The sequence below is a fragment of the Pseudomonas viridiflava genome (assembly GCF_001642795.1).
Lineage (GTDB): Bacteria > Pseudomonadota > Gammaproteobacteria > Pseudomonadales > Pseudomonadaceae > Aquipseudomonas > Aquipseudomonas viridiflava.
The window spans coordinates 1-57074 of sequence record NZ_LKEH01000023.1 but is presented as its reverse complement, the minus strand read 5'-3'; the positions used below and the strand labels follow the sequence as shown (position 1 = coordinate 57074).

Sequence of the window (57074 nt, the reverse complement as noted above, 5' to 3'; positions counted from 1 at the left end):
GCGATCTACACCGGCTACACCATTCCGCCGTTCTACGACTCGATGTGCCTGAAGCTGATCGTCTGGGCGCTGACCTGGGAAGAGGCAATGGACCGCGGCCTGCGTGCCCTGGACGACATGCGCCTGCAAGGGGTGAAAACCACGGCGGCCTATTACCAGGAAATCCTGCGTAACCCGGAATTTCGCAGCGGTGAGTTCAACACCAGCTTTGTCGAAAGCCACCCTGAACTGACCAACTACTCGATCAAGCGCAAACCCGAAGAGCTGGCTCTGGCCATCGCTGCCGCCATTGCCGCCCACGCAGGCCTGTAAGGAATACACCCATGTCCAAGAAGATCTTCGTTACCGACACCATCCTGCGTGATGCTCACCAATCGTTGCTGGCCACACGCATGCGCACCGAAGACATGCTGCCGATCTGCGACAAGCTCGACAAGGTCGGCTATTGGTCGCTGGAAGTCTGGGGCGGCGCGACCTTCGATGCCTGCGTGCGCTTTCTGAAGGAAGACCCGTGGGAGCGCCTGCGTCAGCTGCGTGCGGCGCTGCCCAATACCCGCCTGCAAATGCTGCTGCGCGGCCAGAACCTGCTGGGCTATCGCCATTACAGTGATGACGTTGTCAGGGCCTTCGTCGCCAAGGCGGCCGTCAATGGCATCGACGTGTTCCGCATTTTCGATGCCATGAACGATGTGCGTAACCTGCGCGTGGCCATCGAGGCGGTGAAGGCGGCGGGCAAGCATGCGCAAGGCACCATCGCTTACACCACCAGCCCGGTTCACACCATTGATGCGTTCGTGGCGCAGGCCCGGCAGATGGAAGCCATGGGCTGCGATTCGGTCGCCATCAAGGACATGGCCGGTCTGCTGACGCCTTTCGCCACCGGCGAGCTGGTCCGTGCGCTGAAAGCCGAACAGTCGCTGCCGGTGTTCATTCACTCCCATGACACAGCCGGTCTGGCTGCCATGTGTCAGCTCAAGGCGGTCGAAAACGGCGCTGATCACATCGACACCGCGATCTCCAGCTTCGCCTGGGGCACCAGTCATCCGGGTACTGAATCCATGGTCGCGGCGCTCAAGGGCAGCGAGTTCGACACCGGGCTGGATCTGGAACTGCTGCAGGACATCGGTCTGTACTTCTACGCCGTGCGCAAGAAGTACCACCAGTTCGAAAGCGAATTTACCGCTGTCGATACCCGCGTGCAGGTCAATCAGGTGCCGGGCGGGATGATTTCCAACCTGGCCAACCAGCTCAAGGAGCAGGGCGCGCTCAACCGCATGAACGAAGTGCTGGCCGAAATACCGCGGGTGCGCAAGGACCTGGGCTATCCGCCGCTGGTCACGCCGACCTCGCAGATTGTCGGTACCCAGGCGTTCTTCAACGTGCTCGCTGGCGAACGCTACAAGACCATCACCAATGAAGTGAAGCTTTACCTGCAGGGTGGCTACGGCAAGGCGCCGGGTCAGGTGGACGAGAAGCTGCGCCGTCAGGCCATCGGCAACGAAGAGTTGATCGATGTGCGCCCGGCCGACTTGCTCAAGCCGGAGATGACCAAGCTGCGGGCTGACATCGGCGCGCTGGCCAAATCCGAGGAGGACGTGCTGACCTTTGCCATGTTCCCGGACATTGGCCGCAAGTTTCTCGAAGAACGTGCGGCCGGAACGCTGACGCCTGAGGTGCTGCTGCCGATCCCTGAAGCGGGCAGCGTTGCCCGTGCAGGCGGCGAGGGCGTGCCGACCGAGTTCGTGATCGACGTGCACGGCGAGACTTACCGTGTGGACATTACTGGCGTGGGCGTCAAGGCCGAGGGCAAGCGTCACTTCTACCTGTCGATTGACGGCATGCCGGAAGAGGTGGTGTTCGAACCGCTCAACGAATTCGTCAGTGGCGGCGCCAGCAAACGTAAACAGGCACATGCGCCGGGCGACGTCAGCACCACCATGCCGGGCAACATCGTAGACGTGCTGGTCAAGGAAGGCGACATGGTCAAGGTCGGCCAGGCCGTACTGATCACCGAAGCCATGAAGATGGAAACCGAAGTTCAGGCTTCCATCGCCGGCAAGGTCGTGGCCATCCACGTTGCCAAGGGCGACCGCGTTAATCCGGGCGAAGTCCTGATCGAAATCGAAGGCTGATAGGGCAGAGAGCCGATCCGACAGCTGAACCGTTTACCTCTGGGGGAGCCTTCGTGGCTCCCTTTTTTTATTCGTACAGCCGGGATGCATGCCCACTTCAGAGCGATGGGCACGATCGGTCTGCGGGAAATCCACGATCGTTCCTACGCTCTGCGTGGGAATGCCGCTCAGGACGCTCCGCGTCCGACCCGGACCCGCACGCTGAAACCTACTGCCGAAACGCTTCCAGCCCTTTGATCTGCGCGCCCTCCTTGAAATTATCCACAGCCAGCCAGCCTTCGAATGCGGTCTGCAGGACGGGCCATTCGCTGTCGAGGATCGAATACCACGCGGTGTCTCTGTTCAGACCCTTGACCACCATGTGCTGGCGGAAAGTACCTTCATAACTGAAACCGAATCGGTCGGCGGCCCGTTTGGAGCGAGCGTTGTTGGCGTTGCATTTCCATTCCAGGCGGCGGTTGCCCAGTCGAAAGGCTTCCTTGGCCAGCAGGTAGATCGCCTCGGTGCCCTTGGGCGTGCGCTGCATGGCGGCGCTGAAGGTCACGTGGCCGATCTCGATCCGGCCGTGTGCCGCGAAGATGGACAGGTAACTGATCACGCCCTCGGCCTTGCCGGTCTGCTGATTGATCACGGCATAGAACCACGGATCCGTCGCCACCTGATGCCCGGCCAGCCAGGCGTCGAACGCGCTGCGCTCGTTGAACGGCCCGTAGGGCAGGTAGTCCCACAGCTTCGGGTCGGCCGTCGGTCCCTGGAGCACTGACCACAAGTCATCCGCATGCCGGGCTGTCTCCAGCTTTTCCAGGCGAATGAAGCGACCATTCAGGGGCTGCGGGCCGGGCAATGTCGCGGGTTGCCAATCCAGTGGAGTCTCGGACATCGATTGCTTCCTTCAAAGAGCCTTGCGAAATTGAATGTAGCCCGCGCGATCAGCGATGCGTTCATACAGCTGAATGGCCGTGGCGTTGGTTTCGTGGGTCAGCCAGTGAACCTTGTCACAGTCGTCGGCCTTGGCGGTCGCGTAGACATGCTCGATCAACTGCCTGCCGATCCCGGTGCCGCGCTGTTCCGGCGCAACGATCAGGTCCTGCAGGTAGCAGGCGTTCCTGATGCTCCAGTTGGAGCGGTGGTAGATAAAGTTCACCATGCCCACCGCTTTGCCGTCCACCCACGCCAGGGCCGAGTGGGTCGGTTCCTGTGGGTCGAGCAGGCGCTGCCAGGTCACTTCGCTGACGCCTTCGGCCAGTTCGGTCTTGTAAAAGCGCAGATAGGCCTGCCACAGCGGCAGCCATGCGTGGTGGTCGTCAGCAGTCACGGGGCGAATCTGGATGTCACTCATCAAACGTTCTCCTGGGTACTCATCAAGCGGGCGAGTTGCTGTTCGTTGACTTTCGGGCTGGCGGCAAGACCGTCGCGGACCCCGGCGATGTCCGCGGCATTGCGGTTCTGGCTGAGTTTGCGTTTTCCTTCAAGTCGCTGGACGGGCAGGGCGAAGCCAACGATAGCCCCCAGCATTTTCGCAATGTACTCGGCGGGTGCATCATCGATGGACCAGGGTTGTGCCCGATCAGATTCGTGTCTGGTCGTCAGCTCATCCAGAAGCTGACGCAACCGTGGCGCGTCGGTAAAGGTTTCGGCCTTGCCGTAGGCGTGAACCGCAAGGTAGTTCCAGGTGGGCACGACCTGACCATGCTCGGCTTTGCTCGGGTAATACGACGGGCTGACATAGGCGTCCTCGCCAGGAAAGATCACCAGCGTTTCGGCGCAGGTTTCCAGCTGCCGCCACTGTGGATTGCCCCTGGCCAGATGGCCGTAGAGCGTCCCGTTGGGACCCTGATCCTCGCGCAGCAGGAGGGGCAAGTGCGAAGCCTGCATGCCGTCTTCGTTCCAGGTGACCAGAATCGCCAGGCGGGTCTGGTTCATCTGCTCCTGGAGTCTGGATGTTTCGTTGTCTCGGAATGCTACGGGTGTGTACATGGCGGTACTCCTTGGCCGATGAACAGATCCTAGGCAAGGCATTGGTCTGTTGTAAGATCCATTTTCAATAGATTTCATAGAGCCAATCCGATGACGTCCGATGCTCCTGCATTCCCCTCAACGTTGACCGGCATCAGGCTGGACAGGCGTCAGGGTCTGAGCAAGCAGCTGTATCGTGAGCTGCGCCAGCAGATACTGGACGCTCGATTGACCAGCGGAACGCGCCTGCCCGCCAGTCGCGAACTCGCGGACCTGCTGGCCATTTCCCGCAACAGCGTGATGCGGGCCTACGACCAGTTGTATGCCGAAGGTTTCACGGAAACCCGTGTTGGGGATGGAACCTATGTCACGCATTTGCCGGACCGCGCCAGTGCGTCCGATCAGGCTTGTAAAAGAAAACTATCCACCAACTTGTCCACAGGTTTGTCTACACCTTTGTCCACAGGCTTATCCACAGTTTTGCAGCAAGCAGCGGATAATATGGACGGTGAAGTTATCCACAGTTCTGCGCTTGATCGGATCAAAACTCACCATCTTCCAGCCCCTTCAGAGCAGGGGCCCAAGGCTTTTCGTGTCGGGGTACCCGCCTTCGATCTGTTTCCTTTCGCCCTGTGGGGCAAGCTCTACGCGGCTTTCTGGCGTCGTCCGGACCCTGCCTCGCTAGGTTATGGCGCCGCAGCCGGGGAACCGAGGCTGCGGGAGCTGATCGCCGCGTATTTGCGTTCATCGCGCGGTCTGCAATGCACCGCTGAGCAAATTGTGATCACCAGTGGCGCCCAACACGCCATCAGCCTTTGTGCACAGATGCTGGTAGAGCCGGGCGAGAGCGTTGCGGTCGAAAATCCGGGCTATCGTGCGGCCGCTCATGCATTCGCTGTGGCCGGTGCCCGACTGACAGGTGTAGCCGTCGACGAGGAAGGGATGCGCTGCGCCGATCTCGCCCAGGCCGGTTGTAAATTGGCGTACGTCACCCCATCTCACCAATACCCGACCGGTGTGGTCATGAGCCTTGCCAGACGCCTTGAGCTGCTGGCCTGGGCCGAGAAGAACCAGGGCTGGATTGTCGAGGACGACTACGATGGCGAATACCGTTACAGCGGTGCGCCATTGGCACCCCTGGCCGCGCTGGATCGCAGCGGGCGAGTGCTGTACATCGGCACCTTTGGCAAAATTGTCTTCCCGGCGCTGCGGCTGGGTTATCTGGTGCTGCCGCAGGAACTGGTTCGGCCCTTCAGCCAGCGCAAGGCTGTGGACATGCGCCACACCGAAGTCAGCACCCAGTCGGTGATGGCACAGTTCATCGCCCTGGGGCACTTCCAGCGCCACATCCGGCGTATGCGTCGTGCCGCGCTGAGTCGGCGCAACGCGTTGCTCGCCGGTTGGCCCACCGATCTTGCAGGATGTGCGGCGATGCCCAGCGTGGCGGCAGGGCTGCATGTGATGGTCAAGGTAGACAGCCTGGCACGCGAGCAGGAGCTGGTGGAAAAGGCGTCCAGCGTCGGTGTGGAGGTCAATGCCCTGAGCAGCTACTGGCTGCCGGATTCGACCGAACCCATGGATGAGCGGGCCGGGCTGGTGCTGGGTTTTGCCGCCGTGCCCGAGGCGCAGATCAGCGATGCGCTGGACAGGCTGCGCAAGGTCTGGTCCGAGTAAGCCTGTGGCACACGTATAATCGTTTCTTTCTGCTACTTGTCGTCGAGAGACCTATGAACACTTCCACTTCTGCAACACCCGGCCGTGCTTACGGCGCGCCGCTGGCGGCGTTGTTTCTGTTATTGATGGGCGCGCAGTTTCTGCTGCTCAGCGTCGGCGCTCATCAGGTCCTGCTATGGATCGTCGGCGCGGCGCTTGGGGTCACCTTGTATCACGCCGCGTTTGGTTTCACGTCGGCCTGGCGAGTGTTCATTCGTGAGCGGCGCGGTGCCGGCCTGCGTGCACAAATGGTGATGCTGGCCGTTGCTGTGGTGCTGTTTTTCCCTGCGCTCGGCGCTGGCACGCTGTTCGGACAACCGGTCACGGGCCTGGTCGCGCCGGTCGGCGTTTCGGTGGTAGTCGGTGCGTTCATTTTCGGCATCGGCATGCAACTGGGCGGCGGCTGTGCCTCCGGAACTCTGTTCACGGCAGGCGGCGGCAACGCGCGAATGCTGGTGACCCTGCTGTTCTTCATTCTCGGTTCGCTGATCGCCACTCACCACGTCGATTGGTGGTTCGCGCTGCCGTCGTTCCCGGCCACTTCGCTGGTCAAGAGCTTTGGCGTGATCCCGGCGCTGATCGGCAACCTGGCCCTGTTCGCCCTGATTGCCTTTGTCACGGTGCGCCTTGAAAAACGTCGTCATGGCGAACTCGAAGCGCCTGTCACCAGCGAGCACACAGGTCTTCGACGACTGCTGCGCGGCCCATGGGTATTGGTCTGGGGTGCTGTGGCACTGGCCGTTCTCAACTACGCCACGCTGGCGCTGGCGGGTCGGCCGTGGGGCATCACCTCAGCGTTCGCGCTGTGGGGCGCGAAGGTCGCGAGCGGGCTGGGCGTGGATGTCGGCAGTTGGGTGTTCTGGCAAAGCGCGGCGAATGCCAAGGCACTGGCCGCGCCGGTCTGGGAAGACGTCACCAGCGTAATGGACATTGGCATCATGCTCGGCGCGTTGCTCGCCGCAGGCCTGGCCGGACGTTTCGCGCCGAACCTTGATATCCCGACCCGTTCGATCGTGGCTGCGGTAATCGGTGGCCTGTTGCTCGGCTACGGCTCTCGTCTGGCTTATGGCTGCAACATCGGGGCGTATTTCAGCGGCATCGCGTCCGGCAGTCTGCACGGCTGGCTGTGGCTGGTTGCGGCTTATGCCGGTAACGTCATCGGTGTCCGGTTGCGTCCGATCTTCTTTGCCGGTGAGCGTCCGCAAGTGGCGTTGAGCGGCTGCTGAAAAAGTGTGAACCCCTGAGATAAAGCGGGCCGTTTGCGAACCATCTCCCGGAATGGCATTCAAAGGCCATGCAGTAGCGAGGATGTCCGAATGCGGTCTCGCTTATTTATCGATGGGGTAGGCCTTTGCAGCAGACGATCATGGGAAAATTCCGATTTCTTGGCAAGACAATCGGTTATGTGGGCTGGTCGCTGTTCTGGCTGCTGATTTGGGACGTGATTGTCACGGTCGATTTCATGCTGTACCTGGAACGCAAGATCACCTTACCGTCCATGCCGTTGACCCTGCTGGGTTCGGCGCTGGTGGTGCTGACCAGCTTCCGCAATTCCAGCGCCTACAACCGCTGGTGGGAAGCCCGTACCTTGTGGGGCGCGCTGGTCAACAGCTCGCGCAGCTTCGCCCGTCAGGTGCTGACGCTGGTCGAAGACGACGAGGGCGGCATCAACCCAGTGAAAGCTACGCTGCTGCGCCGTCACGTCGCCTACGTCAAATGCCTGTCTGCGCATTTGAAGGGCGGGCACTGTGGCGACGAGGTCCAGGCCCTGATCCCGCGTGAAGAGTTCGAGCGTCGGTTCGACACCAACAACTTCCCCAACGACTTGCTTAATACCTCGGCCGCATTGCTGGCCAAGGAATACCAGTCCGGCCGACTGGACAGCATCCGTCTGGCCCGTCTCGAGTCGACAATGGTGGACATTTCCAACTGCCAGGGCGGCATGGAGCGCATCGCCAATACGCCGCTGCCCTATCCGTACGTGGCGTTTCCAAGGCTGTTCATTACTCTGTTCTGCCTGATCGTACCGATCGGCCTGGTCGAAACCCTTGGCTGGTTCACGCCGCTGGCGTCCACTGTGGTGGGCTTCATGCTATTGGCAATCGAAAAGATCGGCACCGACCTGCAGAGCCCGTTCAAGGCCAGCGAGCACGAGATCCAGATGACGGCGCTGTGCGCAAATATCGAGCGAAATCTCGACTCGATGCTTCGTGGCGCGCAGGAGGAAAGCAAGGTTTCCTGAGGGAAGGGGTATTGCGATATTCCGGTTGACTCAGGCCAGTCCTGAGTCACCGAAACCTTTCACATGCTCAGCGTAATTCGCCACACAGATCCAGTTCGACCAGCCGTCGGACTTCTTCAGTCGTCAGGTCTGCGCCAAGCAGGGCATGCAGTTTGCCAAGTGCGGCCTCACGCGTCATGCCGCCACCGGACAGCACGCCGGCACCACGCAGGCGGCTTCCCGCTTCGTAGACATCCAGTTCCACGCCGCCTTCATGGCACTGCGTGATTGCGATCACGCAGATGCCACGGGCACGGGCGTCTTCCAGGCTGGCGATGAACTGTGGATCGTCACTCGGGCCGGTGCCGTTGCCGAAGCATTCCAGTACCAGACCCTGAATGCCGCTGTCGATCAGGCCATTCAGTTGAGCGGCGCCGATACCGGGGAACAGCGGCAACACCGCCACGCTGGCCATTGTCCTGGGCTGACGGTAGTCGAGTGCGTCAGGCAGGGAAACGGCAGCATGACCGCCACGCGAGCGCTGCAACGGCGCGAACGGGTTGCGCCCGAAGCTGCGGATCTTGGCGCAACGGGTCGGGTCCATCAGCTCGCCATGGAAATACAGGTGAACACCCGGCGCGAGCCCGTTACCGAGCGCGAGCAGGGCACCGTTGACGTTTTCCCAGGCATCGCTGTCCGGCACACCGGCAGGCAGCATGGAGCCGGTGAACACCACAGGAGCATCGAGCCCCAGCAACTGGAAGCCCAGGGCCGCCGCGCTGTAGGCAAGCGTGTCGGTGCCATGCAGCACCAGCACAGCGTCACAGCCCTCCGTGTCGACCGCTTCGATCACCGCCTCACGCAGACGCAACCAGTAGGCTGGCGTCATGTTGGCGCTGTCGATCAGTGGTGACATCTCGCGAAAGCGCCACTGCGGTACGACCAGTTCGGGGAGTTCGGCCAGTTGCCCGGCCATTCGGGCTTCGAAGCCCGACGCCGGGGCCAGGCCATTGGCGCTGGCCTGCATGCCGATGGTGCCGCCAGTGTAAAGAACCATCACTCGCTGAGCGGGTTGATGTGCTTCATGAGTCATGATTCTTCTCCTTATGGCGTTGTGTGCTTAGCGTGCTTCTGGAGCAGGCTTGCCTGCCACTTCAGCATCATGAACCGGCGTCTGCGACGGGTTGGCTGGCCATGCGTTGCGGTCCAGATCCAGATCAGGGAACTTGCTGGAATCGAACACCGGCGTTTTGATGCCTGCGCGACGCTGGGCATCGTAGTCGCCCAGAATACGCTTCACGATCTTGAACAGCATCGCCAGTGCAATCAGGTTGACGAAGGCCAGCATGGTCATGGTGATGTCGGCGAAGGCCAGCACATCTTTCAGGTCGACCACCGCGCCCCACAGAATCAGCACCAGTACCGCGATGCGGTAGCCGATGATCGCGTTCTTCTTCTCGCCGAACAGGAAACGCAGGCTGTTTTCACCCAGATAGTAGTTGTAGAGGATCGAGGTGAATACGAACAGCGCCAGTGCCACGCTGATGAAGATGCGGCCCCAGTCACCGACCACGGCAGCCAGCGAGTTCTGTGCGAGCACGATACCGTTGCCGTCGTAGCCAACGTCATAGATACCGGACAGCAGAATCAGCAGGGCGGTGCAGGTGCAGATGACGAATGTGTCGAGGAACACGCTGAATGCCTGAACCACGCCCTGGGCAACCGGGTGCTCGACCTGAGCGACCGCAGCCACGTTTGGAGCACTGCCCAGACCGGCTTCGTTGGCAAACACGCCACGCTTGACGCCCATGACGATTGCGCTGCCGACCAGACCGCCGAACACCGGGTCAAGACCGAAGGCGCTGCGCACGATGGTCATCAACATGGCTGGAACGTGATCAATCTGCAGAACGATCACGTAGACAGTGACTGCGATGTAGATCAGGGTCTTGACCGGTACCAGCAGGTCGGAGATCGCAGCGATACGCTTGATGCCGCCAATGAACGCCAGACCCAGCAGCACGACCAGGCAGATACCGGTGGTCATGGTGTCAACGCCGAAGGCGCTTTTGAGGGAGTCGGTCACAGCGTGCGATTGCAGGCCATTGAAGGCGAAACCGAAAGTCACCAGCAGCAGAACCGCCATGACCATGCCCAGCCAGCGCTTGCCCAGGCCGTGCTGGATGTAGAACGCCGGACCGCCACGGAACTGGCCTTCGGAGTCCTTGCGTTTGTAGAGCTGAGCGAGGGAACACTCGATGAAGCTGCTGGACATGCCGACCAGTGCGGTCACCCACATCCAGAACACGGCACCCGGGCCGCCAAGTGTTACTGCAATACCGACGCCTGCGATGTTACCCGCACCTACGCGGCCTGCGAGGCTGAGCATCAGGGCCTGAAAGGAACTCAGTTGACCTGCGCTGCTCTTCAAGCTGTCGCGGAATACCGCAAACATATGGAAAAAGTGTCGAAACTGAACGAAACGTGAGCGGATCGTGAAGTAACTACCCAGGCCTACGATAAGTACGATCAGTACTTTACCGGAGAGGAAGTCGTTAATCATTTCCAGCATTTTTGTTATTCCTCGCTACTTTTGAGGGGGCGCACTATACCGGTGCAAAGTTTTTACGTCTGTAGCCGCTTTCTTGTGGGACTGATTCTTCATTTACGGCGCTGAATGAATGCTCTGTGGATAACTCCGCAAAGCGTTGTGCCAGAGGCTGTGAATCGCTATCGGATCCACTTTTTGCCAGCAGGCAAAAAAAAGGGTCTGGAGAATCACTCCCAGACCCTCAAAAAATTGAGGGGTGTCTAGGCCCTCAATCTGGTGAGCTCGTTGCGCAGATCACTGCCTGTCAGGCCTTCAATGGGGCCAGACGGGGAGCGATCATGTTTTCCGGCCGCAGAATGTCGTCGAGCATGGCGTCGTCGAGCAGGCCTTCCTCACGAACCAGTTCCAGTACGCCGCGGCCGGTTTCCAGCGCGATGCGGGCGATACGGGTCGAGTTCTCGTAACCGATGTAGGGGTTCAGGGCAGTGACCAGACCGATCGAGTGCTCGACCAGTTCACGGCAGCGCTGCTCGTTGGCGGTGATGCCGACGATGCAGTGTTCGCGCAGCATGTCCATGGCGCGCTGCAGCAGGCGGATCGAGTCGAAGATCTTGTAGGCGATCAGCGGCTCCATCACGTTGAGCTGCAACTGACCACCTTCGGCCGCCATGGTCAGTGCCAGGTCGTTGCCGATGATTTCGAACGCTACCTGGTTGACCGCTTCCGGGATCACCGGGTTGACCTTGCCGGGCATGATCGAGCTGCCTGGCTGACGCGCTGGCAGGTTGATTTCGTTGATGCCGGTGCGTGGGCCGCTGGACAGCAGGCGCAGGTCGTTGCAGATCTTCGACAGCTTGACCGCAGTGCGCTTGAGCATGCCCGAGAACAGTACGAAAGCGCCCATGTCGGATGTCGCTTCGATCAGGTCGGCAGCCGGCACCAGCGGCTGGCCGCTGATGGTTGCCAGACGCTCTACCGCAAGGTGTTGATAGCCAGGGTCGGCGTTGATGCCGGTACCGATGGCCGTGCCGCCCAGGTTGACTTCGGTCAACAGCTCCGGCGCCAGGCTGCGCAGGCGGTTCAGGTCTTCGGTCAAGGTGGTGGCGAAGGCGCGGAATTCCTGACCCAGGGTCATCGGAACAGCGTCCTGCAACTGGGTGCGGCCCATTTTCAGAACGTGGTTGAATTCCTGGCCCTTGGCCGCGAACGCCTGGATCAGACTGTCGAGGCTGGCGAGCAGGGCGTCGTGACCCAACAGCAGACCCAGACGGATGGCCGTCGGGTAGGCGTCGTTGGTCGACTGAGCCATGTTCACGTCGTTGTTCGGGTGTAGGTGCTTGTATTCGCCCTTCTCGAAACCCATGGTTTCCAGCGCGATGTTGGCGATGACTTCGTTGGCATTCATATTGGTTGAAGTGCCAGCGCCGCCCTGAATCATGTCAACCACGAACTGATCGTGGAAGTCACCGCGAATCAGGCGGGCACAGGCCTCGCTGATGGCGGCGTGTTTGGCATCGTTGAGGTGTCCGAGCTGGTGGTTCGCATCGGCCGCAGCCTGCTTGACCATGGCCAGCGCCACGACCAGTTTCGGGTAGTGCGAAAGCGGCACGCCGGACAGGTGGAAATTGTTGACCGCTCGCAGAGTCTGGATGCCGTAGTAGGCGTTTGCCGGTACTTCGAGAACACCCAGCAGGTCTTTTTCGATGCGCGATGATGCAGGCGAGGACATGATAAAAAAAGTCTCAAATTAGGTACGGACGATGCCGGAACGCAGCGGATGGTGGGCTTTGCGTTTAAAATTGACCAATGCTGTTAAACGCTGGGCTATGCACAAACGGCATAACAGGTGTGTGACTCGGCTTTTGTGCCGTGCGTAAAGGGGACAAAATGTCGCACCCTCACATGTTCTTGTCGCGGACAGGACGTAAAAGGTTTTTGTAGCGTCATCGCGAAAGGCATCGTCTCTAACCGCAGTCGCCTGTTGATGCAGTCAGCCATTGTCCGGGAGGACCTGATGAATCTGGAAAGCAAGTGGTTGGAGGATTTCAGCGCTCTGGCTGCAACCCGCAGTTTTTCCCAGGCCGCCGAGCGTCGCTTCGTGACGCAACCGGCGTTCAGTCGGCGTATCCGCAGCCTTGAAGCCGCGCTCGGGCTGACGCTGGTCAATCGGTCGCGCACGCCCGTCGAACTGACGGCTGCGGGGCAACTGTTTCTGGTCACGGCACGTACGGTGGTCGAGCAGTTGGGTGAGGTGGTGCGCCATCTGCATCACCTGGAAGGCGGGCAGGGTGAGGTGATGCAGGTCGCGGCGGCGCATTCTCTGGCACTGGGCTTCTTTCCACGCTGGATTGCGCAGCTTCGTAATGAAGGCCTGAATATCGCGACCCGACTGGTTGCGACCAACGTGGGCGATGCGGTTCATGCCTTGCGTGAAGGCGGCTGCGACCTGATGCTGGCGTTTTATGATCCTGACGCTGCGTTGCAGATGGACGCCGAGATCTTCCCGTCCCTGCACCTGGGGCAGACCCAGATGCTGCCGGTCTGCGCCGCCGATGCTCAGGGCCAGCCGCTGTTCGATATGGACGGTGAGGCCAGCGTGCCGCTGCTGGCGTACAGCGCCGGTGCCTTTCTGGGTCGCTCGGTGAACATGCTGCTGCGCCAGCGCAACCTGCGTTTCACCACGGTTTACGAGACGGCCATGGCCGACAGCCTGAAAAGCATGGCGCTGGAAGGGCTGGGCATTGCCTGGGTGCCGCAGTTGAGCGTTCGTGCCGAGCTGGCGCGTGGTGAGCTGGTGGTGTGCGGCGGCCCGGAATGGCATGTGCCGCTGGAGATTCGTCTGTACCGCTGCGCACTGGTGCGCAAGGCCAATGTGCGATTGCTGTGGCGCAAACTGGAAAGCGCGGCCGCTCAGGAGTGATTGCATGACGGGCCACTCGCAGGAGCGGCCCGTGTTTCGGTCAGGGATACTGACTGAGGTGAGCTTCGATGCGCCGCTTGTTCTCGTTGCTGTAGACGTAGCAGTTGGCGCGAATCTGATTGCGGACCTCCAGCATATTGGTCTCACACCACCAGCCGCCGCGGTACAGAACCTCTGCCGCTTCGTGGGTCCCGTCGAGCATATGGCCCAGTTCGTGTGCGGTGGCGTTATAGGTCGTCAATGACGCGATGGCCGTGTAGCCCTTGATGAGCGCAACGCCTCCTACCTCCCGGTTGATCATGTCCTGAGTCAGCAGCATGTATTTGGTCGTCGGGTTGTTGGGCAGGTTTCGCGCATTGATGTACTGATCGACGCGATTCCTGAAATCCATTGAGATCCTTTCCAGATCGTCACCTTTATAAGCGAAGTCCGTCAATGTCGGGACATGGCGGATGAACTCCAGCTGGACACGCCGATGCGTGAAGCTTTCAAGGTCTTTCACGAACCAGGTGATGTAATCCTTGGCGAGACGCTCAAGGTCGTTTTCTCTGACATCGTCGTGCAGAAACAGAAAGAGAAACAGCGGGCGTTTTGCGGCGGGTCCATCAGCCAGTGCGCTCTGGCCCATCAGAAGCGCAGCGATCAACAGCAGGGATCCTGTTACGGTTTTCAACATGAATACTCATCCTTGAGTAGGTCTAAGGGTCTGCCTGCCCGTACCGGGTCAGGTCATCAGTACTTAATAGCAATGCTCGGCGGCCGGCAGTCGGGATGGGCAGCGGCTGCTGTAGTCTTGTTTGCGAGATGTTGCGGGCCGTGAACGGCTCCAGGTGTCGTCCCATGCCTCACCCGTCGCAGGCTTTGCAAAAACCTTGTGCGGATGGTCGTCGAGGGGGCTGTCATCCTGGCGCTTTGAGGTATACTGCGCGGCCTTTGGCCGGTTGAATCGGTCATTATTCGTACAGCAAGCCACGCCGGTCCTCCTGCGTGGCTTGTTGTTTTTAGATGCGCCTGCGGGCGCCCGATGAGAGGCACGACGATGAGCGCACTGGTTGGCGTGATCATGGGCTCCAAGTCCGATTGGTCCACCCTTAGCCACACCGCCGACATGCTGGAAAAGCTCGGCATTCCCTACGAAGTGAAAGTGGTGTCTGCGCACCGCACACCGGATTTGCTGTTCCAGTACGCCGACGAAGCGGAAGGCCGCGGTATCGAGGTGATCATCGCGGGCGCCGGTGGTGCCGCTCACTTGCCGGGCATGTGTGCGGCCAAGACCCACCTGCCTGTGCTGGGCGTTCCGGTGCAGTCGTCGATGCTGTCGGGTGTCGACTCCCTGCTGTCCATCGTGCAGATGCCTGCCGGTATCCCTGTTGCAACGCTGGCTATCGGCAAAGCGGGCGCGATCAATGCGGCCCTGCTGTCGGCAAGCATCCTGGGCGCCAAACACCCGCAATTCCACGTTGCGCTGAAGAAATTCCGCGCCGAGCAGACAGACAGCGTCCTGGACAATCCAGACCCACGCCACGCCTGAGGTTTTTCCATGAAGATCGGTGTAATCGGTGGCGGCCAACTGGGCCGCATGTTGGCTCTGGCGGGCACTCCGCTGGGCATGAACTTCGCCTTCCTCGATCCTGCGCCGGACGCTTGTGCGGCGGCATTGGGCGAGCATCTGCGTGCCGATTACGGTGATCTGGATCACCTGCGCCAGTTGGCTGATGAAGTCGATCTGGTGACGTTCGAATTCGAGAGCGTTCCGGCCGAGACCGTGGCGTTCCTGTCCCAGTTCGTGCCGGTCTACCCGAGCGCCGATGCCTTGCGCATTGCGCGGGATCGCTGGTTCGAGAAAAGCATGTTCAAGGACCTGGGCATCCCGACGCCTGACTTTGCGGACATTCAGTCGCAAGCCGACCTGGACGCTGCGGTGGCCAGCATCGGTCTGCCAGCCGTTCTCAAGACCCGCACGCTGGGTTATGACGGCAAGGGTCAGAAGGTTCTGCGTTCGGCCGCCGACGTGGTCGGCACCTTCGCTGAGCTGGGCAGCGTACCGTGCCTGCTGGAAGGCTTTGTGCCGTTCACCGGTGAAGTGTCGCTGATTGCCGTGCGCGCACGCGATGGGGAAACCCGCTTCTACCCGCTGGTGCACAACACCCATGACAGCGGCATCCTGCGACTGTCCATCGCCAGCACGGATCACCCGTTGCAGTCGTTGGCCGAGGACTATGCGGGTCGCGTGCTGAAGCAACTGGATTATGTGGGCGTGCTGGCGTTCGAATTCTTCGAAGTCGATGGCGGCCTGAAAGCCAACGAAATCGCGCCGCGTGTGCACAATTCCGGCCACTGGACGACCGAAGGCGCCGAGTGCAGCCAGTTCGAAAACCACCTGCGTGCCGTCGCCGGCCTGCCGCTGGGTTCTACCGCCAAGGTGGGCGAAAGCGCGATGCTGAACTTCATCGGTGAAGTGCCTGCCGTGGACAAGGTGATCGCGGTTGAAGACTGCCACCTGCACCACTACGGCAAGGCGTTCAAGACAGGCCGCAAGGTCGGTCACGCCACCGTCCGCAGCCACGACCGCGCCACGCTGAATCGTCAGGTGAGGTTGGTCGAAGCGTTGATCAAGGGCTGATCGAGCTTTTCATGCTCACCGCTGACAAAGGCTCTGGAAAGCGGGTCTGAAGCGGTAGAGGCTGGCTGAACACAGGACTGTGGGAGGCGGCTTGCCGGCGATAGCGTCAGTCCAGTCACTGAAGAGTTGACTGAAAACGCATCGCCGGCAAGCCGCCTCCCACAGCGTTTGCAGTTATCCAGCTATACGTGTGCAGAACGACGAGCGCAGAGCGTGCGACACGATCATTCGCCAATCTTCATTTGCGCCGGAACCATTCCCTTTCGCCGTTCTCAGATAGCAGTAAGCCAAGGCTGCATTGGGTCGTGGCACGTTCAATTCATACAGAGGGAAATGGCATGGGTATCATCGGAACCATCTTCATTGGCTTGATCGTCGGCCTGCTGGCTCGTTTTCTGAAGCCGGGCGATGACAGCATGGGCTGGATCATGACCATTCTGTTGGGTATCGCCGGTTCGCTGGCTGCGACCTACGGTGGCCAGGCTCTGGGTATCTATCAGGCGGGCGAAGGCGCAGGTTTCCTGGGCGCACTGGTCGGCGCAATTATCCTGCTGGTCATCTATGGCATGATCAAAAAGCGCTGATAATCCAGCGTCAGCCCTCTGTTTTGTACTGCGCAGAGGGCTAGAATGCGCGGCAGTTATTCTTCCCCTTGCCGAGCACTATCATGCGTCGCTTTCTGTTAATGACTTTTCTGTTGGTATCGGGGCTCGCACAGGCCCAGATGCCGGAAACCGACTGGCTGGAACTCATGCCCAAGTCGGACCAGAAGGCCCTCGAGGCCATGCCCGAGATTGATCACAACTCCCCTGAAGCGATGGGCACCTTCGACAGCAAGGGCGGATTGAAGCAGAGCAAGGGCTTGCCTGCTGTCATGTATTCCACCAAGACCGTCGCCGCGATGAATGGCAAAAACATTCGTCTGGGCGGTTACCCTGTGCCCCTCGAAACCGATGCCAAAGGCCACAGCACGCTGTTCTTTCTCGTGCCTTATCCGGGCGCCTGCATCCACGTTCCGCCACCGCCACCCAACCAAATGGTGCTGGTGCGTTACCCCAAGGGCTTGAAGCTGGACGATATCTACGCACCGCTGTGGGTCGAAGGCACCCTGAAGGTCGAGAAGATCAGTAACGATCTGGCCGATGCGGCCTATGCGATGGATGCAGCCAAGGTCCGGGTCGTTGTTGAATCGGACCTTTGACGCGTTGCCGATCTAGAGCGGTTCGCTCCAGATGCTTACACCCAGAATATGCATGTCATCCGGTGCTAGCGTCACCACGTCGCTCATGACGTTGGCGGTTTCGACGCAGACCATGCGCTGCCAGCCGTCCGGCGCCATGTCGGTAAAGCGTGCGGTCTTTTCGACCCACGGGTTCCACAGGATGGCCGAGTTCGAACCGGTGCTGTGAATCTGGATACGGCGTTGCCACTGCGGATCGACAATGCTGAGCAGGCCGGGTGTATCTAGATAGATGCGGTCGGTTTCGCCGGTGAACGTCAAATCACCCGCCTGCTGACGCTCTTCCCAGTTCTCCAGGGTTTCGATGTAGCGCAAACCGTCCAGCCCTTCGACGCTGACCTGGCGTGAGTCGCTGACCGCAAAGTAGGTGTGCAGCGCCTGACTGATGGTGACCGGTTCGGTGCCGCAGTTGTAGCTAATCAGGCTCACATTCAGCGCATCGTCCAGACGAATGCTCAGCTTGAGCGCCACGTTGTGCGGCCAGCCCGGCAATTTGCCTTCGGCCTGCGGCAGAACGAACTCCACCAGCAAGGCGGGGCCATCTTCGCCGACGCCCAGCAGTTCCCAGTCCAGCGCGCGTACTTCACCGTGGGCCTTGGCGGGCTCATCGCCTTGACGCATCGCCTGCACGCTTTCCGGGTTGCGCTCCAGATTGCCGAACCACGGCCAGCAGATCGGCATGCCCGTACGAATCGGCTTGCCCTGCTTGAAGACCGCTTCTTCGTTCAGCCAGACCAGAGGCTGTTGGCCATCGCGCTGGTAGCTGAGGATGTGCGCACCTTGCTGAGCGACGATCAGTTCTGCATCGCCATGACGAATGCGCCAGCAGTTCAGTTCATCGTACTGGACGGGTTCGACGCTGGATTCAACCGGGGATGTAGACATGCGAAATCTCTCACTCAAGGGCCGTGACGAAAATAGACCGTTATGGACGGGATGAGTTTACCCGAGAGGCCGCGACCCTTGCAGGCGCCAGCTCTCAGGCAGGACCGGCTCAGCGGCGCGCGGGAACCGAACGCGTACGGCCGCTGGTGTCGATGGCCACAAAGACGAAAACCGCCTCGGTGACTTTGCGCCATTCGCTGGTCACAGGGTCATCGCTCCACACTTCGACCATCATCTTGATCGAGGTGCGTCCGACTTCGAGGGTGCGTGTATAGAAGGACAGCTGTTCGCCGACGGCCACCGGCACCAGAAAGGCCATGCGGTCGATGGCAACCGTGGCGACACGCCCGCCTGCCACTTTGCTGGCCATGGCCGTGCCGGCCAGGTCCATCTGGGAGACCAGCCAGCCGCCGAATATATCGCCGAAGCCGTTGGTTTCACGGGGAAGGGCCGTGATTTGCAACGCAAGATCGCCTTGCGGAGTTGGATCTTCTTGTTCGAGCTCGATCATGCCTAGGGTGCCTCTGACCCATGACTCTATTATTTTTTGCCGCGGTTGACTGGCGCCATTCAACCCCTTGCACGTGAACATTGTATGTTCCGCCGCCGGGATGGCCCTTGAGGGAAACTCTGCGAAAACCGCTGATTCAGACGTTTTCGCACAAATTCCCACTGCGGTTGACAGCCTGCGAGTATATCGGGCGTTGCGTCATAGAACGACCGTCGGGTTCTCTTTTTGCCCTTGCGAAGTTCTCGCTAGGTGTTTTTTGAGACAATTTGTTATCTTGCTGGACCTCTACAGGTGACAAGACTGCCTGTACACGCAATTTTGGTGCCTATCAGCACAGTTGCCCCGGACAATCGCTTCTGCACGCCACCCCGCCGCAGCCAGCGTAGCTGTCGCATGCCCTTTCAGAACAAGCAAAGAGAAGCCTTGTCATGTCATCTGTTTCTTCCAGTACCGCGCAGCCGTCGCGACCCTTGACCCGTAGCGATTACAAGACGTTGTCGCTTTCCGCCCTGGGTGGCGCGCTGGAGTTCTACGACTTCATCATTTTCGTGTTTTTCGCGGCGGTGGTCGGAAAGCTGTTCTTCCCGGTGGATATGCCTGACTGGCTGCGCATGATGCAGACCTTCGGCATTTTTGCTGCCGGTTATCTGGCACGCCCGCTGGGCGGCATCATCATGGCGCACTTCGGCGACCTGCTGGGGCGCAAGAAAATGTTCACGCTGAGCATTTTCATGATGGCCGTACCGACCCTGATCATGGGTCTGCTGCCGACCTACGCACAGATCGGCATGTGGGCACCGATTCTGCTGCTGCTGATGCGCGTCATTCAGGGCGCGGCGATTGGTGGTGAAGTCCCTGGCGCCTGGGTGTTCGTGTCCGAGCATGTGCCGGCACGCTACATCGGTTATGCCTGCGGCACCCTGACGGCGGGTCTGACGGCCGGCATTCTGCTGGGCTCGCTGGTCGCCACGGCGATCAATACGATCTACAGCCCTGTCGAGGTGGCGGACTACGCCTGGCGTATCCCGTTCCTGCTGGGCGGCGTGTTCGGTCTGATGTCGGTTTACCTGCGTCGCCTGCTGCACGAAACGCCGGTGTTTGCCGAGCTGCAGTTGCGCAAGGCGCTGGCTGAAGAAGTCCCGCTCAAGGCGGTACTGCGTGACCATCGTGGCGCGGTCGCGCTGTCGATGCTGATGACCTGGCTGCTGTCGGCCGGCATCATCGTCGTGATCCTGATGACCCCGACCATTCTGCAGACCATTTATGGTTTCCCGGCGGCCACGGCATTGAAAGCCAACAGTCTGGCCATTGTCTTCCTGAGCATTGGCTGCATCGCAGCCGGTGCGCTGGCTGACCGCGTCGGCGCTGGGTGGGTATTTCTGCTGGGTTGCGCCGGTCTGCTGGCGAGCTCCTGGACCTTCTATCACATCCTTGCGGACAACCCAGGCGTGCTGTTTCCGCTCTACGCGATCACGGGTCTGTTCGTCGGGACCATCGGTGCGGTGCCGTATGTGATGGTCAAGGCCTTCCCGCCGGTAGTGCGCTTCTCGGGTCTGTCGTTTTCCTACAACCTGGCATACGCAATCTTCGGCGGCCTGACTCCGATGGTCGTGACCTTCATGCTCAAGAGCAGCCCGATGGGACCGGCGTGGTACGTGGCCATCCTGTGTGGCGTAGGCATGGCAATCGGCATCTACCTGATTTCGAAAAAGCGCTGATACGTCAGTCTGGGCTGGCAATTCGATAAAGGCCATCATTCCGATCAGGAGTGATGGCCTTTTCATCTTATTGTCACAATCAATTCATAGAGTGGTCACAAGACTCGCCCTGGCGCGTCTGGATCCCTACATACCCTGCCAGGAGCGCAAGGCATGACACTCAAGAGTTGGATGACTGCACTGACATTCGCTGCGGCCGGAGTTGCCGCTGCCAATTCGTTCGCTGCTGTCGACCCCGCCATCAAGGCCTACACCAAAACTTCCGGTGTGTCGGGCAACCTCTCCAGTGTCGGCTCCGACACCCTGGCCAACCTGATGACCTTGTGGGCCGAGGCTTACAAGAAAGAATACCCGAGCGTGAACATCCAGATTCAGGCAGCCGGCTCCTCGACAGCGCCGCCCGCGCTGACCGAAGGCACGGCCAATCTGGGCCCGATGAGCCGCAAGATGAAAGACGGCGAACTCTCGGCGTTTGAGCAGAAGCACGGTTACAAGCCGACGGCCATTCCGGTGGCGGTGGATGCTCTCGCGGTGTTCGTCCACAAGGACAACCCGATCAAAGGTCTGACGCTGCAGCAGGTCGATGCCATTTTTTCCGTGACGCGCCTGTGTGGTGCCAAGGCGGATGCTAAGACCTGGGGCGACGTCGGCGTGACCGGCGATCTGGCGGGCAAGCCGATTCAGCTGTTTGGCCGTAACTCGGTGTCCGGCACCTACGGTTATTTCAAGGAAGAGGCCTTGTGCAAGGGCGACTTCAAGCCCAACGTCAACGAACAGCCAGGTTCGGCCTCGGTGGTCAGTTCGATCAGTAACTCGCTGAACGGTATCGGTTACTCTGGGATTGGCTACAAGACCTCGAATGTCAGGACGGTTCCGCTGGCGAAAAAGGAAGGCGCAGAATTTGTCGAAGACAATGAAGCCAACACCTTGAACGGCACGTACCCGCTGTCCCGCTTCCTGTACGTCTACGTGAACAAGGCGCCCAATCAGCCTTTGGCACCGCTGGAAGCCGAATTCATCAAGCTGGTGCTTTCGAAACAGGGGCAGGAAGTGGTGATGAAAGATGGTTACATTCCGCTGCCCGCTCGCGTGGTCGAGAAGGCGCTGACCGACCTTGGCCTGCAGGGTGCCGCTGGAGTAGCGGCGAAGTAAAAGACGCATCAACGAGGCTCAATGGACTGGCCTTGTCACACGTTGAACAGTCCGCCGCCGGTTTTCCTGGGCAGCGGGCTTTCTTGCGTCACTCTTCTGTAATGTTTCTGTCATACAAGGCCGCTACGGTGTGTGCGCATGAATGAGTTGGCTAAAGCCGCAATGAATCAGGACTCACCTCCGGAGCGTATTGACTTCAATACGCCTGCGATGCTGCGCAAGCGTCGTTTTCGCGCGTTCAAGGATCGCCTGACTCACTGGTATGTCGCCATCGGTGGCCTGGCGGTGCTGGCCGCAATCACCCTGATTTTCTTCTACCTCGCTTACGTGGTGGCGCCCCTGTTCAAGGGCGCGAGCCTGACCGCCGCTGCGCCACTGAATGCCGCCTGGCTGCAGGACGCCGGCAAGCCGCTGATGCTCGCCATTGAAGAACAGAACCAGATCGGGATGCGCATCTCCGACAAGGGCGAAGTGGTGTTCTTCAACATCAGTGACGGCGCGGAGCTGCAACGTGTCGCCCTGCCGATTCCTGCTGGCGCGACCGTCGTGTCCATCGGCAAGGACCAGCCGGGTGCACCGCTGATTGCCCTGGGCCTGTCCAATGGGCAGGTGCTGATATTCAGGCACTCGTACCTGACGACCTACCCGAACAATCAGAAGACCATCACGCCAAGCGTTGCCTGGCCCTTCGGCGAGACGCCCCTGGTGCTGGATGAAGCCGGGCGTGCCGTCGAGCACGTGACGGTCAGCGCCGACGGGGAAAGCCTTAAGCTGGCGGGTTCCACTGGTACGCAATTGCATGTCATGGCGCTCGATCAGACCGAAAACATGATGACGGGCGAAGTGACCCGCGAGCAGAGCCGTATCGAGCTGCCGCAGATGTCCGCCGAGGTCAAAGCCATCTACATCGATCCACGTCAGCATTGGTTGTACGTGATCAACGGCCGTGCGCAGGCCGACGTATTCAGCCTGCGTGACCGCACGCTCAACGGTCGCTATAAACTGCTGGAAGACGGCAACGCCGAAACCACTGCCAGCGCGCAACTGGTGGGCGGCATTTCCTTGATCATCGGCAACTCCAAGGGCGGCATGACCCAATGGTTCATGGCCCGCGACACCGACGGCGAGCAGCGCCTCATGCGCGTTCGGGATTTCAGAATGGGCAGCGCGCCTATCGTGCAGATCAAGCCGGAGCAACGTCGCAAAGGCTTCATCGCACTGGATGCGTCGGGCAAGCTGGGGGTGTTCCACAGTACTGCGCACCGCACCCTGCTGATCGATAAGGTCGTTGACGGCCCGGGCATTCTGGCCTTGTCGCCTCGTGCCAACCAAGTGCTGGTAGAAAGCGGCAGTACGCTGTTACCGCTCACGCTGGATAACCCGCACCCGGAAGTGTCCTGGAGTTCGTTGTGGGGCAAGGTCTGGTACGAAAACTACGACGAGCCCAAGTACGTCTGGCAGTCCACGGCGTCCAACAGCGACTTCGAGCCCAAGCTGAGCCTGGCGCCGCTGACCTACGGCACGCTCAAGGCGGCGTTCTACGCGATGCTGCTGGCGGCACCGCTGGCCGTCGCCGCCGCGATCTACACCGCCTACTTCATGGCGCCGCGCATGCGCCGCAAGGTCAAGCCGGTGATCGAGCTGATGGAAGCGATGCCGACGGTCATTCTCGGCTTTTTTGCCGGCTTGTTTCTGGCTCCGTATCTGGAAGCCCATCTGCCGGGCATTTTCAGCCTGTTGCTGCTGACGCCCATCGGCATTCTGCTGGCAGGCTTTTTCTGGACGCGCTTACCGGATTCGATTCGCCTGCGTGTGCCGGACGGCTGGGAAAGCGCGATTCTGATTCCGGTCATTCTGCTGGTGGGGTGGTTCTCGTTGAGCATGAGCCCGCACCTGGAAAACTGGTTCTTCAATGGCGACATGCGCAGCTGGATACGTGACGACCTGGGCATTACCTACGATCAGCGCAACGCGCTGGTCGTCGGGCTGGCGATGGGCTTTGCCGTGATCCCCAACATTTATTCGATTGCCGAAGATGCGGTGTTCAGCGTGCCGCGCAGCCTGACCCTGGGCTCGCTGGCGCTGGGTGCCACGCCCTGGCAGACCCTGACGCGTGTCGTGATCCTGACCGCCAGCCCGGGCATTTTCTCGGCCCTGATGATCGGCATGGGCCGCGCCGTGGGTGAAACCATGATCGTGCTGATGGCGACCGGCAATACGCCGATCATGGACATGAACCTGTTCGAGGGCATGCGCACGCTGGCGGCCAACGTCGCCGTGGAGATGCCGGAGTCGGAAGTGGGCGGCAGTCATTATCGAGTGTTGTTTCTGGCGGCGCTGGTGTTGCTGATGTTCACCTTTGTCATGAACACCGTCGCAGAGCTGATTCGTCAGCGCCTGCGCAAGAAATACTCGTCGCTTTAAGGAAGGTAGAAGTTCGTGAAAAGGAACTCCCTCAACGGCTGGTTCAAAAGCGGCGCCCCCGGCGTCTGGATGAGTGCGGGTGCCGTTTCCATCGCTGTGATCATGACCATCGGCCTGCTGGCCGTGATTGCCGTGCGTGGTCTGGGACACTTCTGGCCCGCCGACGTGATTGCTGCGCAATACGACGTGCCCGGCCAGGCGAAGCATGTGCTGGTGGGTGAGCTGGTCGAGAAGGAACAGGTGCCGCGTGTGCGCTTGAAGGATGCAGGTCTGCCGGTGCCCGAGTCAGGCCCTGAATTCATGACCCGTGAGCTGTTCAAGGTGGGTAATCGTGACCTCAACCCCAGCGATTTTACCTGGGTGATCGGCGAATGGCTGACGGATGAAAGCCGGCCCGCCGACCTCATGACTCTGGAGCGTCGTGAGTGGGGCAACTTCTACGGCTATCTGGTCAATGTGAAGGAGGACGGCAGAGTCGTCGCCGAAGGCGATGCGGCCTGGCCGACCCTGCAGGAGCGCATCAAGCGCGTCGAAAAGCTGGCTGACGAACTGTACGCACTGGAAAAGAAAGACATTGGCGCCATCAACCATGGCATTGAGCGTCTGCGCTTACAGGCCCGCAAGCTGGAACTCGACGGCAGACTCGATGCCGCCGCACAGGCCGACATGGCGGTCGAGCGCGCAGAACTCGACGCCCGTTACGCGGCCATCGAAGATCGCCTCGGTGCGCTGCATCAGGCCTTCGATCGCGACAGCCTCACCGCGCGCGATGCCAATGGCAAGGAAATCGAAATCAGTCTGGGCAAGGTGGTGCATGCCTATCAGCCCAACGCGATGGGCACGGTTACCAAGCTGAGTTTCTATTTCAAGAAGCTCTGGGAATTCCTGAGCGACGATCCCCGTGAAGCCAACACCGAAGGCGGCATTTTCCCGGCCATCTTCGGCACGGTGATGATGACCCTGATCATGGCCGTCATCGTCACGCCATTTGGCGTGCTGGCGGCGGTGTATCTACGCGAATATGCCCGGCAGGGTCCGCTGACCCGCCTGATCCGGATTGCGGTCAATAACCTCGCGGGCGTGCCAGCAATTGTGTACGGCGTATTCGGCCTGGGATTTTTCGTCTACGTGCTGGGCGGTTCGGTGGATCGGCTGTTCTTCCCCGAAGCCTTGCCTGCACCGACCTTCGGCACGCCGGGCCTGTTGTGGGCATCGCTGACCCTGGCGCTGCTGGCAGTCCCGGTGGTGATCGTGGCGACCGAAGAAGGGCTGGCACGTATTCCGCTGACCCTGCGCGAAGGCTCGCTTGCCCTGGGGGCCACCAAGGCCGAGACCTTGTGGAAGATTGTGTTGCCCATGGCCAGCCCGGCGATGATGACCGGACTGATTCTGGCCGTGGCCCGTGCCGCAGGCGAGGTCGCGCCATTGATGCTGGTCGGGGTGGTCAAGCTGGCGCCCTCGTTGCCGGTGGACGGAAATTACCCCTACCTGCACCTCGATCAGAAGATCATGCACCTGGGGTTTCATATTTACGACGTGGGCTTCCAGAGCCCCAACGTCGAGGCTGCCCGACCGCTGGTCTACGCAACGGCGCTGTTGCTGGTGCTGGTGATCGCCTTGCTCAACCTGTCGGCGGTCAGCATTCGCAACCATCTGCGAGAAAAGTACAAGGCGCTCGACAACTGATCCCTGAGTGCCGCCCCCTCTAGCGAGGCGGGCGGCCCGATGAAACGAATGGTTCGCACAGGAGCAATCCATGCAACACGAAAGCCCGAATCACGGCATGAACATGTCGGCTCTGAGGCGTCACAAGCAAAGCCTGTATCTGGCCGACGAAACCGTGGCGATCGAAGTGCCGGGGCTGAATCTGTTCTATGGCGAAAAACAAGCGCTGTTCGACATCGCCCTGAACATTCCCAAGCAGAAGGTAACCTCGTTCATCGGTCCGTCGGGTTGCGGCAAGTCCACGCTGTTGCGCACCTTCAACCGCATGAATGATCTGGTCGATGGCTGCCGTGTCGAAGGCGCGATCAATCTGTACGGCCACAACATCTATACCAAGGGCGAGGAAGTTGCCGAGCTGCGCCGTCGCGTCGGCATGGTGTTCCAGAAGCCGAACCCGTTTCCCAAGACGATCTATGAAAACGTGGTCTACGGACTGCGCATTCAAGGGATCAACAAAAAGCGCGTACTCGACGAAGCGGTCGAGTGGGCCTTGAAAGGCGCTGCACTGTGGGATGAGGTCAAGGACCGGCTGCATGAGTCGGCACTGGGCCTGTCTGGCGGTCAGCAACAGCGTCTGGTCATTGCCAGAACCATCGCCGTGGAGCCGGAAGTCCTGCTGCTCGACGAACCCTGTTCGGCACTCGACCCTATTTCGACCCTTAAAGTCGAAGAGCTGATCTACGAACTGAAATCCAAATACACCATTGTGATCGTTACTCACAACATGCAGCAGGCGGCTCGGGTGTCGGATTACACCGCGTTTATGTACATGGGCAAGCTCGTCGAGTTTGGTGACACCGATACGTTGTTCACCAACCCGGCCAAAAAACAGACTGAAGACTACATCACCGGTCGTTATGGCTAGGACGTGCTTCGTCAGACCTGAACCACCGCTGCGTTTTCGCAATTAACCGGACGTTCCAAGGACACCCAGCATGATCCACAAAGACAGCCACACGCATCACATTTCCCAACAGTTCAACGCTGAACTCGAAGACGTTCGCAGCCATTTGCTCGAAATGGGTGGCCTGGTCGAGAAGCAGGTCAACGATTCGGTCACGGCGCTGATCGAAGCCGACTCGGGCCTGGCCCAGCGGGTTCGTGAGGTCGACGACCGGATCAACCAGATGGAGCGCAACATCGACGAAGAGTGCCTGCGGATTCTGGCCCGTCGTCAGCCTGCGGCTTCTGACCTGCGTCTGATCATCAGCATCTCCAAGTCGGTGATCGATCTGGAGCGCATCGGCGACGAAGCCACCAAGATCGCCCGTCGAGCCATCCAGCTGTGCGAAGAGGGCGAGTCGCCACGCGGCTACGTCGAAGTGCGGCATATCGGCGATCAGGTGCGCAACATGGTGCGTGACGCGCTCGACTCGTTCGCCCGCTTCGATGCCGAGCTGGCCCTGTCTGTGGCTCAGTACGACAAGATCATCGACCGCGAGTACAAGACCGCCCTGCGCGAGCTGGCGACCTACATGATGGAAGACCCGCGTTCGATTTCCCGCGTGTTGAACGTCATCTGGGTGCTGCGCTCGCTTGAGCGAATCGGCGATCACGCCCGCAACATCTCGGAGCTGGTGATCTACCTGGTTCGCGGCACTGACGTTCGTCACATGGGCCTCAAGCGCATGAAGGAAGAAGTGCAGGGCATTTCTGCGAGCGAAAAGGCTAATGTTCCGGGCGACGCTGACGATAAGTAAGATTGCCTGCAATAAAACGCCCGGCACCTGCCGGGCGTTTTTCGTTGTGCAGAAGTACATTCTCAGCCGCCTGCGGATTAAATCCCATGGCGCAGTCAATCAATATGGCAGTTGGCTACTGGTCAACGCTATGCTTGCCGAAACAAAGGGCGTGTTGGCATTTTGCAGTTCGCCTCCAGGGTGAACACGTCCGCAGGAGCGTCGATGAGTAAGGTCAGTGTATTGGTGGTGGATGACGCGACGTTCATTCGCGACTTGGTTAAGAAATGTCTGCGCAATTATTTTCCCGGGATTCACACCGAGGACGCAGTCAATGGTCGCAAAGCTCAGGCGGTGCTGAGCAAAGATACGTTCGATCTGATTCTGTGCGACTGGGAAATGCCGGAAATGTCCGGTCTTGAACTGTTGGCCTGGTGCCGCTCGCAAGACAATTACCTGAAAACCGTGCCGTTCATCATGGTGACCAGCCGTGGCGACAAGGAAAACGTCGTGCAGGCCATTCAGGCCGGTGTGAGTGACTTCGTCGGCAAGCCGTTCACCAACGAACAGCTGCTTTCCAAGGTCAAGAAAGCCCTGGCCAAGGTCGGCAAGCTGGACGCGGTCATGTCCACCGCTCCGGCCCGCATGAACTCGCCGCTGAACGACTCGCTGAGCGCGCTGACCGGTGGCAAGGCCGAGGTGGTTCGTGCTGCACCTGCGGCTGCTCCGGTTTCCGGCGGTATTGCCAAGGCACCGCCTGTGGTTGCCAAGACCGCAGAGCCTTCCGGTCGCGGACAAGGCCAGTTGCGTCTGCCCAATGGCATTCAGTCCTGTGTGATCAAGGCGTTGAGCCTGAAGGAAGCGTCGCTGGTCGTGCGTCGCAGCGATAACCTGCCGCAAGTCCTCGACAGCGCTGTGCTGGACCTGGAGCAGGGCGAAAGCAATGAGACCGCTCGCTTGAACGGCTACCTGCATTCGGTTGCGGCCTTCGAACAGAAGCCCGACAGCGACTGGCTGCAAGTGATCTTCCGTTTCGTCGACCAGGACGCGCAGAAGATGGACTACCTGTCACGCCTGATTGCCCGCGGCACAGCCCAGAAGCACTTCGTTCCGGGGGCTTGATCCTCGATTCTGTCGAAACGCGCTGCCAGACAGCGCGTTTGCCCGCGCTAGAGCGGGTTAGCTGTCGCAAAGCAAACACCTGACTGTGGGAGGCGGCTTGCCGGCGATCTGCCGGGAACCGGCAGCAAAACCTGTACACGCGGTGTTTCAGATGCACTCAAGGGCCGCTGCGCAGCCCATCGCTGCCGTCGTAACCTCCGAGAGCTCCCACGCCCTGCGGGCAGAAGCAGATTTCAGCGCTTCTCCAGAAGCCAGGTGTTTGATAGAGGCTGCTGTTACCGCTGGAAGATAACGCCCACACCCGTGTGTTTGACGTCCGATAGGTCGGGATGAGCTTTCTCGCCCATACAGTCGAGCCGTCTGCTTTCCCGGAACCTGCAGGTTCTATTTAGTTTTTCCAGTCCCTCACCGTTCGTGAGGCTACTGGAAAATCACTGAATGTTATCCACATCGTTCCAATCCCCCGACATCCTGGCGATCGACGCCAACCAACTGCTTCTCGCCATCGAACGTGCGCTGGGTGCATCCAGCGATTCGGCGTCCTACATCACGGATGGCATCGTTCTGCCAGAAGATCAGTTTCGGATCGTCAGGCGGGTGCTGATTCACCTGCTGGGCGAGGACATCCGGTTCTCGACACGCGATCTGGCTGCAGCAGATGCTGAGCAGGAACACAGACTGTCACTCCTGTATCGCAGCGCCAAAGCCCGTAAACTCTACGCGAATGCCTTGGGCGTGGAGGAGGCCGGTGTCAGCCCCTGGCACATGCATCAGTTCTACGCCCGTATTGCCTGGCTGAACGAATCGACGGTCACTGGCGAAGCGGCCAAGGCGCAACTGGAACACTATGTGTTCAAGTCACTGCCGTTCTGGGGCGCTGCGGCTGTGCCTGGAAAATCGGGCTATTCAGCGTTGGGTGAGCTGCTTACACCCATCCCGGAAGATTTGCGTCTGTGGATGGTGCAGTTCAAGCGCGGCGCTCGTCTGGTGCCGGTCGCCGAGTGGGTCGAGCACTGCTCGGCAGAGTCGCTCTATAACGGCCTGGCGGTACGGCATGCGCGGGAATCCGACGGCGACGTGCCTGATGCCTTGAGGCTGTTCTGCGACACCTTCTCAACCCTGATACCGGCGGATATCTATCGCGACCGGACATTATCCGACTGGCTGAATCCGCTGCTCGCAACGCCAGGTGGCTGGTCCGTCTGCATGGACGTGTTGACCAGCGTCGAGCACAGCGAACCGACCCTTGGCGGCCTGCAGATCGATGCGGGCACGCATATGTCATTGCCGACCCGGATTGAATACCTGCGCAAGCTGGCGGCCTATGTGGTGAACCCCGATAACGAGCACTGGCTGGTGCCTGCAATCGCCAGCGCAGAACAAGCGCCCGCCATGCGGGCGCTGTCGCTGGCCATCAGGCTTCGATTCGAGCACTGGAACCTGGCGTTCGGGCCAGCCATGATGCTTGCTTCGCTGTTACTGATGCCGGCACTTGAAACGAGCATCGAACCGGACGAAGCCTTACCCACTGCTCATACTCTGAACAGTCAGGTCGTCCCGCCGCTGGATACCTGGAGTCCGATGCACAATGCGGACTACCTGTTCTCTCAAATGGGCATCGAACTGCTTTGCGATTCAAACGAAGCAGGCCGCACGCTTCGCTTGTCACCCCAGCAAACCTGGCATGCGCTGACCCATACCGTGCAGTTTCAGTCCGCCGTGGCGCCCTTGCTCGAGGCCATGGGCTGGTACGGCGCGCATCCCGGAGAGCAGGCTTCTCCCCGCATCACTCAGGCACTGGTCGGGCGTTCGATCATCGACTTTTTCCTGGGCGCTCCAGAAGCCGATGGCGAATCTCTGGAAACCTTCATTGGACGCGGTTGGGTGCTGGACTACAGCCATGTGCAACTGAGAGAGAAAGTCCGGGGCCTGATACGGAACAGGCAGCCCGGTGCATCACCGAGCACGGTCGACCTGCTGCATTACCTGTTATTGCGCGAAACGATGCCCGAACTGTTGGTAGACGGCGTACCCGATCATTTGCAGTACGGACGATCCCTGCAGAGCGTTGCCTTGCTTCATGGCGTCGCGCTGGTCGAGGCGATGACGCCGGGGCTGGCGGTCATCACGTCTTACGATGAGCTGATCAAGGTCAGCGCAGAGTTGGCCGAGTCCGAGGATCCCGGGGTTCAGGCGCTCTGGGCAACAACGCTGACCCTGCCTGCCTGGCGCTACGCCACGGCGCATGGTGCAGTTGAAGGAGCAGCCAGTGAGGGTCTTCAACAGGCATCCGCCGCACAGGTTGCTCAGGCCCTGAGCTATTTGCAGACACAGCAGCAATTGCACGCTCAGGAATTGAACCGTTTGTTGGCAATCAAACCGCCCGACCGCAAGGCTCTGGCAGCGCAAATGCTCACCGAGGCGGACGTGCCGGAATGGCTATGGGAGCAGGCCGCAAATATCGACCATTGGCCGGTCCTGCAGAATTGTGGATTTACGGTCGCCGCCTCCTATTCCATTGATCGCCTGACCTCAGTGGGTCAACCCCAGGCTACCGTCATCCAGTTGGTCATGATGGGAGAGGTCTACCTCTCCGGCACGCCGACCGTTGCGCAGGCCTATGCCATTGCTTTCAAGACGTTCAGCGAATCGCTGGTGAGTGCCGAAACCGAAGTCATCAAAAGGCTGTTGTCCGAGGCGCAGCCCGACCTTCGGGCGAAACTGTCGGCTTCGACCTGCGAGGTCAGTCGCGTCCGCTTCGAGGCGCAAGAGGGCACTCAGGGCATCTTTGTCCGCTGCCAGGAGGGCGATCACCTCAATGACTTCGAGGGCCACTCGGTAAAAGAATGCTTTTTCGAGCTGATTCCCGCGTGCGGCGTGGTGCGCGAGGTCAGCCAGTCGTTCACGTATTCGGTCGAGGGCGTGACCTGGTCTGGCCATGTTTCGATTCCTGAGGCGCTGCGTCGGCGCGAAGCCCACCAACAACGTATCGAAGCAGCCAGAACCACGCCGTTGCTGCCCATGGACAGCGACGCGTACCTCACGGGCACGGTATCGCGCAGCTCCACGGTTCCACATACTCCGTTGCAAGGAACGCTGATTCCCTCGGCGAAGCTGGTTTATCTGCCGGATACCGATGAACAGACCCGAATCGACGCGCTGGCCGGTAACGCTGCCACGCACCTGCTTGCCCGGTTTCTGGAGCAGAGCAACACCGAGCATTCACACGAAACCCCCTGGGAGCATATCTGGGCGAAGGAGCGTGAGTATGCCGATACCGCTGCGCGGTTTCTTATTCCGTTCTATGGGTGCATTCAGGACCTGCGGGCGGGCGAGCATTCCGCCGGGGTGGTCGTCGGGTGCGTGCTGGATGGGGTATTCGCCCTTGTCCCGCTAGGGCAGTTTGCAGGCGCAACCGCTCGTATCATGATGCGGGCCGGAGAGCTGAGTGTGTTGTCGATCACTCGGCTGACAGGCAAGGCGCTCGGTCGACTGCTGGCGGGTCTTGCAGAGCAAAGCGGTCTGGCGGTGTTGCGTGACCTGGGCAAGGCCGGTGTGAAACTGAGCGGGCTTGGCTGGTCGGCGCTGTTGCACGTGTCGCCCTCGCTGAAAACCGTATTGTCATCGCGAGCGGTGGTTGAAAGTGTTTTCGGTTTCGACAAGGGCATGTACCGGGTGCTCGACAGTGTCGAGCGCCCCTGGCAGCCTCTGCGTGTGGCGTCGGACAGCCATGCAGCGGTGGATGGCCGCCCGGCTGTGGCTGTCAGGAACATCGGCCGCCCGGAGGCACCTGATTTCAGGTTGCTAGATCCGGACTATGACCGTGTTTTCGGCAAGACACTCACGCCTGTGTCGCAGGGCGAGCGCCTTGAGCTGTCGTCGATATCGGCTGCTGACGGGACAGGTCCTGATCGCTATCCGGCTGTCGTGCCGATCACTTCCAGGGCTGATGGTTTTCATGAGGTGCGCATCGACCGCGCGTCCAGTGTAAGTAGCATTGAAAGGGCCGAAGGGGAGTACGACATTCTGGTCGACGGTCAGGTCTATCACCTGGACTCCGGCGCGCCGGATGCCGCGCTGCGCAAACGGGCGGTTGAAAAGCTCTCCACGGCATCGGGCACTCTGGAGGAAGTGGAAAATTTGTGCCGGGTTCGTCGTGATCTGGAGCCGGTTGTCTGCGCCACGGGGATCAGGCTTGCCACCCCGGTTCCCGAGCCGGTTCCTGCAGGCTCGACGTCTCCGACACGAACCGGCAAGTACCCCAGCCAGGCCATGGATGCCCGTGAGTTCACGCTGGCCAGGCTTTCCGCGCGTGCGGATGACGAGTCGGGCATCGATGTTTTCGTCAATGAGGGCAAATTCTGCAAATGGGCCGAGCCGGCCGAGGTCACCGCAACCACGTCAGCGTCCAGCGGCAAGGTCGTCAGTCCGCTTTCGGAACAGGAGCTTGCGCATCTCTCTTTGCCTGAAGCGCCCGAGTACCTGCCTGCGCTGGAGGGGGCGCTGGCCCAGGATGGTGTGTTGGGTCTTCCGGCGAACATTCCCCATGGTGACGCCGTGTGGATCTATCAGAATATCCCGGTGATCGAACTTGGACCTGTGGCTTCAGGTGTGAACGATGCCCGCACGTTGCGCGGTGTCAGGCTGCAAATTGACGACAAAGACTGGATTTTTATCGAACCTGATAGCGGTGTGTTCTACAAGGCCTTCACGCCAACCGAAGGCGGCACGGAACTCAGGTTTGCCCGTGTTGAAGCGGCAGACGAGATCAATGAGTTCATTCGGGTTTCGGAGCAGTATCGAGTGTTTCGCGAGCGACCGAATGCCGTGACGGATCAGGAAAACATCGCCCGTCTGCTGTTTGATCTGCTGGACGAGTCGGAAAGGGCTGCGTGGAATCTTTCCTGGGACAAGGCCATCCACAGCTATGACGACTATGCGCAATGGTGCAAGGCGAATGGCGAGAAGAACGAGTTACTGGCCATTGGTCGTAACGTGTTGTCGGGTGAGGAGATCCAGAAAAAATTCGTCGATCTGGTCAAGGCCAGCGTTCCCGACTTCAGGAAAGTTGCTGAACGAAGCCTGCCCGAGCAACAGCACATTGTGGAGGTGCTCAATAAACTTCTGCCGGTGCAGGGCTCGAAGGCCAAGTGGGAGGCGTTGAATTTGCAGAGTGTGGTCACGCCCAAGGCGGCGAAGACTGTTCTCGGGCAGATCAAAGGTGCCAACCTTGCGTTTGCGCACATTCATACCGAGTCGGGAGAGCGAATCGTGTATTACGCGCTGTCCGGCGGTCAGCGCGCCAAGGACCTGAGGCTGCAACTCGACATGGCCGAAGGCAGCGAGCGCGTCATCGATGGCGTGATCTTTCGCGACGCTCGTGCCCGTATGGCGGGTCGTGAGCCTGACCCGACGTTCACCAGCCTGCCGGTGGTGCGCGATGCAAACCACCTTGTGGTCAGGGAGTTCTCTCGTCACGTGGATTCCGAGCGCCTGATCGCGACGATCATCAAGCAAGACATGGCGTCCACCCCGCTGGTCCACATCAAGTTCTTTACGGTGCTCGATACCTGCCGGTCATGCGGTGGATTTGTCTTGCCGCGTCTGAAACTCGACTTTCCCGATGCGCTGTTTTCGGTGACGTACATGAAGGATTACGCGCCGGGCTGATGCGCTTTGAGCGTCTCGCAGGCTTTCTGACGTGCAGTTTTTGACGTGCGGTCTGTTGCCGATTGATACCGTTGAGTGCTGTTCGGGCCTTAACGCTGCTAGGCTTGGCATCCATTGCCCATGAACCCGAACCTTCCGATGCTCGAACGCCTGCTGATCCTGATCGCCCTTACCCTGGCCACGCCTGTGGCCTGGGCGATCACGATCTATAAAACCACTGATGCCGATGGCGTCGTCTCATTCTCGGACCGCGCCTCGCCTGGTGCGTCCGTGATGGTGTTCCGGGACCGGATGGTGGAGCGCATCGATCAGCAGGTGCACCTGAGCATCCGGCGTGACAGGGGCGTACACAGCCTTTACGTGCGCAACGACTTGTATGCGCCGGTCGAAGTCGAGTTGAAACTGTCCAGCGTGACGAACGTGCTGGGCGTGGCAGGCTCGTCGACAACCCTGCGCCGCACGATCCCGGCACGAACCAACGAGCGTGTGGTGGTGTTGAGCCCCAAGGTGGCGAACAAGGCGATGAATTACGCGTCGATGTTGACCTCGACCCTGGGCGACCCGCGCAGCATGGCGCAGTCCTATCGTTATCCGCTGCCCTGGATCGGCGGCCCGTTTCGCCTGACCCAGGGGCCGAATGGCAAGTACAGCCACTTCGGTGTCAAAGGACGCTACGCAATGGACATCGCCATGCCCGAAGGCACGCCGATCATCGCGGCGCGTGGCGGCACGGTGATCAAGATCGAGAACAGCCAGTCAGGCCGGGGTTCGAATGCCTCGGGCAACTTCGTGCGCATCCTGCATGACGACGGCACCATGGGCGTCTACCTGCATTTGATGCAGGGTTCGGTGAGCGTCAATGAAGGGCAGCGGGTGAGGGTGGGCAGTCCACTGGCGCGCTCCGGCAATACCGGCAACAGCACCGGGCCGCACCTGCACTTCGTCGTGCAGCGCAACACCGGCCATGAACTGGTCTCCATCCCCTACGAATTCGCCCAGCCTGTGCAGAGCCTGCCCAACTTTGCGGTGGGCGGGAATTAGTCTGAAGCTCACCCTGATCGTGCCCACGCTCCGTGCGGAACGATCATTCCCGATACTGATCGTGCCCATCGCTCCGCGTTGGCATGCATCCCGTGACGCTCCGCGTCGCAAATGGCACGGATTGCGGATTCAGTAAGCCGAGCGCATGACGTGGATAACGCTGGAGCTTGGGCACACATCTGCGCCACATTCCAGAGCGGACGCGGAGCGTCCTGGGAGGCATTCCCACGCAGAGCGTGAGGAACGATCAGTGTGAGGGCTGGCATCTGTACCCGATCGTGCCCAAGCGGAGCGATGGGCACGATCAATCAAGGACTGGCGAAGCCCGCCTCAATCCAGTTTCAGCACCTTGGCCAGGACGATCTTGGGGCCTTTCATCTTTTTGATGATGATGCGCAGGCCTTCGACTTCCATCTGCTCTTCTTCTTCCGGCACCCGCTTGAGGGTTTCGTAGATCAGGCCTGCCAGGGTTTCGGCTTCGATGTGATCCAGGTCGATGCCCAGCAGACGCTCGATCTTGAACAGCGGCGTGTCGCCCCGCACCAGCAGCTTGCCCGGCTGATAGGCCAGGATGCCCCGTTCAACCTTGCGGTGTTCGTCCTGAATGTCGCCGACCAGCACCTCCAGCACGTCTTCCATGGTCAGGTAGCCGATGATCTTGCCGTCGGCTTCTTCGACCACGGCAAAGTGCGCGCCGCCCTTGCGGAACTGCTCAAGCAGTTGTGACAGCGGCATGTGCCGGGAAACGCGTTCCAGCGGGCGGGTCAGCTCGGCGAGGTTGAACGATTCGGGAAGGTGGTCCAGATCCGCCAGTTCCAACAGCAGATCCTTGATGTGCAAAAGACCGACGAACTCGCCGCGTTCGGCGTCGTATACCGGGTAACGACTGAATTTGTGGCGACGGAACAGCGCGAGAATTTCCTTGAGCGGTGCGTTGAAATCCAGCGTCACCATGTCCTCGCGGGAGTTGGCCCAGTCCACGACTTCCAGCTCGCCCATTTCCACGGCAGAGGCCAGCACGCGCATGCCTTGGTCGCTGGGGTCCTGGCCGCGGCTGGAGTGCAGAATCAGTTTCAGTTCGTCGCGGCTGTAACTGTGTTCGTGATGCGGGCCGGGTTCGCCCTGGCCGGCAATGCGCAGAATCGCGTTGGCGCTGGCGTTGAGCAGGTAGATCGCCGGGTACATGAGCCAGTAGAACAGGTACAGCGGCGCAGCAGTCCAAAGCGACAGCAGCTCCGGCTTGCGGATCGCCCAGGATTTGGGGGCCAGCTCACCGATCACGATGTGCAGGTACGAAATGATGAAGAAGGCAGTGAAGAACGAAATACCTTTGACCAGTTCCGGCGTATCGACGCCCATCGCACTGAGCAGCGGCTCCAGCAGGTGAGCGAAGGCCGGCTCACCGACCCAGCCAAGCCCCAGAGAGGCGAGGGTGATACCCAGCTGACAGGCCGACAGGTAGGCGTCGAGCTGGCCGTGTACCTTGCGCAGGATGTGTCCGCGCCAGCCGTTCTTGTCGGCAATCGCCTCGACCCGCGTGGAACGCAGTTTGACCATGGCAAATTCCGCCGCAACGAAGAAACCGTTGAGCAGAACCAGGAACAGCGCAAAAAGAATCATGCCGAAGTCGGCAAAGAGTGAAGACAGGTTGAAACTAGGGGAAGGGTCCATGGTGGGGTTTTACGGGGTCCGTTCTAACAGAATAAGAGGTGATGCTGCGCCGAAAAAGCGCCATTAACCTGGCAATGTAGCGGCTGTACAAGCGATTGCCTAGTAGTCTGAGTCGTCGCTTTCGGGTTTGGACATCTGGCTGGTGGCAAAATGGCAGGTGAAAACGCTGCCCTTGTTCGGCACGCTGTTGATTTCAAGGGTGCCGCGATGACGCAGCAGCACGTGCTTGACGATCGCCAGCCCCAGCCCTGTGCCGCCAGTATTCGACGCACGGCTGGTGTCGACCCGGTAGAAGCGCTCGGTCAGACGCGGCAGATGCTTGGTGTCGATGCCGATTCCCGAATCCTGCACACTCAGGTGCGCGCCACGCTCGTCTGTCCACCAGCGGATGCGGATAGTGCCTTCTGCAGGCGTGTACTTGACGGCGTTGAAGATCAGGTTGGAAAACGCACTGCGCAGCTCGGTTTCGCTGCCCTTGAGCCGCATCTCGCTTTCGATGCTGAGGCTGATCTGCTGATTCTTGCTGCCTGACAGCGCGTTGGCGTCGGCCTTGATGGTCTTGAGCAGGTTGCTGACGACCACCGGGTGATTGTCCGACGGGTAATCAGTGGCTTCGAGCTTGGCCAGCAGCAGCAAGTCGTTGAGCAGCGTCTGCATGCGCCCACCCTGCTGGTGCATCTGCTGCAGCGCCCGCACCCAGCGTGGATTCACTTCATCCACGTTATCGAGCAGGGTTTCCAGGTAGCCGAAGATGACCGTCAGCGGTGTGCGCAATTCATGGGAGACGTTGGCGACGAAGTCCTTGCGCATCTGCTCCAGCTGGTGGATGCGGGTGACATCACGCACCAGCATCAGGTGTTCGTTGTTGCCGTAACGGGTAATCAGCAGCTGTATGCGCAAGTGATCGTTGGTGGGCGAGGGAATTTCCAGCGGCTCGGCGTAGTTGCCTTGCGCGAAGTATTCCTTGAAGCGCGGGTGACGCACCAGATTGGTCACCGGCTGGCCGCTGTCCTGCGGCGTCTTGAGACCCAGCAGCGTTTCGGAGGCGCGGTTCCACCACTCCAGATTGCCCTCGCTGTCGAGCATGATCACCGCGTCCTTGAGGGCAGCGGTGGATTCCTGGACTCGGTCGATCACGGCCTGCAGACGGCCTCTGACACGCTGGTCGCGGCGTTGCAGGTGATAGATGCTGTCGAAGACTTCGCCCCACAGGCCGTAGCCATCCGGTGGCGGTTCGTCAGCCTTGTGGCTGCTCAGCCACTCGTGCAGGCGCAGCAGTTGCTTGAGGGTCCAGGCCAGATACAGGCCCAGTCCGATGGACAGGCTCCAGCCATACTGTCCGCTGATCAGGCCGACCAGCAGGCAGGCGGTCACCAGCAACAACATGTGGCGTATCAGCGTGCCATGCCAATTTTGGTTCAATTAAGGGTAAATCCTTGTCTGGTGCACGCTGGCCGGTGCCCTGTGTCTGCGAAAACGACTATCAGCTTTTCGTGGAAAAGCGATAGCCGGTGCCGCGCACGGTTTGTACCAGATTTTCATAAGCGTCACCCAGGGCTTTGCGCAGGCGGCGAATGTGAACATCCACAGTGCGCTCCTCGACATAAACGTTGCCGCCCCAGACCTGGTCCAGCAACTGACCACGGGTGTAGGCGCGTTCCTGATGGGTCATGAAGAATTGCAGAAGGCGGTATTCGGTCGGGCCCATTTCTGCCGGTTTGCCATCGATGGTAACGCGATGGCTGATCGGGTCGAGCAGCAGGCCACCGACTTCAATGGGCGCTTCACCGTCCGTCGGCCCGGCACGACGCAGCACGGCCTTGAGGCGCGCCACCAGTTCGCGGGGGGAAAACGGCTTGGTGATGTAATCGTCAGCGCCCACTTCCAGGCCCTGAATCTTGTTGTCTTCCTCGCCCTTGGCCGTGAGCATGATGATCGGGATATCCCCGGTCAGCTCATCGCGCTTGAGGCGACGCGCCAGTTCGATGCCTGAGGTTCCGGGCAGCATCCAGTCGAGCAGAATCAGGTCCGGCTTGCGATCAACGATGATCGCGTGGGCCTGCTGAGAGTTTTCGGCTTCGATACAGTCATAGCCGGCCATTTCCAACGCAACGGCGATCATTTCGCGAATAGGCGCTTCGTCGTCAACGATCAGAATGCTCCTGCCAACCATGCTTGAACCTCGTGTCATTTAACTGTCTTGGGGCGCATTAGATAACGGAATTATTGCAGTCGTGTGACAGGTTGGGATGAGGCTATCACGCATGCCATCGGCCGACTAAGCTGGGTGGGCTGTCTCGAACTCATTTCTACGATAAAAAAGAGGATGTACCCGATGGCTAATGTCTCTACTTCACTCAAGTGTCTGCTGGCTGCCGCCGCCCTTGTATCGTCCGCACTGGCCTTCGCAGCCGAGCCTGCCATGGAGAAGGACGGCAAACTGGTCGATCATGAAGGCATGGCGCTCTACACCTTCGATAAGGACAGCACGGGCAAATCCGCCTGTAACGATCAGTGTGCGATCAACTGGCCGCCGCTTGCCGCCGAAGCCGACAGTTCGGCCGAGGGTAAGTGGACAGTGATCACCCGTGACGACAAGACCCGGCAGTGGGCTTACGACGGCAAGCCGCTCTACACCTTCAACAGCGACACCAAGGCGGGAGAGGTCACCGGTGACGGCAAGGGCGGTGTCTGGCACGTGGCCAAACCCTGAGGCATGAAGCCATTGGGTGATCAGCGCACCGCGTAGTCGGCGACAATCCCCAGGAAGATCGCCAGCCCTGCCCAATGGTTATGGAGAAAAGCCTTGAAGCACGCGTCCCGCTCGCGCAGGCGCGTGCTCCAGAACTCCCAGGCAAAGCAGCCTGCGGCGACTGCCAGACCTGCGTAGAAACACATCCCCAGCTCGAACCGCGAACCGGCGAGCATCAGGCATCCCAGTGCCAGACCCTGCAACGTCAAAATGATCACGCGGTCCGCATCGCCGAACAGCACGGCGGTGGATTTCACACCGATCTTCAGGTCGTCGTCGCGGTCCACCATGGCGTAGTAGGTGTCGTAGCCGACCGTCCACAGCAGGTTGGCGATGTACAGCAGCCAGGCAGCTGCAGGCAAGTCGCCGGTCTCGGCCGTGAACGCCATCGGCATGCCCCACGAGAAGGCCGCACCCAGCACCACCTGCGGGTAATAGGTGTAGCGCTTCATGAAGGGGTAGCAGGCCGCCAGCGCCAGGCCGCCGAATGACAGCCAAATGGTCGCGGCATTGGTGAACAGCACCAGCACAAAGCTCAGGCCCACCAGCACCGCGAACAGAATCAGTGCTTCCCGGCCGCTGACCTTGCCGCTGACCAGGGGCCGCTGCTCGGTACGCTTCACATGGCCGTCCACCTTGCGGTCGGCGTAATCGTTGATCACGCAGCCTGCCGCGCGCATCAGGAATACACCGACCGTGAAGATCAGCACGTTTGCCAGCGACGGCGAGCCCTTGCCGGCTATCCAGAGCGCCCACAATGTCGGCCACAGCAGCAGATAGACGCCGATTGGCTTGTCGATTCGCGTCAGCTGGACGAAGTCCCAGACGCGTGGATTCAGGCGATTCAGTGATTTGAGCAACGACAGGTACATCAGACGGGTTCCTTGTTCTGAACCAGGCTCAGGAAATGCGGCAGGAAGACTTCGGCGACCAGCACGCGCAACGGGCCGCGACTGAAGCAGGAGCGGCGTGCCCACAGGCCTTTGGCAGAATCGGCAGGCGGCAGGCAGGTGGCAGGGTAACGGCAGACTTCGAGCGGGCCACGGTCGAATGCAGGGTCACTGAACAGCAACTCGCCCAGTGAACGCGATCCCAGCGTGTCCATCTGCAACCCGCCATTCTGCAGGGCGCTGCGGGCTGCCACGCTTCGAGCGAAGACCCAGCGGTCGCCATTGCCGAGCAGATACACTTCGCGAACCCAACCCTCGCTCGCCTCGGGCAGCGCCAGTGCGGCGCATTCGTCATCGCGTAATGACTGCCAGCCTTCGAACAGCGGAATGACGCTGAATCCTCCGTCGGACAGACGGTCCAAGCGACGGGTCAGGGAATCCTGATTGAACAGCCAGTCCAGAATCACCGGCGCGGGCGCATCGACCAACCGGTCGCGCTCAAGCCAGACTGGCGTCGTAAAGGCGGGGTTTTGCTGGGTCACGGTAAGCATGCGTCGGCAGTTATCGGGGCGGCGAGCTTATCACGATTGATGACCCCGACAGCCGGGGGGAAGACAGCCAGTTATATAAACGGGCTTGCATCCCGGACTGCCGATCAGTACAACGCCCCTTCAAGCGGCGAACGACCGCTGCGCCAATACTCAGCCTGATGAATAGAGAACCGAACCATGAAGAAGTGGCAATGCATTGTCTGTGGTCTGATTTACAACGAAGCCGATGGCTGGCCGGATGACGGCATCGCGCCGGGCACGCTCTGGCAGGACGTACCGGAAGACTGGCTGTGCCCCGACTGTGGCGTCGGCAAGATGGACTTTGAAATGATCGAAATCGGTTGATCCACCTCACTCGGGAAACAGCAATGAGCGCACCTGTCGTCATCATCGGTACCGGCCTTGCGGGCTACAACCTCGCTCGGGAATTTCGCAAGCTGGACAGCGAAACACCGCTGTTGCTGATCACCGCCGATGACGGCCGGTCGTACTCCAAGCCCATGCTGTCCACCGGGTTCGGCAAGAACAAGGAGGCCGACGGGTTGAGCATGGCTGAGCCTGGCGCCATGGCCGACCAGTTGAAGGCTGAAGTGCGCACGCACACGCGCATCAGCGGTATCGATCCCGGCCACAAGCGCCTGTGGATCGGTGAAGAGGCTGTGTATTACCGCGATCTGGTGCTGGCCTGGGGCGCTGAAACCATCCGCGTGCCGATCGAGGGCGACGCAGCGGATGCGGTGTTCCCGATCAACGATCTGCAGGACTACGCGCGCTTTCGGACTGCCGCTGTAGGCAAGCGCCGTGTACTGATTCTGGGTGCAGGCCTGATCGGCTGCGAATTTGCCAACGACCTGATGCTGGGCGGCTACGAAGTGGATCTGGTCGCGCCCTGTGAACACGTCATGCCAACGCTGCTGCCCGCCGCCGCCGCGGCGGCTGTGCAGACCGGGCTCGAAGGGCTGGGCGCGCGTTTCCACCTGGGGCCGGTGCTCACGCGCCTGCAACGCAGTGGTGAGGGGCTGGAGGCCCATTTGTCCGACGGTCAGGTGATTACCTGCGATCTGGTGGTGTCGGCTATCGGCCTGCGGCCCAGAATCGATCTGGCGGCAGCCGCAGGTTTGCAGACCGGACGCGGCATTCTGGTTGATCGTTATCTGCAGACGTCGCACGCCAACATTCATGCGCTGGGCGACTGCGCGGAAGTCGACGGCTTGAACCTGCTGTACGTGATGCCCCTGATGAGCTGCGCAAGAGCCTTGGCCCAGACCCTGGCCGGAACACCCACGTCGGTGAAATACGGGCCGATGCCGATCACTGTCAAGACGCCTGCCTGCCCGCTGGTGGTTTCGCCGCCTCCGCGTGGAACACAGGGTGTCTGGAGCGTCGAAGGGCAGGGCGCCGACATCAAGGCACTGTGTCACGACGCCGAGGGACAATTGCTGGGTTACGCGTTGACCGGAGCCGCCGTTATGGAAAAACTCGCCCTGAACAAGGCGTTACCTGCGTTATTGGCATAATTTCGCGTCATTTTGTCGGATAAGACACTTATTTGTACCGATAAACCTCGTCCATCCACTGGCGCAGGTAACGTCGGCATGCCATCCTCGCTCTCGTCTGCCGCTACGTAGAGCCGTCGCGGCGCCTTGTTACTGTTTGCCATAAGCAGTACGGAACATAAAAACAAAAACCGTAAAAGAGGCTTCATATGCGTAAACCACAACTTGCAGCCGCCATTGCTGAAAAGGCGGATCTGACCAAAGATCAATCCAACCGTGTTCTCAATGCCATTCTTGAAGAAATCACCGGCGCTCTGTCTCGCAAGGACAGTGTCACCCTGGTTGGCTTCGGTACATTCCTGCAACGCCATCGTGGAGCCCGTACCGGCAAGAATCCGCAAACCGGCGAACCGGTGAAAATCAAGGCAAGCAACACGGTTGCCTTCAAACCGGGCAAAGCCTTGAAAGACAGCGTCAATCCCGAGCCAGCCAAAAAGAAGAAATCCTGATAACAACGGCTTGCCTCGGCGGGAGGTGAGCAGTGAGCGACGGGTACACCAGTCAGACTGGGTGCCCGTTTTTCATGCGCGCAGAACAACCGTGGCGTCAATGTCGTCGCGTTGACCCTTCGTAAGAAGTTTCCTACTTGATTGCACTCGTCTGCCTTCCAACAGCTCAGTCTTTCCTGACTTTTTATCGTTGCTCATTCCCTTAAAGTCCCGCTCCCGCAGCTTTTCTGGCTCGCGGCGCTGAACACTAAATCTTGGGAAGTCAAAAATGAATAAGCTATGGAAGTTCGCTGCTGTTGCAACCCTGATCGCCGCCACCTCGGGCTGCGTGAGTCACAACGTGAGCCAGCCGACTGCACCACTGGAAGGCACCGTCAAAACCGATCTGAAGGCTGACGTGAAAGTGGGTGGCATCATCAGTGGTGAATCCTCGACCAACGTGCTGTTCAACTTCCTGAGCATCGGCGGTGATACCCAGTTCGCGGACGGCGTTGCCTACGGCGGCGCGAGCGGCGGCGGAATGGGCCTGGCACTTCCAGACCCTGTATCGACTGCCAAGGCTGCCGCAGCCTACAAGGCTGTCAAATCTTCCGGTGCCGACCTGATCGTTGCGCCGCGTTATGAAGTCAACGTGAAGGACTACTTCATCTTCAAGAAGGTGGACGTAAAGGTTACGGGTAACAAGGGCAGCATCAACAGCATCCGCTGATTGATCGCCGGAGTGCTGCCTTGCCTGCCAGGGCAGCACTCACGAGCTGAAACAATTGTAGCGATTCTCGCCGAAAATAAGAATTTTCCTACAGGAAACAGGCGGCCAAACCGCTACACTGCGCCGCCGATTCTGACCGCCGGTTCGAACTCTTGCTGAGGCTGTTACATGAAATTTCGCTTTCTTCTCTGGATGCTGGGCCTGTTGATGGGCCGCGCCAGTCGTAACAACCCTGCGTTCCAGCAACAGTTGGCGGGCAAGGACCTGACGTTCCAGTTGCAGACAACAGATGGCAGGATCGCCCGCCACTTCGTGGTTCGTGATCAGCGTATCCATAGTGTGAAAGGGCTGGCTGCAGAGCCTGCGTTTGCCATCTCGTTTCGCGATGCCGCATTCGGCTTTGCCACCCTGCAGGCCAAGAACAAGCAGCTGGCCTTCATGCAGGGTATTCAGGACAAGGACATTCAGATCAAGGGCAATCCGGCCCTGGTGATCTGGTTCCAGGGCCTCACCAAATATCTCAAGCCTAAAAAGAAGACCGGTTGATCAAGGCAGCTGCAATCCGCCCGATGCCTTGTGCAAGGCGCGCAGGTGATCACCCATCTGCTTGAGGTTGGCTTCGTTTGCGGCGATTTCCTTTGCACGTTCCGGACCCAGCAACGCGCGTACTTCCTTGTCGAGGTCGCCAGTCAGGCGCTTGAGTTGCTTCTGGCGCTGGCTGCTCTCGCTTTCCAGCTGTTGCCATTCCGTAGCCTGCGGCAAGCCGTAACCTCTGCTGCCGAGCAATTCTGCAGGGCGACTGAGAAAGCCGCTGCTGGCCAGCAGTTCCTGCAAGGTGCCGGTCGCTTTCGAGACGCGGCCGTCTTTCTGCTCCCGAGCCCCGAGATAGCTCTGCTTCACTTCGTCCTGGGCCAGCAGCAACTGCCGACGCAGGCTGGCCTGTTCCAGCAGCAGAATGGCGGCGCTGGTGCGTAGGTCAGCCTTGTCGAACCACTGACTGCGCTCGTGGGCGGGCAGGCTCATCCAGTCTTCGACGGTGGTCTGCCGGATCGGCAGTTGCTTCTTCAGCACCTCGAACATGGCCTGATAGCGGTCGCGATAGGAATCGAAGCGGTAGCCAAGCCGTAACGCTTCCTTGGGATCGTCCAGCACGCTGGTATCAGCCAGACCACGCCCTTTGAGCACTTCGAGCAAGCCGTTGGGCAGGATGCTGTCCAGACCGACCAGCTTGGGGTTGTGCGTACCGCTGCGAAGCAGCTTGAGGTTCTCCACCGCGCAGTTGTTCGACAGGAAGTAATAGTTGCCGTCGTAGCTCCAGTGCATTTCGGCGGCATGCTGGACCAACCCTTCGATTTCAGGGCGCGACAGCGTGATCGGTACCGACGCCAGACTGCGCAGTTCTGTCTTGGTGTACTCGTCGATTACCTGCGCCAGTGGCAGCACGAACAGTCGCGAAGGGTACGCGCCCATCAGGCCGTCCCAGCTGGATAACTGTACGTCTCCTACAAAGGCGCGGTAGGACAGGACCAAATGCTGGTCCAGGTCGAGCCGACAGTCCGGCCCGCGTGGGCGACCCGGTTTGCAGATCACCAGACGCAACATGCTGTGGCCCCAGCGGCTCACCCAGTTCTGATTCGCCTCGGCCAACAGGTAGTCGACGGCGTAGACCCGTTCAGGGTCCAGCTTGCCCAGAGGCTCGCGGCCAAAATCACTGCCCGCGTTCAGGTACGGATAGAAGGTGGGGCAGGTCTCTTTTGCAGCAGGTGCCCAGCCGAAACGCTCCTTGTAGTAGGCGTACAGCGCAGGGCGACGGCAGGCGTAAGCCGGGTCGAGCAGGAAGTACTCCATGTTCACTGCCACGAACTCGAGCGGGCTGGTGGTCTCGTAGATGTCGGGACTGCGGGCAACCTGACCGTTATGTTCTTCTCGTTCGCCACGGCGTCCGACGTACTGCTGCCAGCCGGCAAGGTCCAGCAGGCGAGGGTCATCGCTCAGGGTAAAACGTCGCTCGGTCTGGCCACGGCAGTCATCGGGCAGGCCGACATTACCCAGCGAGCTGCCGCGGCGTGAACAGCGCACCAGCGTCGCCCGCTCACTCACAGACCACAGGCGTGCACGATCATAAATATGGGTCAGTTCATGCAGAACGGTGGCGAGCATTTCCCGGCGTACCGTGCCGTGCGGCCGACCGGTCTGTGTCGTCGCGGCAGAGCCGTCCGTCAGCGCAGGCAGAAGGTGGGTGTTGAGGTACAACTGATAAGGGCCTGCCGCCTGGCCGTAGGCATTCTGCGGCATGTCACTGGACCAGCTCACGTTGACGGTGCGGTCCAGAGACTCGACAAAGCTTGGCGGCAGAGCGCGCATGGCCTCGTCGATCAGCGCCTGGCTGGCTTGCTGTTGGGCCGCATCAAGGCCGTTGGTCTGCAGCTCAAGCTTCAGGCTGGCTGAAGCATAAGTCCCGACCAGCGACAATGCGCCGGCAAGCAGCCAGACGCCAAGTCGCCTCACAGTGCGAGGATGGCTTCAGCCAGTGTCTGGTCGCTGGCATCGCGCGCTTCCGGCACGCGGGCACGCAGCGTATCGAAGGCCGCGTCGAGCTGGGCGCCATGGATGTCGCCGTTGCTGGCGACGTAGCTGGCTGCATCGTCCCGGGCTTCGCGCACGACTTTGGAATCGCGGATCGAGGTGGTGGTGTCCGAGGTGAAGTCGATGGTACGACCGAACGCACGGACAATGATGTTACTCGTGGCAACAACGGTCTGAGCCTGGGCCAGGTCGGCCATCAGCAGCAGGCCAAGGGAAACAGCAATCAGCGGCGTACGCATGTCAGTAACATCTCCAGTTACGCAGAAGGGCAAAGTGGCTATTGGACGAGGATTGCCTGCGCCAGTTCAAGGTCGCTGGCACGAAGTTTTTCATCAGCCTGGCGCAGGCTGCGCAAGGCCGATTCGAGTCGTGCCCCGCGTATCCGACCGTCGCTGGCGATAAACGCAGCAGCATCATCCTGAGCTGCCATGACCTGCTTGTTATCGAACGGTGAGCTGCTGACCTGGCTGGTGGCATACCCGGTCTTGACCAGGCCCTGCGTGGTTGAGTCGAAGGCATGGGCAGAACCCGTCCACACAAGGCTGGCGAGAGAAACGAGCAAAAGAGAGTGCAATGAACGCATGGCTTTCACGTACCGGCAAAACAGGCGTCAAGGCTAGCGCAATGCTCTAGCCGGAGCTACCCCGGCAGCTTGCAGGCCGCCGGAAGCACTCGTCAGATGGCCAGGATGGCCTGAGCCAGCTGAGCATCGGTGGCTTGCAGTTCAGGCAACTGCTGACGGATGTGCTGGAAGGCGCCTTCCAGTTGCGCACCGCGGATATCGCCGGCGCTGGCCACGAAGCTGGCGGCATCGTCACGTGCTGCGCGAACGATCTTGTCGTCCTTGAACGAAGACGAAATATCGGAGGTCGCATCGGTCGATGCCGCGACAGCGCCGACGACTGTGTCGGTTGTTACGATGAAGCTGGAGGCGTTGGCGCTTGCGGCAGCGGCGGTCAGCAGAACGGCAGCGCCAAAGGTACGTAGCAGGGACATGGTCGAATTCCGTCAGATGGAGTTGCAGGCAGAAGTTGCGGGAGGCACGGGATGTGTACCAGGCCGATCAGGCGTCCAGCCTATATCAGCGCTGACCGGCTTGCTATTGCTATACCGCGTTGAAACGCCATACGGCATACATGAAATGGTAACTGTACTGGCTTTATTTTGTAACATTTAAAACTGTACTTGTTTTGCTTTTGAAATCCTTGCCGCACAAATGACAAGACCCGATTCAGTTGCCTGAATCGGGTCTTGTATGAAGCAATTCGGGTTGCTGGCGGGAGACTTCAGCAGTCTGGGGCCAGCGGGCGCTGCATTAGCGCCAGAACGGCTTGCTCAGCTCTTCGTAACGCTGTGCTTCGCTGATACCTGCGTCGGCCAGCAAACGTGCATCCAGGCGAGCCAGTTGATGGCGGCTGGAGAGACGACGCTGCCAGAGCATCAGGTTGGCGAACATGCGCAGAGGCAAGGACGATTTGGCAGTAGTGGCGGTGCTTTCGCTGAACAGATCGGAACTGATTGTACGTTCCATGGTGTGACTTCCTTCCGCTTGTGGCGGGATAAGTGAGTTGCTTGACTGGTGCCCATTCTCCGCTTGATTGGCCAGCCCCAATAGACACAGTTCATCTGTATTGTGAGGGTTCAGTTAACTGTTTATAGGGACTGTTTTGTTCGTTATTGGGGCAACTGTACCGGTCTGCACATTTTTAGTGCATTTTGCAGTGGGCCGCACTGAATCTGACTCACCTCAGGCTACTTTTGACCAGTACAGCAGTACAGTTTTTTCAAGTACAGGGAATAACAGTGGAAAGGTGGGCAATAAAACCATTTACTCACCTCCAACTGTCTTGTTCAGACGGGCAACATGCGACCGGTCTCTTCCAGATTCAGGTGCCAACTCAGTGCGTCGCGCAGTATGTGAGGCGTATGGCCACCGCGCTGGCAGGCGGCGTTGAAATAGTCGTTCAGCGCAGCGCGATAATCAGGATGAACACAGTTGTCGATGATCACCCGGGCGCGCTCACGCGGCGCCAGGCCACGCAGATCCGCCAGACCCTGTTCAGTCACCAGAATGTCCACATCGTGCTCGGTGTGATCGACATGGCTCACCATCGGCACCACACTGGAAATCGAGCCGCCCTTGGCAATCGACTTGGTTACGAAGATGGCCAGATGCGCGTTGCGTGAGAAGTCGCCGGAGCCGCCGATGCCATTCATCATTCGCGTGCCGCAGACATGGGTGGAGTTCACGTTGCCGTACAGATCGAACTCCAATGCCGTGTTGATCCCGATGATGCCCAGGCGGCGAATGACTTCCGGGTGATTGGAGATTTCCTGCGGGCGCAACACCAGCCTGGATTTGTAGCGGTTGAAGTCGGCAAACACCTGAGCGTGCTTGGAGGCTGAAAGCGTCATGGAGCTGCCCGAGGCAAAGCTCAATTTGCCTGCATCGAACAGATCGAAGGTGGAATCCTGCAACACCTCCGAGTACATGGTCATGTCATGAAAGGGCGAATCCAGCAAACCGTGCATCACTGCGTTGGCAATGGTCCCGATGCCTGCCTGTAACGGCATCAGCGTGTTGGTCAGCCGATCCTCACGCACTTCATTCTTGAAGAACTCCACCAGGTGTTGGGCGATGGCCTGGGTTTCCACATCCGGTGGCAACACGGTGGACGGGGAGTCAGGCTGGTTGCTGATGACAATGCCGACAATCTTGGCCGGATCGATCTTCACTGCATGGCTGCCAATCCGCGAATCGGCTTCCAGCACCGGAATCGGCAGGCGCGTAGGGCGGTAGCTCGGAATGTAGACGTCATGCAGGCCTTCCAGCTCAAGCGGCTGGGCCAGGTTGATCTCGACGATCACCTGTTTGGCGAGAATGGCGAAGCTGCCGGAGTTTCCCACCGAAGTGCTCAACACCAGATGACCGTCCTCGGTGATGGCGACGCATTCGATCACGGCCAGGTCGACCGCCTTGATCTGGCGATTGCGCAGTTGCTCGACGGTATCGGACAGGTGCTGATCGATGAACATGACGGTGCCGTCGTTGATGGCGCGGCGCAACGTGCTGTCCACCTGGAACGGCATGCGCCGGGAAAGCACACCGGATTCGGTCAGTTGCTTGTCCAGATCGTTGCCCAGGCTGGCGCCTGTCATCAGGCTGATCTTCAGTGGCGAGGTCTTGGCGCGTTCGGCCAGTGCCTGGGGAACGGCTTTGGCTTCGCCTGCGCGGGTGAAGCCACTCATGCCGACGGTCATGCCATCTTCGATCAGGGCAGCGGCGTCGGCTGCGCTCATTACCTTGCTCATCAGGGAGGGCAGGCGGATACGGTCACGGTACATGGATTCTTTCTCGGAGGTGGAGACGAGCGACAAGTCTAGAGAGTCGGGCCTTGTTCGTCCCGCTACCATGGTCGCATTTGAGGGCTCTAATTAGCGGGTCTCAGCGCAAAACACTGTTACGTGAAATGCAAAAAGCCCCGGTCGCAACGCGAGCCGGGGCTGTGCTGAAGCAGATGCAGGCTATGCGTTATCGACCGCCTTCACCATGTCCTCGATCACCTTTTTGGCGTCTCCGAACACCATCATGGTTTTGTCCAGATAGAACAGTTCGTTATCCAGACCGGCGTAGCCGCTGGCCATCGAGCGCTTGTTGACGATGATGGTCTTCGCCTTGAACGCTTCGAGGATCGGCATTCCGGCAATCGGCGATTTCGGATCGTTCTTGGCGGCCGGGTTGACCACGTCGTTGGCGCCGAGCACCAACACGACGTCTGCCTGACCGAACTCGGAGTTGATGTCGTCCATCTCGAACACCTGGTCGTAAGGCACTTCCGCCTCGGCCAGCAGCACGTTCATGTGGCCTGGCATGCGGCCTGCCACCGGATGGATCGCGTATTTCACCGTGACGCCGTGGTGCACCAGCTTCTCGGTCAGCTCCTTGAGCGCGTGCTGGGCGCGTGCCACTGCCAGACCATAGCCCGGCACGATGATGACCGTGTCGGCATTGGTCAGCAGGAAGGTGGCGTCATCCGCCGAGCCGGATTTCACCGGGCGTGCTTCCTTGGCACCCGCCGGGCCAGCCGTGTCCGTTGCGCCACCGAAGCCGCCGCCGATCACATTGAAGAAGGAGCGGTTCATCGCCTTGCACATGATGTACGACAGGATCGCGCCGGACGAGCCCACCAGCGAGCCGGCGATGATCAGCATCGAGTTGTTCAGCGAGAAGCCGATGCCCGCCGCCGCCCAGCCCGAATAGCTGTTGAGCATCGAGACCACCACCGGCATGTCGGCCCCGCCAATCGGGATGATCAGCAGAACGCCGATCACGAATGCCAGGGCGAGCATGATGGCGAACGCGGTCAGGCTCCCGGTGAACATGAATGTCAGACCGAAGAACAGTGTGGCCAGGCCGAGAATCAGGTTCAGCTTGTGCTGTCCGGCAAACTGTACGGGTGCGCCCTGAAACAGGCGGAATTTGTACTGGCCTGACAGCTTGCCGAACGCAATCACCGAACCGGAGAAGGTGATCGCACCAATCGCCGCGCCGAGAAACAGTTCCAGACGATTGCCGGTCGGGATGGCGTCGCCCAGGTTGCGAACGATACCCAGCGACTGGGGCTCGACCACCGCCGCGATGGCAATGAACACCGCTGCCAGACCGATCATGCTGTGCATGAAGGCCACCAGCTCCGGCATCTTGGTCATCTCGACGCGCTTGGCCATGATCGAACCGGCTGTGCCGCCGACCAACAGGCCGACGACTATATAGCCGATCCCCGCGCTGGTGCCTTCAGCGGTCGACAAGGCCGCGAGCTTGAACACCAGGCCGATCGTTGTGATGACTGCCAGCCCCATGCCCAGCATGCCGAACAGGTTGCCACGGCGCGAAGTCGTCGGGTGGGACAGGCCTTTGAGTGCCTGGATGAAGCAGATCGACGCGATCAGATACAGCAGCGTCACCAGATTCATACTCATGGTTTTTGCACCTCGTCTTTCGCTTTAGGTGCCTTTTTCTTGAACATTTCCAGCATTCGCCGGGTAACCAGAAAGCCGCCGAACACGTTGACCGCGGCCAGCGCGACCGCCAGCGTGCCCATGGTCTTGCCCAATGGCGTGACCGTGAGCGCGGCGGCGAGCATCGCGCCAACGATCACGATGGCAGAGATGGCATTGGTCACGGCCATCAATGGCGTGTGCAGCGCAGGCGTCACGTTCCAGACCACGTGGTAGCCAACATAGATCGCCAGCACGAAAATGATCAGGTTGTAGATGCCAGGGGAGATCAACTCTTCCATTGGTGTGTCCTCAGCCGTTCTTGCGGATGACCTGGCCGTCGCGGCACATCAGGCACGCGGCGACGATGTCGTCTTCCAGGTTGATCGAGAATGCCCCGTCCTTGTCGAACAGCAGCTTCATGAAGTCCAGCAGGTTGCGCGCATACAGCGCCGAGGCATCGGCGGCGACCAGCGCTGGCAGATTGGTGTGGCCGACGATGGTCACGCCATGCTCGATCGTGACCTGATCCGCTACGGTGAGCGGGCAGTTGCCACCTTGCGCGGCAGCGAGGTCGATCACCACGGAGCCCGGTTTCATCTGTGCCACGGTCTCGGCGCTCAGGAGTACCGGTGCCTTGCGGCCGGGGATCAGCGCGGTGGTGATGACGATGTCCGAAAGCTTTGCGCGTTCATGCACGGCGACAGCCTGACGCTGCATCCAGCTGGCGGGCATGGGACGCGCGTAGCCGCCGACGCCTTCAGCGCATTCGCGCTCTTCGTCGGTCTCGTAAGGGACATCAATGAATTTCGCACCCAGCGATTCGATCTGCTCTTTCACAGCCGGTCGCACGTCCGACGCTTCGACCACTGCACCCAGACGCTTGGCAGTGGCGATCGCCTGCAGGCCGGCCACACCTGCGCCGAGGATCAGCACCCTGGCCGCTTTCACCGTTCCGGCGGCTGTCATGAGCATCGGCATGAAGCGCGGGTAGTGATGAGCGGCGAGCAGGACGGCCTTGTAACCGGCAATGTTGGCCTGCGACGACAGCACGTCCAGGCTCTGTGCTCGCGAGGTTCTTGGAGCGGCTTCAAGCGCGAAGGCGGTAATGCCACGCTCGGCCATCCGGGCGATGTTCTCGTTATTGAAGGGGTTGAGCATCCCGATCACGATCGTGCCGCTCTTTATAAGCGTCAGTTCGCTTTCATTCGGGGCCACGACCTTGAGGATAAGCTCGCTGGCGAAGGTGTCGTCGGCCCCACGAATGGTGGCGCCTGCGGCCTCATAGGCACTGTCCGGTACGCTGGCATGAATGCCTGCTCCGCTTTGTACAGTGACGCTATGTCCCTGGCTGATCAGCTTCTTGATGGTCTCCGGGGTGGCAGCCACCCGGGTTTCACCTGACTGGGTTTCGAGAGGAACACCAATGTGCACGACAGAATCTCCTGCGCGATCTTTTTATCTTCATGAATAAACCAGTGCACTACGGCTGGTGCGTCTGGAGTAGCCGGTCAGCACGCCCCTGAATACAGGGAGCGCCGCATTTTGCAGGCGAAGTCAAAGGGCTTCAACACATTCTGTAACGAGACTGAAAATTAACTACAAGTCATCCTGTGACCTATTGTCGCACAGGTCGCCTTCAGGCCTTTGTTTACGGGGCTTTTCTGAGTTTATAGCTGGATTTGGCTAAAGGCCGACGTTTTTCCTGCACGCAGCCGCAAACCCTGAAAAACGGGCCTTAACCCCTATAAATAGAAGGTTTAAGGCATTGTTGAGCGTTATCGTACAACTGTTGTGTATGCGACATATGCTTATATCTGTAGGTGATAAGCATCATGCACTACGCCCTGTGACAGAGGCTCAAGCCCTTACGGATGGCAGCGTGTAGCCATTTGCTTGATCAATGAGCCAGTCGCGGAAAGCGCGCAATGATGCTGATTCGACTTTTCGGTCCGGAATCATCAAGTGATAAGCCTTGTTACTCGGTAACGAACGGGCGTTGGCAATCACAAGGCGTTTTTCATGCAGCTCGCGCTGAATGAGGAAGGGTGGGATCAGCGCCACGCCCATGTCGTGCATGGCGGCTTGCGCAAGCATGGAGAACAGCTCGTAGCGAGGGCCTGTCATGTCGCGTGCGATGTTGAGGTTCTGAGCGTTGAACCACTGTCGCCAGGCGTAGGGGCGCGTGGTTTGCTGAAGCAGCGGCAGTTCGGCCAGCTCGCTCGCATCGAGATGCTCGCGGCCTTGCATGAAGGTGGGGCTGCAGACGGGCATGGAGTTCTCACTCATCAGCCGATGTGCTTCGGTGCCCGACCACTCGGCATCGCCAAAGTAGATCGCGGCGTCGAAGTCGGTATCGGCGAACAGGAACGGACGTGTGCGATTGGTGAGGTTGACAGTCACTTCAGGGTGCCTGTTTTGGAAGTCCCTCAGGCGAGGCAGCAGCCACTGAGTGCCGAAGGTCGGCACCACGGCAAGCTCGATGACGCTCGTTCCCTGCTGACCCATGATCGACAGCGTGTCGCGCTCCACGGCATCTAGCTGCAGGGCGACCCGACGGCTGTAGGAAAGTCCGGCTTCCGTCAGCTTCACGCCGCGCCGTGAGCGCCGGAAAAGCTCGAGGCCAAGAAACGCTTCCAGACTACCGATCTGTCGGCATACGGCCCCTTGGGTAAGCGACAGTTCCTCGGCGGCCCTGGTGAAGCTCTCGTGGCGCGCGGCAGACTCGAAGCTGATCAGTGCGGTGGTGCTGGGTATCTTGCGTCTCATGTACGGTGTCCTCACTGATCGCTCTGATTTTTCGAGCTTTACAACGTTTCGGAGTGAGAAATTAGCACAACAGGTTGAGGAATCCTCGTTTGTCGATGCGGCGATCCGGGTCTAGGATCAGGCACACACCATTCGGGTCACGTGAGGGCAGGTTATGAGCGGCAAAGCGAGTTTCAACTGGATCGATCCTCTTTTGCTGGATCAGCAGCTCACTGAAGAAGAGCGCATGGTTCGTGACAGCGCCGAACAGTTCGCCCAGAGCAAGCTTGCCCCACGAGTACTGGAAGCCTTTCGGCATGAGCAGACCGATCCGGCCATCTTTCGCGAGATGGGCGAAATGGGATTGCTGGGCGCGACCATTCCAGAGGAGTTTGGTGGTAGCGGCCTCAACTACGTGTGCTATGGCCTTATTGCCCGTGAGGTCGAGCGTATCGACTCCGGTTACCGCTCCATGATGAGCGTGCAATCTTCGCTGGTCATGGTGCCCATCAACGAGTTCGGTACGCAGGCGCAGAAACAGAAGTACCTGCCCAAGCTGGCCTCCGGCGAATGGATTGGCTGTTTCGGTCTGACCGAGTCCAACCACGGTTCCGATCCGGGCGCCATGATCACCCGAGCCAGGAGTGTCGAGGGCGGCTATCGCCTGACCGGCAGCAAGATGTGGATCACCAATAGCCCGATTGCCGACGTGTTCGTGGTCTGGGCGAAGGATGACGCGGGTGATATCCGCGGCTTCGTTCTCGAGAAAGGCTGGGCGGGTCTCAGCGCTCCGGCGATCCACGGCAAGGTCGGTCTGCGGGCCTCCATCACCGGCGAGATCGTGATGGATAACGTATTCGTGCCCGAAGAGAACATCTTTCCGGACGTGCGCGGGCTCAAGGGGCCGTTCACTTGCCTGAACTCGGCACGCTACGGTATTTCCTGGGGGGCTTTGGGGGCTGCGGAGTTCTGCTGGCACACGGCGCGTCAGTACACGCTTGATCGTCAGCAATTTGGTCGGCCTCTGGCGGCCAATCAGTTGATCCAGAAGAAACTGGCTGACATGCAGACCGAAATCACGCTGGCCCTGCAGGGCTGCCTGCGTCTGGGGCGTATGAAAGATGAGGGAACCGCTGCGGTGGAAATCACCTCGATCATGAAGCGCAACTCCTGCGGCAAGTCTCTGGATATCGCACGCATGGCGCGTGACATGCTTGGCGGTAACGGCATCTCCGACGAGTTTGGTATCGCACGCCATTTGGTCAATCTGGAAGTGGTCAATACCTACGAAGGCACGCATGACGTGCATGCGCTGATTCTGGGTCGTGCGCAGACCGGCATTCAGGCCTTCTATTAAGGAGGGTGGACCATGGGCGCGCTTTCTCATATCCGGGTGCTGGATCTGTCGCGTGTGCTGGCCGGTCCTTGGGCAGGGCAGATCCTTGCCGACCTGGGTGCGGATGTCATCAAGGTCGAGCGGCCGGTGTGCGGCGACGACACCCGCTCATGGGGGCCGCCGTTTCTGAAGGATGAGACCGGGCAGAATACAACCGAGGCCGCTTACTACCTGTCGGCCAATCGGAACAAGCAATCGGTGACCATCGACTTCACGCGCCCTGAAGGTCAGCGGCTGGTGCGCGAGCTGGTGGCGAAGTCCGACATCGTGATCGAGAATTTCAAGGTGGATGGGCTGGCGGCCTATGGTCTGGACTATGCGTCGTTAAAGGCTGTGAATCCGAAGCTTATCTATTGCTCCATCACCGGGTTTGGTCAGACAGGTCCTTATGCGAAGCGCGCGGGCTATGATTTCATGATTCAAGGGCTGGGCGGCTTGATGAGCCTGACTGGCCGACCTGATGGCGATGAAGGTGGCGGACCTGTAAAGGTAGGAGTGGCGCTGACTGACATATTGACCGGGTTGTATTCGACGACCGCTATTCTTGCTGCGCTCGCTCATCGTGATCAAAGCGGCGTGGGTCAGTACATCGATATGGCATTGCTGGATGTGCAGGTCGCCTGCCTTGCCAATCAGGCCATGAATTACCTAACGACTGGAGTCGCGCCAAAGCGGCTGGGTAATGCCCATCCGAACATCGTGCCGTATCAGGACTTCCCCACTGCCGATGGGGATTTCATCCTCACTGTAGGTAACGACAGCCAGTTCCGTAAGTTTGCCGAGGTGGCGGGGCAGTCGCAGTGGGCGACAGATCCTCGGTTCCTGACTAACAAGCTGCGCGTGGCCAATCGGAGTGAGCTGATACCGCTGATACGCCAGGCGACCGTGTTCAAGACGACGGCACAGTGGGTGGATGAGTTGGAGGCGGCAGGCGTGCCTTGTGGGCCGGTCAACGATCTGGCGCAGGTGTTTGACGATCCCCAGGTGCTTGCCCGCGGACTCGCTATTGAGTTGCCGCATGCATTGGGTGGTCGTGTGGCGCAGGTGGCCAGCCCGATCCGATTGTCCGAGACACCGGTGGAGTATCGGCGCGCGCCTCCCTTGCTGGGGGAGCATACAGCGCAGGTTCTGCAGACGTTGCTCGGTATGAGTGGGGATGAGGTGGCGGCTCTCAAGGAGGCGGGCGTGTTGTAGCTATATATAGATAGGCCGGGTTTTGGTCGTCTCTATATAGCTATAGGCTTGGGATCCACTAATTTCATCTGATTTGAAAATAACGGTTGACGCGCTCGGNGAGGTGTCTATAATTCGCCCCACTTCCGGCGCAGACGGAAACGAAAAAGCCTTGTAGTTCAATGAGTTACAAGGGTTTATCGGATGAGGTCAGCGAGGAAGTAGGTCGAGTTTGTCTGAGTCGACAGCGGTGAGAAAAAAGAGTTTGACACGCGGTTGTAACGCTGTAGAATTCGCCTCCCGCTGACGAGC

At 59.9% G+C, this 57074-nt stretch carries 51 protein-coding genes (1 of these 51 running past the window's edge); 27 read left to right on the top strand and 24 right to left on the bottom strand.

Going from position 1 to position 57074, the window contains the following annotated elements:
- Together AO065_RS09175 and oadA are read left to right on the top strand one after the other, a co-directional pair.
- A protein-coding gene (locus AO065_RS09175) for an acetyl-CoA carboxylase biotin carboxylase subunit (protein ID WP_004881667.1) crosses the window boundary here: on the top strand, positions 1-312 show its end. The gene continues 1104 nt to the left of window position 1, outside the view; only the last 312 of its 1416 coding nucleotides appear in the window; its start codon lies off the left edge, out of view; it ends in the stop codon at positions 310-312.
- 11 nt (positions 313-323) lie between these two features.
- Positions 324-2132, top strand: coding sequence for a sodium-extruding oxaloacetate decarboxylase subunit alpha (oadA, locus tag AO065_RS09170; protein WP_004881666.1), 1809 nt, complete (start codon positions 324-326; stop codon positions 2130-2132).
- A 208-nt stretch (positions 2133-2340) separates the two neighbouring features.
- On the opposite strand, the gene AO065_RS09165 is transcribed toward oadA, so the two are convergent.
- From AO065_RS09165 to AO065_RS09155, 3 genes are read right to left on the bottom strand one after another with little or no spacing between them, the layout of a single operon-like run.
- Entirely contained in the window at positions 2341-3012 is a 672-nt protein-coding gene (locus AO065_RS09165) for a GNAT family N-acetyltransferase (RefSeq protein ID WP_004881664.1), read from the bottom strand.
- Between the two features lie 12 nt (positions 3013-3024).
- Positions 3025-3471, bottom strand: a complete 447-nt coding sequence (locus AO065_RS09160) for a GNAT family N-acetyltransferase (protein ID WP_004881662.1) — start codon at positions 3469-3471, stop codon at positions 3025-3027.
- Positions 3471-4109, bottom strand: a complete 639-nt coding sequence (locus AO065_RS09155; protein WP_032650812.1) for an FMN-binding negative transcriptional regulator — start codon at positions 4107-4109, stop codon at positions 3471-3473. Before AO065_RS09155 ends, AO065_RS09160 begins: the two co-directional genes overlap by 1 nt.
- 90 nt (positions 4110-4199) lie before the next feature.
- Between AO065_RS09155 and pdxR the strand changes: the two genes are divergently transcribed.
- The 3 genes from pdxR (at position 4200) to AO065_RS09140 (ending at position 8043) form a co-directional block, all read left to right on the top strand.
- Positions 4200-5762 (top strand): MocR-like pyridoxine biosynthesis transcription factor PdxR, encoded by a 1563-nt coding sequence (pdxR, locus tag AO065_RS09150; protein ID WP_004881659.1) that lies wholly within the window; start codon positions 4200-4202, stop codon positions 5760-5762.
- Between the two features lie 53 nt (positions 5763-5815).
- Entirely contained in the window at positions 5816-7027 is a 1212-nt protein-coding gene (locus tag AO065_RS09145) for a YeeE/YedE family protein (protein ID WP_004881656.1), read from the top strand.
- 140 nt (positions 7028-7167) lie between these two features.
- On the top strand, positions 7168-8043 hold the full coding sequence (locus AO065_RS09140; protein ID WP_162850630.1) for a bestrophin family protein: 876 nt from the start codon (positions 7168-7170) through the stop codon (positions 8041-8043).
- 67 nt (positions 8044-8110) lie between these two features.
- Here the strand turns inward: AO065_RS09140 and AO065_RS09135 are convergent, their stop codons facing one another.
- The 3 genes from AO065_RS09135 to aspA all read right to left on the bottom strand — a co-directional run bounded on the left by AO065_RS09135 (position 8111) and on the right by aspA (position 12302).
- On the bottom strand, positions 8111-9115 hold the full coding sequence (locus AO065_RS09135; RefSeq protein WP_004881652.1) for an asparaginase: 1005 nt from the start codon (positions 9113-9115) through the stop codon (positions 8111-8113).
- A 27-nt stretch (positions 9116-9142) separates the two neighbouring features.
- Positions 9143-10594, bottom strand: coding sequence for an alanine/glycine:cation symporter family protein (locus AO065_RS09130; protein WP_004881649.1), 1452 nt, complete (start codon positions 10592-10594; stop codon positions 9143-9145).
- A 283-nt stretch (positions 10595-10877) separates the two neighbouring features.
- Complete coding sequence (gene aspA / locus AO065_RS09125; RefSeq protein WP_004881647.1) at positions 10878-12302, bottom strand: aspartate ammonia-lyase; 1425 nt, start codon at positions 12300-12302, stop codon at positions 10878-10880.
- A 285-nt stretch (positions 12303-12587) separates the two neighbouring features.
- On the opposite strand from aspA, the gene AO065_RS09120 reads away from it, so the two are divergent.
- The gene (locus AO065_RS09120; RefSeq protein ID WP_004881646.1) at positions 12588-13493 is read left to right on the top strand and encodes a LysR substrate-binding domain-containing protein; all 906 of its coding nucleotides are present in this window, start codon (positions 12588-12590) and stop codon (positions 13491-13493) included.
- 40 nt (positions 13494-13533) lie between these two features.
- Here AO065_RS09120 and AO065_RS09115 read toward each other — a convergent pair whose 3' ends face one another.
- Positions 13534-14169 (bottom strand): hypothetical protein, encoded by a 636-nt coding sequence (locus AO065_RS09115; RefSeq protein WP_004881644.1) that lies wholly within the window; start codon positions 14167-14169, stop codon positions 13534-13536.
- Between the two features lie 363 nt (positions 14170-14532).
- Between AO065_RS09115 and purE the strand changes: the two genes are divergently transcribed.
- From purE to AO065_RS09095, 4 genes are all read left to right on the top strand, one after another.
- Positions 14533-15024, top strand: coding sequence for a 5-(carboxyamino)imidazole ribonucleotide mutase (gene purE, locus AO065_RS09110; RefSeq protein ID WP_004881642.1), 492 nt, complete (start codon positions 14533-14535; stop codon positions 15022-15024).
- Positions 15025-15033: 9 nt separating this feature from the next.
- Positions 15034-16116: a 5-(carboxyamino)imidazole ribonucleotide synthase gene (locus AO065_RS09105; protein ID WP_004881639.1), complete on the top strand. Its 1083-nt coding sequence runs from the start codon at positions 15034-15036 to the stop codon at positions 16114-16116.
- Positions 16117-16454: 338 nt separating this feature from the next.
- Positions 16455-16700: a GlsB/YeaQ/YmgE family stress response membrane protein gene (locus AO065_RS09100; protein ID WP_004881638.1), complete on the top strand. Its 246-nt coding sequence runs from the start codon at positions 16455-16457 to the stop codon at positions 16698-16700.
- An 83-nt stretch (positions 16701-16783) separates the two neighbouring features.
- Positions 16784-17317 carry a DUF3299 domain-containing protein gene (locus AO065_RS09095; RefSeq protein ID WP_004881635.1) on the top strand — a complete coding sequence of 178 codons (534 nt, stop codon included), beginning with the start codon at positions 16784-16786 and terminating at the stop codon, positions 17315-17317.
- A 12-nt stretch (positions 17318-17329) separates the two neighbouring features.
- Here the strand turns inward: AO065_RS09095 and AO065_RS09090 are convergent, their stop codons facing one another.
- Together AO065_RS09090 and AO065_RS09085 are read right to left on the bottom strand one after the other, a co-directional pair.
- Positions 17330-18241, bottom strand: a complete 912-nt coding sequence (locus AO065_RS09090; RefSeq protein WP_004881634.1) for a D-hexose-6-phosphate mutarotase — start codon at positions 18239-18241, stop codon at positions 17330-17332.
- Between the two features lie 109 nt (positions 18242-18350).
- Entirely contained in the window at positions 18351-18752 is a 402-nt protein-coding gene (locus AO065_RS09085; RefSeq protein WP_004881633.1) for an acyl-CoA thioesterase, read from the bottom strand.
- A 428-nt stretch (positions 18753-19180) separates the two neighbouring features.
- On the opposite strand from AO065_RS09085, the gene AO065_RS09080 reads away from it, so the two are divergent.
- The 9 genes from AO065_RS09080 to AO065_RS09040 all read left to right on the top strand — a co-directional run bounded on the left by AO065_RS09080 (position 19181) and on the right by AO065_RS09040 (position 35283).
- Positions 19181-20470: an MFS transporter gene (locus AO065_RS09080; protein WP_004881631.1), complete on the top strand. Its 1290-nt coding sequence runs from the start codon at positions 19181-19183 to the stop codon at positions 20468-20470.
- A 153-nt stretch (positions 20471-20623) separates the two neighbouring features.
- A complete protein-coding gene (locus tag AO065_RS09075) occupies positions 20624-21622 on the top strand; it encodes a phosphate ABC transporter substrate-binding protein PstS family protein (RefSeq protein ID WP_004881629.1) in 999 nt (332 codons plus the stop codon).
- 138 nt (positions 21623-21760) lie between these two features.
- On the top strand, positions 21761-24046 hold the full coding sequence (locus AO065_RS09070) for an ABC transporter permease subunit (protein WP_004881628.1): 2286 nt from the start codon (positions 21761-21763) through the stop codon (positions 24044-24046).
- 69 nt (positions 24047-24115) lie between these two features.
- Complete coding sequence (gene pstA / locus AO065_RS09065) at positions 24116-25732, top strand: phosphate ABC transporter permease PstA (RefSeq protein ID WP_174518537.1); 1617 nt, start codon at positions 24116-24118, stop codon at positions 25730-25732.
- A 70-nt stretch (positions 25733-25802) separates the two neighbouring features.
- Positions 25803-26636, top strand: a complete 834-nt coding sequence (pstB, locus tag AO065_RS09060; protein ID WP_004881624.1) for a phosphate ABC transporter ATP-binding protein PstB — start codon at positions 25803-25805, stop codon at positions 26634-26636.
- A 70-nt stretch (positions 26637-26706) separates the two neighbouring features.
- Positions 26707-27471: a phosphate signaling complex protein PhoU gene (gene phoU, locus AO065_RS09055; protein WP_004881622.1), complete on the top strand. Its 765-nt coding sequence runs from the start codon at positions 26707-26709 to the stop codon at positions 27469-27471.
- Between the two features lie 204 nt (positions 27472-27675).
- Complete coding sequence (locus tag AO065_RS09050) at positions 27676-28572, top strand: response regulator (protein ID WP_004881620.1); 897 nt, start codon at positions 27676-27678, stop codon at positions 28570-28572.
- A 438-nt stretch (positions 28573-29010) separates the two neighbouring features.
- Positions 29011-34242, top strand: a complete 5232-nt coding sequence (locus AO065_RS09045; protein ID WP_004881617.1) for a deaminase domain-containing protein — start codon at positions 29011-29013, stop codon at positions 34240-34242.
- Positions 34243-34380: 138 nt separating this feature from the next.
- Positions 34381-35283, top strand: a complete 903-nt coding sequence (locus tag AO065_RS09040) for a peptidoglycan DD-metalloendopeptidase family protein (protein ID WP_004881616.1) — start codon at positions 34381-34383, stop codon at positions 35281-35283.
- Positions 35284-35613: 330 nt separating this feature from the next.
- Here AO065_RS09040 and AO065_RS09035 read toward each other — a convergent pair whose 3' ends face one another.
- From AO065_RS09035 to phoB, 3 genes are all read right to left on the bottom strand, one after another.
- Entirely contained in the window at positions 35614-36954 is a 1341-nt protein-coding gene (locus AO065_RS09035) for a hemolysin family protein (RefSeq protein ID WP_004881613.1), read from the bottom strand.
- Positions 36955-37053: 99 nt separating this feature from the next.
- On the bottom strand, positions 37054-38376 hold the full coding sequence (gene phoR, locus AO065_RS09030) for a phosphate regulon sensor histidine kinase PhoR (RefSeq protein ID WP_004881609.1): 1323 nt from the start codon (positions 38374-38376) through the stop codon (positions 37054-37056).
- A 61-nt stretch (positions 38377-38437) separates the two neighbouring features.
- Positions 38438-39127, bottom strand: coding sequence for a phosphate regulon transcriptional regulator PhoB (gene phoB / locus AO065_RS09025; RefSeq protein WP_004881608.1), 690 nt, complete (start codon positions 39125-39127; stop codon positions 38438-38440).
- Positions 39128-39289: 162 nt separating this feature from the next.
- Here phoB and AO065_RS09020 point away from each other — a divergent pair, with 162 nt between their 5' ends.
- Positions 39290-39667, top strand: coding sequence for a COG4315 family predicted lipoprotein (locus AO065_RS09020; protein ID WP_004881606.1), 378 nt, complete (start codon positions 39290-39292; stop codon positions 39665-39667).
- A 20-nt stretch (positions 39668-39687) separates the two neighbouring features.
- On the opposite strand, the gene ubiA is transcribed toward AO065_RS09020, so the two are convergent.
- On the bottom strand, positions 39688-40578 hold the full coding sequence (gene ubiA / locus AO065_RS09015; RefSeq protein WP_004881605.1) for a 4-hydroxybenzoate octaprenyltransferase: 891 nt from the start codon (positions 40576-40578) through the stop codon (positions 39688-39690).
- Positions 40578-41138, bottom strand: a complete 561-nt coding sequence (locus AO065_RS09010) for a chorismate--pyruvate lyase family protein (RefSeq protein ID WP_032650815.1) — start codon at positions 41136-41138, stop codon at positions 40578-40580. The genes ubiA and AO065_RS09010 overlap by 1 nt, the downstream gene beginning before the upstream one ends.
- A gap of 186 nt (positions 41139-41324) precedes the next feature.
- On the opposite strand from AO065_RS09010, the gene AO065_RS09005 reads away from it, so the two are divergent.
- The 5 genes from AO065_RS09005 to AO065_RS08985 all read left to right on the top strand — a co-directional run bounded on the left by AO065_RS09005 (position 41325) and on the right by AO065_RS08985 (position 44407).
- A complete protein-coding gene (locus AO065_RS09005) occupies positions 41325-41492 on the top strand; it encodes a rubredoxin (protein WP_002555879.1) in 168 nt (55 codons plus the stop codon).
- Between the two features lie 23 nt (positions 41493-41515).
- Positions 41516-42664: an NAD(P)/FAD-dependent oxidoreductase gene (locus AO065_RS09000; RefSeq protein ID WP_004881599.1), complete on the top strand. Its 1149-nt coding sequence runs from the start codon at positions 41516-41518 to the stop codon at positions 42662-42664.
- A gap of 188 nt (positions 42665-42852) precedes the next feature.
- Positions 42853-43152 carry an HU family DNA-binding protein gene (locus tag AO065_RS08995; protein ID WP_004881597.1) on the top strand — a complete coding sequence of 100 codons (300 nt, stop codon included), beginning with the start codon at positions 42853-42855 and terminating at the stop codon, positions 43150-43152.
- 268 nt (positions 43153-43420) lie between these two features.
- Positions 43421-43861, top strand: a complete 441-nt coding sequence (locus AO065_RS08990; RefSeq protein WP_004881595.1) for a hypothetical protein — start codon at positions 43421-43423, stop codon at positions 43859-43861.
- A 168-nt stretch (positions 43862-44029) separates the two neighbouring features.
- Complete coding sequence (locus AO065_RS08985) at positions 44030-44407, top strand: SCP2 sterol-binding domain-containing protein (RefSeq protein ID WP_004881594.1); 378 nt, start codon at positions 44030-44032, stop codon at positions 44405-44407.
- Here AO065_RS08985 and AO065_RS08980 read toward each other — a convergent pair whose 3' ends face one another.
- The 10 genes from AO065_RS08980 to AO065_RS08935 form a co-directional block, all read right to left on the bottom strand.
- Complete coding sequence (locus AO065_RS08980; protein WP_004881590.1) at positions 44408-46369, bottom strand: DUF7844 domain-containing protein; 1962 nt, start codon at positions 46367-46369, stop codon at positions 44408-44410.
- Positions 46366-46686, bottom strand: a complete 321-nt coding sequence (locus AO065_RS08975) for a DUF2388 domain-containing protein (protein ID WP_004881587.1) — start codon at positions 46684-46686, stop codon at positions 46366-46368. Before AO065_RS08975 ends, AO065_RS08980 begins: the two co-directional genes overlap by 4 nt.
- 38 nt (positions 46687-46724) lie before the next feature.
- Positions 46725-47030 (bottom strand): DUF2388 domain-containing protein, encoded by a 306-nt coding sequence (locus AO065_RS08970; protein WP_004881586.1) that lies wholly within the window; start codon positions 47028-47030, stop codon positions 46725-46727.
- A gap of 92 nt (positions 47031-47122) precedes the next feature.
- Complete coding sequence (locus AO065_RS08965; RefSeq protein ID WP_004881585.1) at positions 47123-47443, bottom strand: DUF2388 domain-containing protein; 321 nt, start codon at positions 47441-47443, stop codon at positions 47123-47125.
- 319 nt (positions 47444-47762) lie between these two features.
- Positions 47763-47978 carry a DUF1127 domain-containing protein gene (locus tag AO065_RS08960; protein WP_004881584.1) on the bottom strand — a complete coding sequence of 72 codons (216 nt, stop codon included), beginning with the start codon at positions 47976-47978 and terminating at the stop codon, positions 47763-47765.
- Positions 47979-48298: 320 nt separating this feature from the next.
- A complete protein-coding gene (locus AO065_RS08955) occupies positions 48299-49792 on the bottom strand; it encodes an acetyl-CoA hydrolase/transferase family protein (RefSeq protein WP_004881583.1) in 1494 nt (497 codons plus the stop codon).
- A 180-nt stretch (positions 49793-49972) separates the two neighbouring features.
- Positions 49973-51427 carry an NAD(P)(+) transhydrogenase (Re/Si-specific) subunit beta gene (locus AO065_RS08950; RefSeq protein ID WP_004881582.1) on the bottom strand — a complete coding sequence of 485 codons (1455 nt, stop codon included), beginning with the start codon at positions 51425-51427 and terminating at the stop codon, positions 49973-49975.
- Positions 51424-51747 (bottom strand): NAD(P) transhydrogenase subunit alpha part 2, encoded by a 324-nt coding sequence (locus AO065_RS08945; RefSeq protein WP_004881581.1) that lies wholly within the window; start codon positions 51745-51747, stop codon positions 51424-51426. The genes AO065_RS08950 and AO065_RS08945 overlap by 4 nt, the downstream gene beginning before the upstream one ends.
- 10 nt (positions 51748-51757) lie before the next feature.
- Positions 51758-52879, bottom strand: coding sequence for a Re/Si-specific NAD(P)(+) transhydrogenase subunit alpha (locus AO065_RS08940; protein WP_004881580.1), 1122 nt, complete (start codon positions 52877-52879; stop codon positions 51758-51760).
- A gap of 426 nt (positions 52880-53305) precedes the next feature.
- A complete protein-coding gene (locus tag AO065_RS08935) occupies positions 53306-54214 on the bottom strand; it encodes a LysR family transcriptional regulator (protein ID WP_004881579.1) in 909 nt (302 codons plus the stop codon).
- Positions 54215-54368: 154 nt separating this feature from the next.
- Here AO065_RS08935 and AO065_RS08930 point away from each other — a divergent pair, with 154 nt between their 5' ends.
- Complete coding sequence (locus AO065_RS08930; RefSeq protein ID WP_004881578.1) at positions 54369-55550, top strand: acyl-CoA dehydrogenase; 1182 nt, start codon at positions 54369-54371, stop codon at positions 55548-55550.
- A gap of 12 nt (positions 55551-55562) precedes the next feature.
- Positions 55563-56783: a CaiB/BaiF CoA transferase family protein gene (locus AO065_RS08925; RefSeq protein ID WP_004881577.1), complete on the top strand. Its 1221-nt coding sequence runs from the start codon at positions 55563-55565 to the stop codon at positions 56781-56783.
- The last annotated feature ends 291 nt before the right edge of the window (positions 56784-57074 follow it).

Excerpts from the sequence above, each read along its gene's own strand:
- AO065_RS08925 (WP_004881577.1), top strand. The coding sequence starts at position 55,563 with ATGGGCGCGCTTTCTCATATCCGGGTGCTGGATCTGTCGCGTGTGCTG.
- AO065_RS09005 (WP_002555879.1), top strand. The coding sequence starts at position 41,325 with ATGAAGAAGTGGCAATGCATTGTCTGTGGTCTGATTTACAACGAAGCC.
- AO065_RS08965 (WP_004881585.1), bottom strand. The coding sequence starts at position 47,443 with ATGTCCCTGCTACGTACCTTTGGCGCTGCCGTTCTGCTGACCGCCGCT.
- AO065_RS09000 (WP_004881599.1), top strand. The coding sequence starts at position 41,516 with ATGAGCGCACCTGTCGTCATCATCGGTACCGGCCTTGCGGGCTACAAC.
- AO065_RS09095 (WP_004881635.1), top strand. The coding sequence starts at position 16,784 with ATGCGTCGCTTTCTGTTAATGACTTTTCTGTTGGTATCGGGGCTCGCA.
- AO065_RS09120 (WP_004881646.1), top strand. The coding sequence starts at position 12,588 with ATGAATCTGGAAAGCAAGTGGTTGGAGGATTTCAGCGCTCTGGCTGCA.
- AO065_RS09135 (WP_004881652.1), bottom strand. The coding sequence starts at position 9,115 with ATGACTCATGAAGCACATCAACCCGCTCAGCGAGTGATGGTTCTTTAC.
- AO065_RS09080 (WP_004881631.1), top strand. The coding sequence starts at position 19,181 with ATGTCATCTGTTTCTTCCAGTACCGCGCAGCCGTCGCGACCCTTGACC.
- AO065_RS08960 (WP_004881584.1), bottom strand. The coding sequence starts at position 47,978 with ATGGAACGTACAATCAGTTCCGATCTGTTCAGCGAAAGCACCGCCACT.
- AO065_RS09040 (WP_004881616.1), top strand. The coding sequence starts at position 34,381 with ATGCTCGAACGCCTGCTGATCCTGATCGCCCTTACCCTGGCCACGCCT.
- pstA (WP_174518537.1), top strand. The coding sequence starts at position 24,116 with ATGAGTGCGGGTGCCGTTTCCATCGCTGTGATCATGACCATCGGCCTG.
- purE (WP_004881642.1), top strand. The coding sequence starts at position 14,533 with ATGAGCGCACTGGTTGGCGTGATCATGGGCTCCAAGTCCGATTGGTCC.
- AO065_RS09085 (WP_004881633.1), bottom strand. The coding sequence starts at position 18,752 with ATGATCGAGCTCGAACAAGAAGATCCAACTCCGCAAGGCGATCTTGCG.
- AO065_RS08935 (WP_004881579.1), bottom strand. The coding sequence starts at position 54,214 with ATGAGACGCAAGATACCCAGCACCACCGCACTGATCAGCTTCGAGTCT.
- AO065_RS09130 (WP_004881649.1), bottom strand. The coding sequence starts at position 10,594 with ATGCTGGAAATGATTAACGACTTCCTCTCCGGTAAAGTACTGATCGTA.
- AO065_RS09145 (WP_004881656.1), top strand. The coding sequence starts at position 5,816 with ATGAACACTTCCACTTCTGCAACACCCGGCCGTGCTTACGGCGCGCCG.
- phoB (WP_004881608.1), bottom strand. The coding sequence starts at position 39,127 with ATGGTTGGCAGGAGCATTCTGATCGTTGACGACGAAGCGCCTATTCGC.
- AO065_RS09020 (WP_004881606.1), top strand. The coding sequence starts at position 39,290 with ATGGCTAATGTCTCTACTTCACTCAAGTGTCTGCTGGCTGCCGCCGCC.
- AO065_RS08985 (WP_004881594.1), top strand. The coding sequence starts at position 44,030 with ATGAAATTTCGCTTTCTTCTCTGGATGCTGGGCCTGTTGATGGGCCGC.
- AO065_RS09140 (WP_162850630.1), top strand. The coding sequence starts at position 7,168 with ATGGGAAAATTCCGATTTCTTGGCAAGACAATCGGTTATGTGGGCTGG.
- aspA (WP_004881647.1), bottom strand. The coding sequence starts at position 12,302 with ATGTCCTCGCCTGCATCATCGCGCATCGAAAAAGACCTGCTGGGTGTT.
- AO065_RS08930 (WP_004881578.1), top strand. The coding sequence starts at position 54,369 with ATGAGCGGCAAAGCGAGTTTCAACTGGATCGATCCTCTTTTGCTGGAT.
- AO065_RS09075 (WP_004881629.1), top strand. The coding sequence starts at position 20,624 with ATGACACTCAAGAGTTGGATGACTGCACTGACATTCGCTGCGGCCGGA.
- phoU (WP_004881622.1), top strand. The coding sequence starts at position 26,707 with ATGATCCACAAAGACAGCCACACGCATCACATTTCCCAACAGTTCAAC.
- AO065_RS08995 (WP_004881597.1), top strand. The coding sequence starts at position 42,853 with ATGCGTAAACCACAACTTGCAGCCGCCATTGCTGAAAAGGCGGATCTG.
- pstB (WP_004881624.1), top strand. The coding sequence starts at position 25,803 with ATGCAACACGAAAGCCCGAATCACGGCATGAACATGTCGGCTCTGAGG.
- AO065_RS08970 (WP_004881586.1), bottom strand. The coding sequence starts at position 47,030 with ATGCGTTCATTGCACTCTCTTTTGCTCGTTTCTCTCGCCAGCCTTGTG.
- AO065_RS08975 (WP_004881587.1), bottom strand. The coding sequence starts at position 46,686 with ATGCGTACGCCGCTGATTGCTGTTTCCCTTGGCCTGCTGCTGATGGCC.
- AO065_RS09160 (WP_004881662.1), bottom strand. The coding sequence starts at position 3,471 with ATGAGTGACATCCAGATTCGCCCCGTGACTGCTGACGACCACCACGCA.
- AO065_RS09165 (WP_004881664.1), bottom strand. The coding sequence starts at position 3,012 with ATGTCCGAGACTCCACTGGATTGGCAACCCGCGACATTGCCCGGCCCG.
- AO065_RS09105 (WP_004881639.1), top strand. The coding sequence starts at position 15,034 with ATGAAGATCGGTGTAATCGGTGGCGGCCAACTGGGCCGCATGTTGGCT.
- AO065_RS09045 (WP_004881617.1), top strand. The coding sequence starts at position 29,011 with ATGTTATCCACATCGTTCCAATCCCCCGACATCCTGGCGATCGACGCC.
- AO065_RS09035 (WP_004881613.1), bottom strand. The coding sequence starts at position 36,954 with ATGGACCCTTCCCCTAGTTTCAACCTGTCTTCACTCTTTGCCGACTTC.
- AO065_RS09070 (WP_004881628.1), top strand. The coding sequence starts at position 21,761 with ATGAATGAGTTGGCTAAAGCCGCAATGAATCAGGACTCACCTCCGGAG.
- AO065_RS08990 (WP_004881595.1), top strand. The coding sequence starts at position 43,421 with ATGAATAAGCTATGGAAGTTCGCTGCTGTTGCAACCCTGATCGCCGCC.
- AO065_RS08950 (WP_004881582.1), bottom strand. The coding sequence starts at position 51,427 with ATGAGTATGAATCTGGTGACGCTGCTGTATCTGATCGCGTCGATCTGC.
- pdxR (WP_004881659.1), top strand. The coding sequence starts at position 4,200 with ATGACGTCCGATGCTCCTGCATTCCCCTCAACGTTGACCGGCATCAGG.
- AO065_RS09090 (WP_004881634.1), bottom strand. The coding sequence starts at position 18,241 with ATGTCTACATCCCCGGTTGAATCCAGCGTCGAACCCGTCCAGTACGAT.
- AO065_RS08955 (WP_004881583.1), bottom strand. The coding sequence starts at position 49,792 with ATGTACCGTGACCGTATCCGCCTGCCCTCCCTGATGAGCAAGGTAATG.
- oadA (WP_004881666.1), top strand. The coding sequence starts at position 324 with ATGTCCAAGAAGATCTTCGTTACCGACACCATCCTGCGTGATGCTCAC.
- AO065_RS09100 (WP_004881638.1), top strand. The coding sequence starts at position 16,455 with ATGGGTATCATCGGAACCATCTTCATTGGCTTGATCGTCGGCCTGCTG.
- AO065_RS09115 (WP_004881644.1), bottom strand. The coding sequence starts at position 14,169 with ATGTTGAAAACCGTAACAGGATCCCTGCTGTTGATCGCTGCGCTTCTG.
- ubiA (WP_004881605.1), bottom strand. The coding sequence starts at position 40,578 with ATGTACCTGTCGTTGCTCAAATCACTGAATCGCCTGAATCCACGCGTC.
- AO065_RS08945 (WP_004881581.1), bottom strand. The coding sequence starts at position 51,747 with ATGGAAGAGTTGATCTCCCCTGGCATCTACAACCTGATCATTTTCGTG.
- AO065_RS09050 (WP_004881620.1), top strand. The coding sequence starts at position 27,676 with ATGAGTAAGGTCAGTGTATTGGTGGTGGATGACGCGACGTTCATTCGC.
- AO065_RS09155 (WP_032650812.1), bottom strand. The coding sequence starts at position 4,109 with ATGTACACACCCGTAGCATTCCGAGACAACGAAACATCCAGACTCCAG.